The organism is Ruegeria atlantica, from assembly GCF_013032005.1.
In the GTDB taxonomy this organism is placed as follows: Bacteria; Pseudomonadota; Alphaproteobacteria; order Rhodobacterales; family Rhodobacteraceae; genus Ruegeria; species Ruegeria atlantica_A.
In genome coordinates, this window is sequence record NZ_WQBE01000001.1 from 169291 (window position 1) to 225653 (window position 56363).

The 56363-nt window shown below is 57.0% G+C and carries 56 protein-coding genes (2 of these 56 only partly in view); 34 read left to right on the top strand and 22 right to left on the bottom strand.

Features of this window, described 5'->3' with window-relative positions; all coding sequences use genetic code 11:
- The 8 genes from GOX21_RS00855 to GOX21_RS00890 form a co-directional block, all read left to right on the top strand.
- A protein-coding gene (locus GOX21_RS00855; RefSeq protein ID WP_170348362.1) for a response regulator crosses the window boundary here: on the top strand, nt 1–521 show its 3' portion. The gene continues 421 nt to the left of window position 1, outside the view; 521 of the gene's 942 nt are visible here — the last part of the coding sequence; its start codon lies beyond the left edge, outside the window; it ends in the stop codon at nt 519–521.
- Between the two features lie 271 nt (nt 522–792).
- Nucleotides 793–1071, top strand: coding sequence for a hypothetical protein (locus GOX21_RS00860; RefSeq protein ID WP_170374844.1), 279 nt, complete (start codon nt 793–795; stop codon nt 1069–1071).
- 137 nt (nt 1072–1208) lie between these two features.
- Nucleotides 1209–1583, top strand: a complete 375-nt coding sequence (locus GOX21_RS00865) for a hypothetical protein (protein WP_170374846.1) — start codon at nt 1209–1211, stop codon at nt 1581–1583.
- A 362-nt stretch (nt 1584–1945) separates the two neighbouring features.
- A complete protein-coding gene (locus GOX21_RS00870) occupies nt 1946–2929 on the top strand; it encodes a glycosyltransferase family 2 protein (protein ID WP_170357924.1) in 984 nt (327 codons plus the stop codon).
- A 5-nt stretch (nt 2930–2934) separates the two neighbouring features.
- Nucleotides 2935–3876: a hypothetical protein gene (locus GOX21_RS00875; RefSeq protein ID WP_170374848.1), complete on the top strand. Its 942-nt coding sequence runs from the start codon at nt 2935–2937 to the stop codon at nt 3874–3876.
- Nucleotides 3873–5870, top strand: a complete 1998-nt coding sequence (locus GOX21_RS00880) for a hypothetical protein (protein WP_170374850.1) — start codon at nt 3873–3875, stop codon at nt 5868–5870. Before GOX21_RS00875 ends, GOX21_RS00880 begins: the two co-directional genes overlap by 4 nt.
- 110 nt (nt 5871–5980) lie before the next feature.
- Nucleotides 5981–6979 carry a glycosyltransferase family 2 protein gene (locus tag GOX21_RS00885; protein WP_170374853.1) on the top strand — a complete coding sequence of 333 codons (999 nt, stop codon included), beginning with the start codon at nt 5981–5983 and terminating at the stop codon, nt 6977–6979.
- A gap of 31 nt (nt 6980–7010) precedes the next feature.
- The gene (locus GOX21_RS00890; protein ID WP_170374854.1) at nt 7011–7994 is read left to right on the top strand and encodes a hypothetical protein; all 984 of its coding nucleotides are present in this window, start codon (nt 7011–7013) and stop codon (nt 7992–7994) included.
- A 3-nt stretch (nt 7995–7997) separates the two neighbouring features.
- Here GOX21_RS00890 and GOX21_RS00895 read toward each other — a convergent pair whose 3' ends face one another.
- Complete coding sequence (locus GOX21_RS00895; RefSeq protein WP_170374856.1) at nt 7998–8303, bottom strand: DUF6476 family protein; 306 nt, start codon at nt 8301–8303, stop codon at nt 7998–8000.
- On the opposite strand from GOX21_RS00895, the gene GOX21_RS00900 reads away from it, so the two are divergent.
- Entirely contained in the window at nt 8302–9336 is a 1035-nt protein-coding gene (locus tag GOX21_RS00900) for an RluA family pseudouridine synthase (protein ID WP_170374858.1), read from the top strand. The two genes, GOX21_RS00895 and GOX21_RS00900, sit on opposite strands and share 2 nt — an antisense overlap.
- 146 nt (nt 9337–9482) lie before the next feature.
- On the top strand, nt 9483–10379 hold the full coding sequence (gene rpoH, locus GOX21_RS00905; RefSeq protein ID WP_170348370.1) for an RNA polymerase sigma factor RpoH: 897 nt from the start codon (nt 9483–9485) through the stop codon (nt 10377–10379).
- Between the two features lie 49 nt (nt 10380–10428).
- Here the strand turns inward: rpoH and GOX21_RS00910 are convergent, their stop codons facing one another.
- Both GOX21_RS00910 and GOX21_RS00915 read right to left on the bottom strand, forming a co-directional pair.
- Nucleotides 10429–11508 (bottom strand): fasciclin domain-containing protein, encoded by a 1080-nt coding sequence (locus GOX21_RS00910; protein WP_170374860.1) that lies wholly within the window; start codon nt 11506–11508, stop codon nt 10429–10431.
- Between the two features lie 207 nt (nt 11509–11715).
- Nucleotides 11716–12894 (bottom strand): dipeptidase, encoded by a 1179-nt coding sequence (locus GOX21_RS00915; protein ID WP_170374862.1) that lies wholly within the window; start codon nt 12892–12894, stop codon nt 11716–11718.
- A gap of 152 nt (nt 12895–13046) precedes the next feature.
- Here GOX21_RS00915 and GOX21_RS00920 point away from each other — a divergent pair, with 152 nt between their 5' ends.
- Genes GOX21_RS00920 through GOX21_RS00930 form a run of 3 tightly spaced genes read left to right on the top strand, consistent with a single transcriptional unit; the run spans nt 13047 to nt 15237 of the window.
- Complete coding sequence (locus GOX21_RS00920) at nt 13047–14021, top strand: Gfo/Idh/MocA family protein (RefSeq protein WP_170374864.1); 975 nt, start codon at nt 13047–13049, stop codon at nt 14019–14021.
- Between the two features lie 57 nt (nt 14022–14078).
- Nucleotides 14079–14348, top strand: coding sequence for a DksA/TraR family C4-type zinc finger protein (locus GOX21_RS00925; RefSeq protein WP_170348374.1), 270 nt, complete (start codon nt 14079–14081; stop codon nt 14346–14348).
- 13 nt (nt 14349–14361) lie between these two features.
- Complete coding sequence (locus GOX21_RS00930) at nt 14362–15237, top strand: DMT family transporter (RefSeq protein ID WP_170374866.1); 876 nt, start codon at nt 14362–14364, stop codon at nt 15235–15237.
- On the opposite strand, the gene GOX21_RS00935 is transcribed toward GOX21_RS00930, so the two are convergent.
- From GOX21_RS00935 to GOX21_RS00945, 3 genes are all read right to left on the bottom strand, one after another.
- Nucleotides 15238–17058 (bottom strand): M3 family oligoendopeptidase, encoded by a 1821-nt coding sequence (locus tag GOX21_RS00935; protein ID WP_170374867.1) that lies wholly within the window; start codon nt 17056–17058, stop codon nt 15238–15240.
- Nucleotides 17059–17140: 82 nt separating this feature from the next.
- On the bottom strand, nt 17141–18118 hold the full coding sequence (locus GOX21_RS00940) for an alpha/beta fold hydrolase (RefSeq protein ID WP_170374869.1): 978 nt from the start codon (nt 18116–18118) through the stop codon (nt 17141–17143).
- Complete coding sequence (locus GOX21_RS00945) at nt 18118–18408, bottom strand: SCP2 sterol-binding domain-containing protein (RefSeq protein ID WP_058280950.1); 291 nt, start codon at nt 18406–18408, stop codon at nt 18118–18120. The genes GOX21_RS00940 and GOX21_RS00945 overlap by 1 nt, the downstream gene beginning before the upstream one ends.
- Before the next feature lie 30 nt (nt 18409–18438).
- Here GOX21_RS00945 and GOX21_RS00950 point away from each other — a divergent pair, with 30 nt between their 5' ends.
- The 6 genes from GOX21_RS00950 (at nt 18439) to GOX21_RS00975 (ending at nt 24337) form a co-directional block, all read left to right on the top strand.
- Nucleotides 18439–19047 (top strand): tetratricopeptide repeat protein, encoded by a 609-nt coding sequence (locus GOX21_RS00950; protein WP_170374871.1) that lies wholly within the window; start codon nt 18439–18441, stop codon nt 19045–19047.
- A 22-nt stretch (nt 19048–19069) separates the two neighbouring features.
- On the top strand, nt 19070–21877 hold the full coding sequence (locus GOX21_RS00955; protein WP_170374873.1) for a helicase-related protein: 2808 nt from the start codon (nt 19070–19072) through the stop codon (nt 21875–21877).
- A gap of 6 nt (nt 21878–21883) precedes the next feature.
- On the top strand, nt 21884–22249 hold the full coding sequence (locus tag GOX21_RS00960) for an RNA-binding S4 domain-containing protein (RefSeq protein WP_170374875.1): 366 nt from the start codon (nt 21884–21886) through the stop codon (nt 22247–22249).
- A 66-nt stretch (nt 22250–22315) separates the two neighbouring features.
- Nucleotides 22316–22654 carry a ferredoxin FdxA gene (fdxA, locus tag GOX21_RS00965; protein ID WP_170348381.1) on the top strand — a complete coding sequence of 113 codons (339 nt, stop codon included), beginning with the start codon at nt 22316–22318 and terminating at the stop codon, nt 22652–22654.
- 282 nt (nt 22655–22936) lie between these two features.
- Nucleotides 22937–23452 (top strand): CarD family transcriptional regulator, encoded by a 516-nt coding sequence (locus tag GOX21_RS00970; RefSeq protein WP_170348382.1) that lies wholly within the window; start codon nt 22937–22939, stop codon nt 23450–23452.
- Between the two features lie 114 nt (nt 23453–23566).
- Nucleotides 23567–24337: a potassium channel family protein gene (locus GOX21_RS00975; protein ID WP_170348383.1), complete on the top strand. Its 771-nt coding sequence runs from the start codon at nt 23567–23569 to the stop codon at nt 24335–24337.
- On the opposite strand, the gene cobS is transcribed toward GOX21_RS00975, so the two are convergent.
- A complete protein-coding gene (cobS, locus tag GOX21_RS00980) occupies nt 24334–25098 on the bottom strand; it encodes an adenosylcobinamide-GDP ribazoletransferase (RefSeq protein ID WP_170374877.1) in 765 nt (254 codons plus the stop codon). The two genes, GOX21_RS00975 and cobS, sit on opposite strands and share 4 nt — an antisense overlap.
- A gap of 79 nt (nt 25099–25177) precedes the next feature.
- Here cobS and cobT point away from each other — a divergent pair, with 79 nt between their 5' ends.
- Nucleotides 25178–26191 carry a nicotinate-nucleotide--dimethylbenzimidazole phosphoribosyltransferase gene (gene cobT, locus GOX21_RS00985; protein WP_170374879.1) on the top strand — a complete coding sequence of 338 codons (1014 nt, stop codon included), beginning with the start codon at nt 25178–25180 and terminating at the stop codon, nt 26189–26191.
- A gap of 28 nt (nt 26192–26219) precedes the next feature.
- On the opposite strand, the gene GOX21_RS00990 is transcribed toward cobT, so the two are convergent.
- Together GOX21_RS00990 and GOX21_RS00995 are read right to left on the bottom strand one after the other, a co-directional pair.
- On the bottom strand, nt 26220–28100 hold the full coding sequence (locus tag GOX21_RS00990; protein ID WP_170348386.1) for a monovalent cation:proton antiporter-2 (CPA2) family protein: 1881 nt from the start codon (nt 28098–28100) through the stop codon (nt 26220–26222).
- 19 nt (nt 28101–28119) lie between these two features.
- On the bottom strand, nt 28120–28575 hold the full coding sequence (locus GOX21_RS00995; RefSeq protein WP_058281113.1) for an Lrp/AsnC family transcriptional regulator: 456 nt from the start codon (nt 28573–28575) through the stop codon (nt 28120–28122).
- A gap of 145 nt (nt 28576–28720) precedes the next feature.
- Here GOX21_RS00995 and hppD point away from each other — a divergent pair, with 145 nt between their 5' ends.
- Nucleotides 28721–29818, top strand: a complete 1098-nt coding sequence (gene hppD / locus GOX21_RS01000) for a 4-hydroxyphenylpyruvate dioxygenase (RefSeq protein ID WP_170374882.1) — start codon at nt 28721–28723, stop codon at nt 29816–29818.
- Nucleotides 29819–29858: 40 nt separating this feature from the next.
- On the opposite strand, the gene GOX21_RS01005 is transcribed toward hppD, so the two are convergent.
- Complete coding sequence (locus GOX21_RS01005) at nt 29859–31709, bottom strand: hypothetical protein (RefSeq protein WP_368039973.1); 1851 nt, start codon at nt 31707–31709, stop codon at nt 29859–29861.
- Nucleotides 31710–31918: 209 nt separating this feature from the next.
- Between GOX21_RS01005 and GOX21_RS01010 the strand changes: the two genes are divergently transcribed.
- Nucleotides 31919–32614 (top strand): SIMPL domain-containing protein, encoded by a 696-nt coding sequence (locus GOX21_RS01010; RefSeq protein WP_170374886.1) that lies wholly within the window; start codon nt 31919–31921, stop codon nt 32612–32614.
- On the opposite strand, the gene GOX21_RS01015 is transcribed toward GOX21_RS01010, so the two are convergent.
- The 3 genes from GOX21_RS01015 to GOX21_RS01025 all read right to left on the bottom strand — a co-directional run bounded on the left by GOX21_RS01015 (nt 32570) and on the right by GOX21_RS01025 (nt 35692).
- Nucleotides 32570–33328, bottom strand: coding sequence for a GNAT family N-acetyltransferase (locus tag GOX21_RS01015; RefSeq protein ID WP_170374888.1), 759 nt, complete (start codon nt 33326–33328; stop codon nt 32570–32572). The genes GOX21_RS01010 and GOX21_RS01015 overlap by 45 nt on opposite strands.
- 3 nt (nt 33329–33331) lie before the next feature.
- Nucleotides 33332–34624 (bottom strand): O-acetylhomoserine aminocarboxypropyltransferase/cysteine synthase family protein, encoded by a 1293-nt coding sequence (locus GOX21_RS01020; RefSeq protein ID WP_170357970.1) that lies wholly within the window; start codon nt 34622–34624, stop codon nt 33332–33334.
- 72 nt (nt 34625–34696) lie between these two features.
- Nucleotides 34697–35692 carry a hypothetical protein gene (locus GOX21_RS01025; RefSeq protein WP_170374890.1) on the bottom strand — a complete coding sequence of 332 codons (996 nt, stop codon included), beginning with the start codon at nt 35690–35692 and terminating at the stop codon, nt 34697–34699.
- 312 nt (nt 35693–36004) lie between these two features.
- Here GOX21_RS01025 and GOX21_RS01030 point away from each other — a divergent pair, with 312 nt between their 5' ends.
- Genes GOX21_RS01030 through preA form a run of 3 tightly spaced genes read left to right on the top strand, consistent with a single transcriptional unit; the run spans nt 36005 to nt 39545 of the window.
- Nucleotides 36005–37339: an NAD(P)-dependent oxidoreductase gene (locus GOX21_RS01030; RefSeq protein ID WP_170374892.1), complete on the top strand. Its 1335-nt coding sequence runs from the start codon at nt 36005–36007 to the stop codon at nt 37337–37339.
- 46 nt (nt 37340–37385) lie between these two features.
- Entirely contained in the window at nt 37386–38222 is an 837-nt protein-coding gene (locus GOX21_RS01035; protein ID WP_170357977.1) for a methyltransferase domain-containing protein, read from the top strand.
- 18 nt (nt 38223–38240) lie between these two features.
- Nucleotides 38241–39545, top strand: a complete 1305-nt coding sequence (gene preA, locus GOX21_RS01040) for an NAD-dependent dihydropyrimidine dehydrogenase subunit PreA (protein WP_170357979.1) — start codon at nt 38241–38243, stop codon at nt 39543–39545.
- Between the two features lie 212 nt (nt 39546–39757).
- On the opposite strand, the gene GOX21_RS01045 is transcribed toward preA, so the two are convergent.
- Together GOX21_RS01045 and GOX21_RS01050 are read right to left on the bottom strand one after the other, a co-directional pair.
- A complete protein-coding gene (locus GOX21_RS01045) occupies nt 39758–40054 on the bottom strand; it encodes an antibiotic biosynthesis monooxygenase family protein (RefSeq protein ID WP_170374894.1) in 297 nt (98 codons plus the stop codon).
- A gap of 108 nt (nt 40055–40162) precedes the next feature.
- Entirely contained in the window at nt 40163–40771 is a 609-nt protein-coding gene (locus tag GOX21_RS01050) for a TetR family transcriptional regulator C-terminal domain-containing protein (protein WP_170374896.1), read from the bottom strand.
- A 171-nt stretch (nt 40772–40942) separates the two neighbouring features.
- Here GOX21_RS01050 and GOX21_RS01055 point away from each other — a divergent pair, with 171 nt between their 5' ends.
- From GOX21_RS01055 to GOX21_RS01095, 9 genes are all read left to right on the top strand, one after another.
- The gene (locus tag GOX21_RS01055) at nt 40943–42193 is read left to right on the top strand and encodes a Zn-dependent hydrolase (protein ID WP_170374898.1); all 1251 of its coding nucleotides are present in this window, start codon (nt 40943–40945) and stop codon (nt 42191–42193) included.
- A 91-nt stretch (nt 42194–42284) separates the two neighbouring features.
- Nucleotides 42285–43739 carry a dihydropyrimidinase gene (hydA, locus tag GOX21_RS01060; protein ID WP_170357995.1) on the top strand — a complete coding sequence of 485 codons (1455 nt, stop codon included), beginning with the start codon at nt 42285–42287 and terminating at the stop codon, nt 43737–43739.
- A gap of 56 nt (nt 43740–43795) precedes the next feature.
- Entirely contained in the window at nt 43796–44590 is a 795-nt protein-coding gene (locus GOX21_RS01065) for an ABC transporter ATP-binding protein (RefSeq protein WP_170374900.1), read from the top strand.
- A gap of 7 nt (nt 44591–44597) precedes the next feature.
- Nucleotides 44598–45515, top strand: coding sequence for an ABC transporter permease (locus tag GOX21_RS01070; protein ID WP_170376093.1), 918 nt, complete (start codon nt 44598–44600; stop codon nt 45513–45515).
- Nucleotides 45512–46357 carry an ABC transporter permease gene (locus GOX21_RS01075; protein ID WP_170374902.1) on the top strand — a complete coding sequence of 282 codons (846 nt, stop codon included), beginning with the start codon at nt 45512–45514 and terminating at the stop codon, nt 46355–46357. The genes GOX21_RS01070 and GOX21_RS01075 overlap by 4 nt, the downstream gene beginning before the upstream one ends.
- 56 nt (nt 46358–46413) lie before the next feature.
- The gene (locus tag GOX21_RS01080; protein WP_170374904.1) at nt 46414–47403 is read left to right on the top strand and encodes an ABC transporter substrate-binding protein; all 990 of its coding nucleotides are present in this window, start codon (nt 46414–46416) and stop codon (nt 47401–47403) included.
- A 154-nt stretch (nt 47404–47557) separates the two neighbouring features.
- The gene (locus GOX21_RS01085; protein ID WP_170374906.1) at nt 47558–48271 is read left to right on the top strand and encodes an ABC transporter permease; all 714 of its coding nucleotides are present in this window, start codon (nt 47558–47560) and stop codon (nt 48269–48271) included.
- Complete coding sequence (locus GOX21_RS01090) at nt 48264–48998, top strand: ATP-binding cassette domain-containing protein (RefSeq protein ID WP_170374908.1); 735 nt, start codon at nt 48264–48266, stop codon at nt 48996–48998. Before GOX21_RS01085 ends, GOX21_RS01090 begins: the two co-directional genes overlap by 8 nt.
- 18 nt (nt 48999–49016) lie before the next feature.
- Nucleotides 49017–49832, top strand: coding sequence for an extracellular solute-binding protein (locus GOX21_RS01095; protein ID WP_170374910.1), 816 nt, complete (start codon nt 49017–49019; stop codon nt 49830–49832).
- 6 nt (nt 49833–49838) lie between these two features.
- On the opposite strand, the gene GOX21_RS01100 is transcribed toward GOX21_RS01095, so the two are convergent.
- The 7 genes from GOX21_RS01100 to GOX21_RS01125 all read right to left on the bottom strand — a co-directional run.
- Nucleotides 49839–50711: a helix-turn-helix transcriptional regulator gene (locus GOX21_RS01100; RefSeq protein WP_170374912.1), complete on the bottom strand. Its 873-nt coding sequence runs from the start codon at nt 50709–50711 to the stop codon at nt 49839–49841.
- A complete protein-coding gene (locus GOX21_RS21615) occupies nt 50712–50837 on the bottom strand; it encodes a hypothetical protein (protein WP_302476796.1) in 126 nt (41 codons plus the stop codon). It lies immediately after the preceding gene.
- Nucleotides 50834–52111: a c-type cytochrome gene (locus GOX21_RS01105; protein ID WP_170374914.1), complete on the bottom strand. Its 1278-nt coding sequence runs from the start codon at nt 52109–52111 to the stop codon at nt 50834–50836. The genes GOX21_RS21615 and GOX21_RS01105 overlap by 4 nt, the downstream gene beginning before the upstream one ends.
- Nucleotides 52112–53311 carry a formate dehydrogenase subunit gamma gene (locus GOX21_RS01110; RefSeq protein WP_170374916.1) on the bottom strand — a complete coding sequence of 400 codons (1200 nt, stop codon included), beginning with the start codon at nt 53309–53311 and terminating at the stop codon, nt 52112–52114.
- A 27-nt stretch (nt 53312–53338) separates the two neighbouring features.
- Entirely contained in the window at nt 53339–53689 is a 351-nt protein-coding gene (locus tag GOX21_RS01115) for a putative quinol monooxygenase (RefSeq protein ID WP_170348409.1), read from the bottom strand.
- Between the two features lie 110 nt (nt 53690–53799).
- Nucleotides 53800–54393, bottom strand: a complete 594-nt coding sequence (gene fdh3B, locus GOX21_RS01120) for a formate dehydrogenase FDH3 subunit beta (protein WP_037307340.1) — start codon at nt 54391–54393, stop codon at nt 53800–53802.
- Nucleotides 54394–54405: 12 nt separating this feature from the next.
- Nucleotides 54406–56363: the 3' portion of a formate dehydrogenase subunit alpha gene (locus tag GOX21_RS01125; protein ID WP_170348410.1), read on the bottom strand. The gene runs 937 nt beyond the window's last position; 1958 of the gene's 2895 nt are visible here — the last part of the coding sequence; its start codon lies off the right edge, out of view; the stop codon is at nt 54406–54408.

A 56363-nucleotide genomic window follows, 5' to 3' on the forward strand; every position in this document is an offset into this window, starting at 1 on the left:
AGTTGTGTTTTGGCAATAGTCCGGACGTTCGCTTAAGTGATCCGCAATGTTTCGGAGATTTGCCCGGTTTCATTGGGTTAGCTGAATTTGAGAACTACGTAATTCAGCTTTCAACGATGCACTCCATGGCTGCAAAGCTTGTGGCGGTGAAATGTATAGGCGCCGAACAAATCTATGAAACGAGCACGGTCAGTGAATTCCGTAGTGCCATGACTTTAGCTGGTACAGCGGTTCTGTCAGCTAGTCAGGAAGGGCGTAAAGTGGCGACCTATTGGGGAAATGGCGTGTTCTTGGTGATCTACGACAATCAAGTTAATTTGAGCGTGGACCAGTTAGGAGCTCCGCTTCCGGAGGCATTGAAAGAAGTTTCCGGTGACACCACTTCAGGTCGGCCAATTGGCTTCCAAGTTAGCGAAGAAGTTATGCTTAAAGCCAAAACCAAGATGGAGGCGTTGTTCTTGATAGACAAGGCCGTCGAAATGGCTGAAATGTCGGAAGGCCGAGCGGCGAATATTGGTTGAAAAACTGCATTTATGGATGGTGATTGAGACTAGGCTGTTGGTGTAAAAAATACATTAGAACGCCCTGAGTTTTTCATTTTGCTGGTTTAAATCGATCCGCGCGCTCGTTCATCAGACGTTCGACCTTTGTGCTTTTGGCCTACTTTGTCCGTTCTCAGTGCCTAAACTGATCCTTAACACGCCCCTGACGAGGCCCTGAGCAGCTACTTCGGTTTACCCGTGGTGGTCGCTTGGGGCCTCTCTGCGTTCTGGGTCTTAGAGAGAAATAAGATTGACTTACACCGATATAATCACCGCCTTAGGGGCAGCCCATAAGGAACTCCGAGAGGCTGGCCTGAGGGCCTCTGAAGCTCGCGTTGAGATTGCCGCCGTGACTGACCGGATGGCTGATTTTGACGGTTCCGAGAATGACGCAAAAGTGTTGGCTCTGGATTATGTAGAAGCCAAGGCCAACGTCAACGTCGCTGAGCGCGTAAAGACAGCAGCCAGCGAAGAGTTTACCCGTTCTTACCTTGTCCTGTTGCGGGCAGGGGTTCCGACTTTCGGCTGACATTCACCAGTCGAATAGGTTAGTCCGTGCCCTAAATGCATCACTCACCGATCGGTCTGGGGTGCCGATTTTCACCTCTTTCACCCGTAGGCATCTCGGGTTCTATTGCCTACGCCGATTATCGAAAGTGAATGAATATGAAACTCGCAAAATTTGCTGCTGCCATCTTTTCTGTAGCCATCGTTGCTGCCTGTGCTGAGGGCACCACTGTTGTAACGGGCCAGCAACGACCCGCCATCAATCCTGAGCAAGTTAAATTGTACTCACAGCCCCCACAATCTTCCTATGAAGTTATAGGGCTTGTCCGAGCGAGCAGCGGTAATGGATGGACTGATCAACAATCTATTGATTACGCGGTGATTGAGCTTAAGAAACAGGCGGCCAAGGTTGGTGCCAACGGTGTAGTGATTGGTTCGACTGGCGCTCAGACTGGCGGTTTTGTCATGATCGACAACGTTGCTTACCCTTACGATGAGCAGACAGTTTCAGGAACGGCAATTTTTGTGAACTGAGTTTCCTTTGCTTTTGCCGAAATTGGAAATTGCGCATAACCTCGCATCAATCTCAAAGGGAAACTATGGCCGCTTGACAGGTGCGACAGCACACAATAGCCCTTAGGACAGCACACATTTAGGGAAACCTGAAGGCTGCCCTGGGGCGTTTCGCTCAAAAAATAAGGGGTCACGGGCTCTAGTTCGATTGTTCTAGACGCTTCTCGACCGCACCATTCTCTTCTTAATTCATGGCGATTAGCCCCTTGGATCGGGGTAGAGTTGCACCAGTTTGTGCCGGATTGCTGATTACTCCAATTCCTGTCTCGCCCGCGCCTTCTGGGTTGTGTATGACGAAGGTCAACGCAAGTCGGGAAGTATTAATGTCTCAGGCCATTACCGTATTCACCACGATGAAGAACGAAGGCCCCTATATGCTGGAATGGGTCGCGTTTCATAAAACATTGGGGGTCGATCACTTTGTGATCTTCACCAACGATTGCGACGATGGCACCGACGATATTGCCCGCCGACTGCAGGAGTTGGGGTTGGCCACCCATGTCTCGAACGAGGTGAAAGAGGGGGGCAATCCACAGCATCAGATGCTGCGTCGGGCGCGGCGTCAACCCAAGGTCAAGGAAGCGGACTGGCTGTTATGTCTGGATGTAGATGAGTTCTGGAACATCCGCCACGGCGACAACAGCTTTGACGCGTTGATCACCGAGGTCGAAAACCGTGCAGGGCAGCAGGTGGATGCGATTTCATTTGCTTGGAAACTGTTTGGCAGTTCCGGCAATATCAGTTTTGAAGACAGGCCCGTAACCGAAACCTTCGCGATGGGAGATCAGGAGTTTCCATACCATTCGGGCCGGGCGTTTGGACTTAAAACCCTGTTTCGCAACAATGGCAAATTCACCCGGTTTGGCCCGCATCGCCCAAAGGGTATGGAAGAAGGCAAGGAAAGTGAGATTGCCTGGTCTGACGCCGGGGGCAAGCTGTTTCCGGCCGAAAAGGTGGGCTGGCGCGCTTGGCGTGGGTTCGATCATTCACTTGGGCGCCTGCATCATTACTCGGTTCGATCGCTGGACGGATTTCTGATCAAGCGAGACCGGGGGAGGACCAACCATATCAAAGTGGATCAGGGGCAATCCTACTGGCAGGACATGAATGCCAACAAAGAAGCTGACCAATCCATTCAGCCCATCGCACGGCGCGCGGCGCCATTGTTGGCAGAGCTGAAGGCGGACGAAACGTTGGGCGCGCTGCACGCAAAGGCCTGTGACTGGCACCGTGCCAAGGTCGCCGAGATAAAAATGCGGCCTGACTGGGTGGATTTTCGGGTTTGGCTGGCGGATAATCTTATCTGAAGATCATGGCAGACGACCTTTCGAAAGAGCAGTTGAAACCCGATCACCCCGACCGCAAGACGGGGTATGAACGTATTCTGACCGACCCTGCACCGCCGTGGTTTGTCGAACTCTATCCTGGTGGAGATGGGGCCGGTTTCCTGCAAAAGCTGGAACGCCATTCGGTGCTGTTTCATCGACGCTCTGCCTCGCAACTGGTTGTCAGTTTTGACAATATCGCCAATGCGAACGACCTGTCCTTTGCGCGTGAACCTTGGGGTTGGAAGTTCTTTCGTGATGAGGGCTGGTCGCATATGGGGATATTCGCGCGCACCAAGGCCTGGTATCGAGATCCAGAGATCATCACGTATTTCCAGAAACGCGCAGCCGAAGGGTTTTTCGATCAGTTCAACCAAGTCGTCTTTGCCGGGGCCTCGATGGGTGGCTTTGGGGCGCTGACCTTTTCTGAATTGGTCCCGGGCGCAAATGTGATCGCATTTAACCCTCAGACGTCACTGGATGAACGATTGGTCCCGTGGGAAACGCGGTATCGTTTCGGGCGGGTGCAGGATTGGGATCTGCCATATGGTGACGCCGCGCAGACTGTGAAGCGGGCGGGTAAGGCCTATGTCTTCTATGACCCGTTTTTCGACCTTGACCGGCAGCAGGTCACTCGGCTGAAGGGTGAAAATGTCATGCTGCTTAAGACATGGTTTTCGAACCATTTTGCAGCCCCTATGTTGCGTAAGCTGGGTATCCTCAAGCCCGTCATGCAGAAGGCTATGGACGGATCGCTTGAGGCAGGTGATTTCTATAAAATGATGCGCGCACGGCGCCGGTTGCCGATGGTGATGCGCGCGATTGAGGCGCAGGCAGGCGAACGTCACCCAAAGTTGGTGGGTCAGGCGCGCCATAAGTTCCGCATAATGCGTCGCGCCGCATTGGTTGAGGCAGAGAAGTCCCAATGACGCCTGCGAAAGGAGTGTTCATCGGCCAGCGCAAAGACCGCATGGGCGCGCGCCTGCTAATGATGCTGACCTGCATTCGTCTGGCCGAGGATTTTAACACCACTTACAAGGTTAATTGGTTTCCGAAAGGATCGGATGCACCCGAGCTGGATCATCCGCAGGAACTGTTTGCCCAGGATTGGATGGATGCGCAATTCCTCAGTGCAAAGGCGTTTGAAAAACTCAGCGACAAGGCTTTGCCAATTTGGACCTTTCAGGGGGACAAAACCCCAGACCGCCTGATCGCGCACCTCAATTCGGGCCGGTCGGTTGTGGTTGAGGAAGGGTTCGAAGTGCTGGCCTTTCCCTGGGAGGATATCGAAGCGATCCGCCCTCGGTATCGGGATTTCATCCATCAGATCGGCTTTACGGACGAAATCCGCGCCATCATGGACCGGGCGGATGAAAAGCTTTCGGGGCAGGGGGTGACGGCCTATCACATCCGACGGGGCGACATTCTAAACGGTTCGCCGTGGAAACACACAACCTGGCCCGCCAAGATCGAACTCGAAGAGCTTTACGAGGCACATCTGGAGAAAGCCGACGGGCAAACGGCCATCATGTTTTCGGATCAGGCTGAATTGATCACCCGGTTTCAAAAGCGATTTCCGCAACTGCTGCAAATGTCGGACATCGCGGATGTCTCGGGCATGACCCGCGCGCAGCGCGACTTTCTCGAGCTTTATGCGATGTCGCGGGCCGATCAGGTGATTGCGCCTGTTATTTCGGCCTTTTCGATGGCCGCTGCAAGAATCTCTGGGCAACAACGCGTAGTGTTTCGCGATGTGCTTAGCGAGGCAGAGATCGAGGCTGCCAACGAAGCAGCATTGATCAGGCTCCATCAGCAGTCTGATGAGTTTCTGAGCGCATCCGAGGCTGCGCATATCTATGCCAAAGCTCTCTTCCACTTGAATCGACTGAACGCAGAAGACCGAACGCAAGAGTCCCTCGAGCTTGCCGCGAAGATATTGGATGCAGGTGCGGACAATGCATTTCTGCCACTGCTGCAGGCGCTCAACCTGTTTTATCTGGGCAGATGGGCAGAGGCCAAGGAAATGGCCGATTTTGCTTTGGAGAATCCAAATGTCTGGCCCGAAGACTACGCCGTACTATGCGCGCTAAAGTCCGCTGCACTGGGAGAAATGCGAAAGCGCTGGCAGGCCGGTCAGGCCTTCAGCCAAGCCTTTTGGGCCAAACCGATTAGGCCGGACGTTCTGGTTTTCGGGTCGCGGGTTGTGTACCGGGATCAGATTGCCCTTCGGCTGTTTCCACCGACGGACTGGTCTTTGCAAAAGGTGATCCGCAGACCCTGGTTCAACTTCAATTCCCACGTCGCGCAACGCAACGTACTGGTGCGTTTGCCGTGCAATTTCGATTTCCTTCTATTGGACTGGTCGGATTTGGCGCTGGATCAAAAAGCGCGCAGGTTGTTTGACAGCCAGCACCGCTTAAAGCAGTTGCATGACGGGCTGGTGCGTATGACTGATATCCCGGACTGTGATCCCCGAGTGCAGAGTTTCGCAACGGTGTTGAATATGCATTTGGGAGAACTCCATGCGGCGCAGGCGGTTGATATAATGCGAAATATTACCGCGAACGTTCCTGATAATCCTCTCTACCACAAGCGTTTGGCTGAACTTTACGAAGCCGAAGGTGATCGCGCCTCAGCTCGTTTGACGATGGCAGAGGCTTTGGCCTGTGATCCAGGAAACCCGTTTCTGATTTTTGCGATGGGCCGGTTTCTAGAGCGAAACGGCGCGGAAGAGCAGGGGCGAAACCAGATTATTCAGGCGGCTGAAATTGATCACGACACCGCTTCCGTTCAGGGTGAGGCCGGCCGAATTCTGTTGCAACGCGGTGAAAAGGAAAGAGCCCGGGCGTATCTGCAAAAAGCCAGGGATCTGTGCCCGACCTACAAACGCTTTACCAATCAATTGAAACGGGCAGGCGGGTAGATGGCTGGATTTCACTTGGTTGCGAGCGCAATAGAACGTAATTTACCCAAAATTTCCAAATGCTACCTCCGAGAGTGTCGGGGCAACAATAAATGAACAGGCAGTCAGTCATGACCGATCAGGACCCCCGATTTATCAGCGTAACCCCAATGAAAAACGAAGGCCCCTTTGTGCTGGAATGGGTGGCCCATAATCGGGCTATTGGCGTCGACCAGATGGTTGTGATGACCAACGACTGCACGGATGGTACGGATGCTTTGCTGAACCGGTTGGATGAAAGGGGCATCCTCACTCATGTCGACAACAACTCGCGCCGTCAGACCAGCCCCCAAAAGCGCGCCTACAAAAAATTCTTGGCGATGGAGGTGGCGCGGCCGCAAGACTGGGTGGTTGTGATTGACGCTGATGAACACATCAACGTCAAAACCGGTGACAACACGTTGCGCGCTCTGACCGATGCCATCCCGGACGCCAAGATGATTTCGATGACATGGCGCCTGTTCGGAAATGCTGGTGTCGTTCGATATGAGGATCGATTCCTGTCGGACCAGTTTCGACGAGCGGCGCAAGAGCAGAAATACCGTCCACCGCAAGCCTGGGGTTTCAAAACGATGTTTCAGCGCGAACTTTGGAGTGCGCTGGGGGTTCATCGACCCAAACGCCCGACAGTTGAGACCATGGAAGATTGTCACTGGTACAATGGATCGGGACAATTGATGCCGGACCGGTATTTTAGCGCCAGTTGGCGCTCGGCACGGGATTCCATTGGGTATGATCTGGTTCAGATCAATCACTATGCGCTGAAGTCCTGTGAAAGCTACCTGGTCAAGAAAATGCGCGGGCGGGCCCACCATCTGGGGGAAAGCCTTGGCATGGACTATTGGAACATGATGAACCAAAACGCCGAGGAAGATGGCTCGATCGATGTCATCCTGGATCGCAAGCGCGAACATTATTACGAGTTGCTGTCAGATCCTGAAACGGCCCGGCTGCATCATTTGTCCTGCGATCTGCATAGGCAGAAGATCATGGACCTGCGGGCGCAACCAGAGATGCAGGACCTCATGCAGCAGATGACGACGGATTTTGCGGTCAGTCACAGGGAATGAGCAGGCATATTTCCAAAACAGGAGGTCTCTGATGCTCTGGCTGCATATAGGTATGCCCAAGACCGGCACGACTGCGTTGCAGGCATATGTGCGTCAGAACAAGGCCCCACTGGCTGATGTCGGCTTGCATTATCTTGAGGCGGGCCGTCGTCGGTTGGAAGGGAGCGAACGTCTGGCGATCAGCCACAACATCATCGCCTTTCGCATCAATCAGACCAATGAGTCGATGGACCCGTTCCGCGCGTTGATGGCATCCGAGTATGAGGCGCACAGCGATCAGACCTGCCTAGTGTCTTCAGAGATGTTTTATTCCTGCGACTTGAACAAGTTGGCGCAGGTTTTCGCGGAAATCCCCTCGCGCGATTTGCGGATCACCTACTATTGCCGCCGCTACTCGGATTTCTTCGAGGCCGACTACAAGCAGCGCGCTAAGAATGGCCGTATGGGCACCAGCGCGTCGGAATATGTCCGGGGCAGGCTGGCGAAAATCAAGAATGACCCTGGCACTTTCACCTTTTCGGCGAAACTGGACCAAATCCGGCAGGCTTTTCCGGGCGTTACGATTGTCCCGATGATGTATGATCGCGCTCAGATGGTCCAAGGCCATATCGTGGATGATTTCATGTCGCGCATAGGCGTGCCTTTGCCGGACGGCACGGCGGCTAAACAGCCCGCTAACCAATCTCAGTCGCGTGTGGCCAGCGAAGCTTTTGGCATTGTCTCACGTTCCATGGGCCGCAAGGAAAGTCGCCAGCTGCGTCGGCGCGTGGTCAGTGATCCGGTCATGATCCGGCGCTATGATGTGCTGGAGCCGGACGAACGGGCCTGGCTGGATGAGTATTTGACCAAGCAAGACGTCACATTCCAGCAAGAGTTCTTTCCCGACCGGCCAAGGCTGTTTGAGCCGGTTGAGCTAAACGAAGAAGACCAGAAATTCCGACGCGACACGCCCGAGGAATACGACGCCCTGCGCCGCGCGTCCGAGATCGTCTTTCGAATGGCGCTAGAGGATTGAACCCTACCGTTCGATGGTGATTTCCTGACGCTGGCGACCGGTTGTTTTGTCAAAGATCAAAATACGGTTGTCATCGGTCACTACCGCATACCAGTTGCTGCCGATTGTCACTGCCTGTGCTTTGGCGCCGTCTGGAAGCTCGATCTGATCGGGCAGGGTGGGGGTTCTGTCCGTTAGTCGGATGACAATCAGCGCGAATGTCACTAGAACCCCGCCAATCATCACCGCGGTCAACAACATGACCATTCTCCGCAGCAGGCGAAGCTGCGGTGTTTCCTGCGGTTCTTGGGGTTCGGAAGGGACAGTCATGGGCACCCGCCAGATTGAATTTCAGATTGCGGCCGATCCGCCGCCTCGTCTTGATAAGGCGCTTTCGCGGGATGTGCCAGCCGATGAAAACCTCTCGCGCACGCGGTTGGCCCGGCTGATTGATCAGGGCGCTGTTCTGATCGACGGCATCGAGGCGCGCGACCCAAAAGCCAAAGTGGCCGAGGGCGCATCCGTGGCGATTACCGTGAATGAGGCAGAGGACAGCCATATTGGTCCTGAAGATATCCCGTTGGAGATTGTCTTTGAGGACGCAGACCTGGTCGTTATCAACAAACCGGCGGGCATGGTTGTGCATCCTGCGCCGGGGTCTCCGAGCGGTACATTGGTCAATGCGTTGCTGCATCACTGCGGTGACGACCTGTCCGGGGTAGGCGGGGTCAAGCGTCCCGGAATCGTACATCGCATCGACAAGGAAACCAGCGGCCTGCTGGTGGTGGCGAAATCCGATGCGGCCCATCACGGTCTGGCTGCACAGTTCGAGGCGCACACGGTCGAGCGCTACTATCGCGCGATTTGCTACGGCGTGCCGGATGCGAATGACCCTCGTTTGCGCGGTGTCAAAGGCGTCAGCTTCGAGCCCGGAAACATCATGCGCCTGACCACGCAACTGGCACGGCACAAGACCGACCGGCAAAGGCAGGCGGTGCTGTTTCATGGCGGGCGTCATGCGGTGACGCGGGCACGTCTGGTCGAGGTTTTTGGATCACCAGCAGGGTTGGCTTTGATCGAATGCTGGTTGGAGACCGGGCGCACGCACCAGATCCGCGTACACATGGCCCATGCCGGGCACGGTTTGGTGGGCGATCCGGTTTACGGCGGCAAGCGAAAACTGGCCGCCAAGGCGTTCAGCGCGACCACAGCCGAGGCCGTGAGAGCCTTTCCGCGGCAGGCGCTCCACGCCGCTGTGTTGGGTTTTGAACACCCGGTAACTGGTGAAAACCTGCGGTTTGAGGCCGAATTGCCCGAAGATATGCAGAAACTGATTGAACAGCTTCGCGCACCGCTGACATAATGCGTAAAGTTACGTGATTAAGACTTTCTTTGGTTTCCTTTATCTATCGTTAATTCCAAACTGTTAACGGTACCTCTTGAACGGATTGGGACGACCTCCCATATCCCATGTTAACGAATTAAACATTTGTCGGAGGGACATGAATCATGGCAAATTACGCAAATCTCCCCGCGCCGACGCCAGAAGGCGGCCTGAACCGCTATATGCAGGAAATTCGCAAATTTCCGCTGCTGGAGCCGGAAGAAGAGTACATGCTGGCGAAGCGTTGGGTCGAAGAGCAAGATACTGAAGCGGCTCATAAAATGGTCACATCGCATCTGCGATTGGCGGCCAAGATTGCCATGGGCTATCGCGGTTATGGTTTGCCGCAGGCCGAGGTGATTTCCGAGGCCAACGTGGGCCTGATGCAGGCTGTCAAAAAGTTCGACCCGGAAAAAGGTTTCCGGTTGGCGACTTATGCCATGTGGTGGATTCGCGCCTCGATCCAAGAGTACGTCCTGCGGTCGTGGTCCATGGTGAAACTGGGCACGACCAGCGCGCAGAAAAAGCTGTTCTTCAACCTGCGCAAAGCCAAGGCACGCATTGGTGCGCTGGAAGAAGGCGACCTGCGTCCCGAGAACGTCAAGCAGATCGCCAATGATCTGGGCGTGACCGAAGAAGAAGTCATCAGCATGAACCGCCGTATGTCCGGTGGCGACGCTTCGTTGAACGCGACTGTTGGGTCCGAAGGCGAAGGCACCATGCAGTGGCAGGATTGGCTTGAGGATGAGGATGCCGATCAGGCTGGCGATTACGAAGCCCGCGACGAGCTGGACGCCCGGCGCGAGCTTCTGGCGGCTGCTCTGGAAGTCCTGAATGATCGGGAAAAGGACATCCTGACACAGCGCCGCTTGATGGATCAGCCCGTCACGCTGGAGGACCTGAGTACGCAGTACAATGTCAGCCGCGAGCGTATTCGTCAGATCGAGGTTCGTGCGTTTGAGAAGCTCCAAAAGAAAATGCGCGAATTGGCGCGTGAAAAAGGGATGCTGGGCAACGTCTGAGACGGACCCAAGCAAAGAAAGCCCGCCGTAGATGGCGGGCTTTTTTTGTTTAAGCGAAGATAAAATCGCTTTCCGACAGTTGACCGTTTCCAACACCAAGTAGATCGATGCTGTCGCCATCTCCCAACTCGATTGTGGTGCGGAAGAACCCGCTTTCGATGTGGTCTTCGATATCCTCGAAGCTGTCGATACCGTCGTAGCCGCTGAGGTCGATCTTGTCCTTGCCGATCTCGAAGTCGAGGATGGTATCTTCTCCGTCGCCTTCTTCGAAGAAAAAGGTGTCACGCCCACGGCCGCCGACCAAAAAGTCATCGTCAGCGCCGCCATCGATCAGGTCTTTGCCGCGACCGCCAAAGATTTTGTCGTTCCCATCATCGCCGCGCAGAATGTCCATGCCACGACCGCCGAAAATGGTGTCATTGCCATCACCACCTAGAACAATATCCTTACCGCGACCGGCGCCGATGACGTCATTTCCGCCACCACCATGCACAAAATCCTTGCCACGACCGGTGAAGTGGAATTCGTCCGAGTCATCTCCCAGAATGAAATCTGTATTCTTCTGGCCCAGGATACCGGTCACGGATACCGGCAGCAGAACCCCATCCAAAACGTGGATGATCCCGTTCGAGGCGGGAACGTCGAATCCGACAAGACCTGGATCGTCGATTCCCGGGTCCGCATCGCCCAGGCTGGGTGGCATGCTGGAAAGGTTCAGTTCCACTTCACCACCCTGCAGCGTTTCGATGGCCGCACCGTCACCCAAACTGACGACCTCTTGTTTCGTGAATGACCCATCGACGACGTGATAGGTTAGAATCTCGGTCAGCAGAGGTATCGGATCGCCACCGCCTAAAAGGGTCAGGGCTTTCACGATGTGATTGATCGCTCCGGCTTCGTCCGAGCCTTCAAAGCCCAAAGCCTGAGCCAATCCGATGAATGCCGCATCTTTCGGCGCAAAAACGGTCAGATCGGCGTTGGGGTCGGCCAACGCTCCGTCCAGACCTGCTGCAAGAACAGCCTCGCGAAGGATGTCGAAATCATGAGCGTTATGGTCGAAGGTTCCCGGGTCCCCGCTTAGTTCCAGGACTTTTCCGGTAATCGAAGGTAGTTCTGTATTAGCTGGCATATCGGTTTATCTCCCACCCGGTTGCGCGCCTTTGGTCGGGAGTAATGCTGACAGGTCAGGTATCTCTCCCCGGCGATAAAGTTGTTACGGAGTGAGTTGGAAAACGGATCACGAAATTCGGATTTATCAATTGAGAGCCTGGATAAGATCCGGTTTGGCGGCGCCGAATCTCATTTAAATTTCAACAATTTGAATCACAAGGTGCAACTAGTTCAATTGTTGCTGGAAAACTCTCACCATATTCTCACCCATCACTTTCCGAACCTGAGCTTCGGTCAATCCCTGATCCAACAATGCCGAGGTCAGGGCCGCCAATTCCGATGTGTCAAATGCGGTTTCTACTGAGCCATCATAGTCTGACCCCAACGAGACATGGTCTTCGCCAACGGTCTGGATGGCTGCCTTTATCATCTTGGCGATGCCGGTCGGGGTGATGTCCCCGCAGGTTACGTCCGCCCAATAGCCCATGCCGATTACACCGCCGGTGGCGGCAATCTGTTGCATCAGATCGTCGGGATAATTGCGTTTGACCGGGCAGAATCCGTGCAAGCCGCTGTGGCTGACGATCAGGGGAACATCAGTCATATCGATCACGTCACGCGCGACCTGAGGGCTGGAATGGGCCAAATCGATCACTACGGGCCGTAGCGTCAGGTCTGCCACAAGCTGACGGCCGAACTCTGTCAGGCCAGCGTTGCCCACCCCATGCAATGATCCGCCCAGTTCGTTGTCAAAAAAGTGGTGCAGTCCAAACACTCGGTGGCCGGCGTCGAACAGAGCGTCCAGATTGTTCAGATCGCCCTCTAGCGCATGCGCGCCTTCAATGCCCAGGATGCCTCCGACAACGGGTTGGCCTGCCGCACGGGCAGCCAGCACGGCGTCCAGGTCAGCCCTTGTCTTGACGACTTTCAGCTGCCCGTCCGAGGCCGCTTCGAACTGATGTAGCTTTTCCGCCTGATAGACGGCGCGTTCCTTCAGGCTGTCCCACGTGCGCAATGGCCACAACTGTCCGATGGCCAAAAGGGTAATGTTATCAAAAGACTCAGCCGAGTTCGCGTCATAGTTCTGACCGGCAGGGGATTTGGTGACGGCAGTAAAGACCTGTAGCGCGACGTTCCCCTCGATCAGTCGTGGGATATCTACCTGCCCACGTGTACCGCGTTCGGTCAGATCACGGCTCCACAACAGGGGGTCCGCGTGTAAGTCGCCGACGATCAGGGTTTCGTGCAATGCGGCGGCATCGTCGGACACCGCATAGGGGGCATGGGCGATCACGTTGTTCCGATCAGCTTCAATGTAAGACGGAAGAAATCCGAAAAACACGACGGCACCGACCACAACTGCAAGCAACAGCAGACCGCCAATCCACTTGAGGACCCGTTTCATTCTCACTCCCTTTCAACCATTGGGGGCAGACTACGAAGGTTCCATGCAGATAAAAGCCTGACTTAACGTCGGATGGTTGCTAGAAGGTCAGGAAATGGGGCTGTTAGCGATAACGATTGGATCGCCCCTGATTACACATGTCGGAGGAAATTATGCATATACCAGTTCAATGGGGCGTTCTGGGTGCTGCCAAATTCGCGCGGCAATTCATGGCACCGGCGATTCATGCGGCCCACGGCGCGCGTCTGGCCGGGCTGGCCACGTCAGACGCAGCCAAGGCTGAACCGTTTCGGGCCTTTTGTTCTGACTTGGTGGTTTATGACAGTTATGACGCGTTGCTTGCGGACCCTCAGATTGAGGCTGTTTATATTCCTTTGCCCAACCACCTGCATGTGGAATGGAGTCTGAAGGCACTAGAAGCGGGCAAGCATGTACTGTGTGAAAAGCCGATGGCCATGACCGGGGCCGAGTTCGACACCCTGATCAAAAAACGGGATAAGACCGGGCTGCTGGCGGCCGAGGCTTACATGATCGTCCATCATCCGCAGTGGCAATTGGTGCGAAAGTTGATTTCCGATGGGGCCATCGGCAAATTGGTGCATGTGACCGGTGCCTTCAGTTTCGACAATCGCGCGGATACCGGAAACATCCGCAATCGTGCCGAGACCGGCGGTGGCGGGCTGCGCGACATCGGTGTTTATGTGATCGGCGGCGCGCGATTTGCGACGGGGCAGGAGCCGGTACGGGTGGAGTCGGCCATTCGTTGGCAGGACGGGATCGACACCTTCACGGAAATTCGCGCACAATTTCCGGATTTTACCTATTCCGCCTATGTCTCGATCCGCATGCATCCGCATCAAGAGATGGTGTTTCACGGCGAAGGTGGCGTTATTCGCCTGACCGCTCCGTTCAACGCGCGCGTCTTTGGTGAGGCGCGCGTGGAATTGCACCGTCCGGGGCTTGAGGTTCAGGTCACGCGCTTTCCCGGGGATGACCATTACAAGTTGCAGGTCGAGGCGTTTTGCCGATCCGTGCGCGAAGGTGTCAAATACCCATGTCCGCTTGAATTCTCACGCGGGACGCAGGAGATGATCGATCGCGTGCTGGAAGGGGCGGTTTCCCTCTGACTTGCCACGTCGCGTCCGGCTCGGCTAATCTGGCGTGCACCTGATCAGGAGGACGCCATGGCAGGCGGTTGGGCGCGTGACGGCGCAGTGAGTGAACAGATCGAAGCATCCATTTCGGATGAGCTTGCCCGGATGCAGGCGCAAAAACAGCCAGTGGGCGAAAGCCTGACCCATTGCGCCGAATGCGAGGAACCGATCCCCGAGAAACGGCGTTTGGCCTTGCCGGGCGTCAAGCTGTGTCTGGATTGCCAGCAGGAACGGGATGGGGCTTTCAAAGCGCGTTCTGGGATCAATCGGCGTGGCTCTAAAGACAGTCAGTTGAAGTAAGCGGATCCGAAGGATGCCCGACACCAAGCTTTTTCAAAATGGTCTGGTGCTTGGGTTTCTGGCCGCCTTCCTTTGGGGCACACACAGCGTCATCGTGCGCTATCTGACCAGCGATCTGGGAGGGCTGCAAATTGCGGTGACGCGCCTGTTCATTGCTGCGATGGCCATCTATTGCATGCTGCGCTTGATGCGGGTTGCCGTGTCGATCCGTCTGAGCGACTGGAACTTTCGGCTGGCGGTTCTGTCGACGATCGTCAACTACATCCTGTTCCATATCGGCTTGGAATATACCGGTGCGGCCAATGCGATAGTGCTTGAAAATACGGCGCCATTCTTCGTGCTGGTGTTTTTGTACTTCTTTGCCGACACCCCCGTCACACGCACCGATGTTCTGGCCACAGCGTTGGCAATTCTGGGCGTTTTTCTAACAGTTTATCAGGATTTCCAAGGGGGCGGAGACCCCTTGTTCGGCGATCTGCTTGAAATCGGTGCGGGCCTCAGCTGGGCGGTATTTCTGATCTCAAGCAGCCGCGCGATGCGCAATTCGGAATCAACCGCAGAGCGTCTGAATTTCCTCTTCGGGATATTCCTATGTTCTGGCGTTTTGTTGCTGCCGCTGGCCGTGTTTTCGTTGCAAGTTCCGACGGCCAATGACGTGGTCTTCCTGCTCCTGCTGGGGGTGCTTCCGACCGCGCTGGCCTATTACTTGTGGTACGAGGCCGCCGCGCGGGTGTCGACGCTGACAGCGACCTTGATGTTCGCCGCCTCGGTCGTGTTCACTTTCATCAACTCGGCGCTGTTTCTCGGGGCCGCAATCACGCCGATTGCAGCCCTTGGGGCGGTGTTGATCGTAGCCGCCGTGTTCCTGACGACCAAAAGTCAGAAGTGATCAGTTTTCCATCGCTTCCAATTCGTCGATGAAGCCCGAAATCATCGACAAGCCCTTGTCCCAGAATTTCGGATCGCTGGCGTCCAGCCCGAACGGGGCAAGCAGTTCTTTGTGGTGTTTGGACCCACCGGCGCGCAGCATTTCGAAATACTTGTCTTCGAACTCTTCGGACCCGCTTTCGTAAACGGAATAGAGCGCGTTCACCAACCCATCCCCAAACGCATATGCGTAGACATAGAAGGGTGAGTGGACGAAATGCGGGATATAAGCCCAGAAGGTTTCGTACCCGTCCATGAATTCGAATGCGGGGCCAAGGCTTTCAGCCTGAACACTCATCCACAGGGCGTTGATGTCATCCGGGGTCAGTTCGCCTTCACGCCGTGCCGCGTGCAGTTTGCATTCAAAATCATAAAAGGCGATCTGACGGACAACCGTGTTGATCATATCCTCTACCTTACCGGCCAACAGCACCTTGCGCTGCTCGGGCGTTTCTGCCTGGTCCAGCATTTTGCGGAAAGTCAGCATCTCGCCGAATACGCTGGCGGTTTCGGCCAGGGTCAGCGGGGTGGATGACAGCATCTCACCCTGATCTGCGGCCAGAACCTGATGCACGCCATGGCCCAGTTCATGCGCAAGGGTCATCACGTCGCGCGGCTTGCCCAGATAGTTGAGCATGACATAGGGGTGCACCTCGGTGACGGTTGGATGCGCAAATGCGCCCGGTGCCTTGCCCGGTTTTACAGCCGCGTCGATCCAGCCCTTCGAAAAGAACGGTGCCGCGATTTCGCCCATACGCGGGTCGAACGCGTTATAGGCGTCCATCACGGTTTTCTCGGCTTCGTCCCAGCCCACGATGCGGGTGTCTTCCATCGGAAGCGGCGCATTGCGATCCCAGACCTGCATGATGTCCAGACCAAGCCACTTACGCTTCAGTTCGTAGTAGCGGTGGCTGAGCTTGGGGTACGCAGCCACAACAGCCTCGCGCAGGGCCTCGACCACCTCGGGTTCGACATCGTTTGAAAGGTGGCGACCGGTTTGTGCCGTGGGCATATTGCGCCAACGGTCGACGATTTCCTTTTCCTTGGCCTGCGTGTTGTGTACGCGGGCGAAGGTTTTGACGTTGTCCTGAAACACAGCCGCCAATTCGCGTGCCGCCGCCTCACGCTTGGAGCGGTCCTGTTCAGTCAGCAGGTTCAGGGTGCCTTCGATGTTCAGTTCTTCACCATCAACGGTGAAGGTCAGTCCGGCGATGGTTTCATCGAACAGACGTTCCCAAGCGTCACCTACAACGCCCAGATCGTGCAGGAATTTTTCTAGCTCATCAGACAGCTGATAGGGCTTCATCGCGCGAATGCGGCGGAACACGGGCTCGTAACGGGCCAAATCGTCGTTTGCATCAAAACTTGTTTTCAGCGCGTCATCGTCGATGCGGTTGATCTCAAGCGTGAAGAACACCAGCGGCGTGGTGTAAATGGTGATTTTCTCCTGCATATCCGACAGGAATTTGGCGCGCTCAGCATCTGTGGTCAGTTGGTAATAGCGCAGACCGGCAAAGGACATGATGCGGCCCGCGATGGCGTTGATCTTTTCGTTGCGCTGCACGCAGTTCAGCAGGCTTTCGGCATCCAAATCGGCCAGCTTGCCTTCGTAGTCGGCGGCGAAGGACGCGCACTCACCCTCAAGCCATTCCAGATCGCGGTCCAGTTCCGGCGCTTCTTCCGAGCTGTAGAGGTCAGTCAGATCCCATTCCGGCAGGTTGCCAAGATCGCCGGCACCTCCGGCTGCGTTTGCGTCACGGACGGGAAAGGGAAGGTCGCGCATGGATCACCTCGGAATATCTGCTTTGGCAAACATCTAGGCGCGGGCGGCCCGGATCACAAGCCGCCTTTGCGTGAGGTTTTGTTTAGCTGGAAAGAGCAGCCGAGGTCGGTGTGTCCGAATGGGCGGCCAAAAAATGTGCCGTCAGTTGATCGAAGACGGGGCCGCGCACATCCGGTGCCTCCATCAGCACCTCATGTTCGCCATCGGGAATTTCAACCAGTGTGCCGCTGGGCCAGTTGGCCATCCGCGCCCGGATCGCTTTGCGGTCAACGATTTGCTCGTGACTGCCAAGGAAGGTCAGGGCGGGCGTCGCGGGAGCGGTTTGTTCCATCAGCCAGGCGCATTCGTCCAGTGCTTCGCGCAGCCAAATGGTCGAAGGCGCGCCAAGGGCCAGTTCCGGGTGCGCCTCAAGCTGGTCTTTCATCATTTGATACATCGCCGCATCGCGCGTCAGCATGTTGCCTTCGAAGGGTTGTGAGGCGACGTAACTTTCCAGCGACGTGGTCGGAGGCGTTTTCTCACCCAGCCCAATTCGTGGCCCCCAATAGGCCGTCAACCTGCTGAGCGGTTTCATGATCGGTGTGAAAAAGATCCCCCACATCGGGCCGGTAAAGGCGCAGGCTGCAAAAACGTCTCGCTCCAGCACCGCGCGCAGACCAATTGCGCCGCCCATCGAATGGCCGATCACGTACCAGGGTTTGGGCAAATCAAGTTGGGCGGCAAGTTCCAAGGCGGCATGCACGTCTTGTTGATAGTCGGTGAACTGATCGACATGGCCGACCCGGGGATCGTCCAGCAAACGGTCTGCCAACCCCTGACCGCGCCAGTCAACGGCCAGAAAGGCAAACCCACGGTCGATAAATTCAACCGCCGTGTTGCCGTATTTTTCGATGTATTCCGTCCGACCGGGGAACATCATCACCGTGCCGTTTGTTGCACCTTCGTGGTACCAGTGACCCACACGGATACGCGTATCGTCCGCAGTCGTCACCCAATGGGCCGCACCACCGGCAGGTCCGCCGGCCACGTCTTCAAAGAAAGGGGCCGGCGAGAACTTCATCAGGCCAGCACCGAGGCGAGTTTCATGGCAATACCCATGTCTCCATCCACGCTCAGCTTGCCCGACATGAACGCACCGGTGGGGTTCAGGTCGCCGCTGAGGATTTGTTCGAACGTATCCGCATCTGCGCTCAGGGTGACATCTGCGTCGTCATCGCTGACACGTGCGCCGTCCGCGTCCAGTACGATAGCACCCAGATCGGCGATGGCAAATTTGGCCGATGCGTCGAAATCGCCGCCGGACAGCTTTTCGTTCAGCGCGGCTGCGGCTTTTTCAAGAATGTCGCTCATGGTGTTCCTCATTTTGTTTCTGCGCCGTGAATGGACATCCCCGGTCGCAACGCTACACTGAACATTGTTATGGGCATTGCAATCAACAATCTCAAACGTACCGTCACGGCACTTTTTGTCACGGTCATGTTTTCCACCAGTTCGGTGGCACAACAGGCGGATTCGCGTGACGAGGACGCCTTGCTACAGCAATTGGCGCTTTCCACGCCGGAACAGGCGATTGGTATCGACCGTCAACTCAAAGCTCTGTGGTCGCAATCGGGCTCGGCCTCGGCGGATTTGTTGCTGGAACGCGGGCGCGAGGCGCTGGATGACGGGGATGTGTTGACCGCGGTTGAACACCTTACGGCCCTGACCGACCATGCGCCCGGCTTTGCTGAAGGGTGGCACCTGCGTGCCTCGGCGTTTTTTGGAATGGACCGCTTTGGCATGGCCGCCGCTGATCTGGAACACGCGCTGACTCTGAACCCGAACAATTACGAGGCCATTTTCGGGCTTGGCTTGATTTTTGAGGTCATCGAACAGCCCGACAAGGCACTGGATGCGTATGAGCGTGCACTGGCTATACATCCTCATCATGAAGAAGTAACCAATGCGGTGAATCGACTGAAGCCTCAGGTCGAGGGTTCGGCCCTCTAAAGAACCGAGGCAGGGGGCAAAGGTGAGCGGGTCATCCCGAATTGTGGCCGTACTTGGCCCGACCAACACAGGTAAAACCCATTACGCGATCGAGCGGATGCTGGGCTATCGGACCGGAGTGATCGGTCTGCCACTGCGTCTTTTGGCGCGAGAGGTTTATGACAAGATCGTCGCCATTCGCGGCCCGTCTGTCGTGGCACTGGTCACGGGCGAGGAACGGATCGTGCCGCCCCGCGCCCAATATTGGGTCTGCACGGTCGAGGCGATGCCCGAAGGTATGGGCGCAGATTTCGTTGCCATCGACGAAATCCAACTGTGCGCCGATCCAGAACGCGGTCACGTCTTCACCGACCGCCTGCTGCGCGCACGCGGTACGAGCGAAACGCTGTTTCTGGGTTCGGACACCATGCGCGGTTCCATCGCGGCTTTGGTTCCAGAGGCACAGTTTGTTCGGCGCGAGCGGATGTCGCAGCTGGTCTATGCAGGATCCAAAAAAATCAGCCGCATGCCATCGCGCAGCGCAATTGTCGGGTTCTCGGTTGATAATGTCTATGCGATTGCCGAGCTTTTGCGCCGCCAAAAGGGTGGTGCGGCCGTGGTCATGGGCGCCCTCAGCCCGCGCACACGGAACGCGCAGGTCGATTTGTATCAGAATGGCGAGGTCGACTATCTGGTCGCCACCGATGCCATCGGGATGGGGTTGAATCTGGATGTGAACCATGTGGCGTTCTCGTCCCTGAGCAAATTTGACGGACGCAGAATGCGCCCTCTAGCCCCGAACGAACTGGCGCAGATCGCAGGTCGGGCCGGGCGCGGCATGTCGGACGGCACTTTTGGCGTGACCGGTGAGGCCCCACCGCTGGAAGACGGCGTGGCGCAGGCGATCATGGACAGCCGCTTTACGCCGATGAAAAAGCTGAACTGGCGGAATGCTGCTTTGCGATTTGGCTCGATTGACGCACTGATCGACTCGCTTGAGGTCAGCCCGAATGACGAACACCTGGTCAAGGCGCGGCCTGCAGACGATCTGAATGTGCTGAAATCGCTCTCGCAAGTGACCGAGGTTGCCGCCCGTGCCAGTGATGGTCAATCGATCCGTTTGTTGTGGGATGTGTGCCGAATCCCCGATTTTCGCGGCATCAGCCACGCGGAACACGCCAGCCTGCTCGAAGTGATCTATGGCCACTTGCATGAACGCGGTTCGATCCCAGATGATTTCATGGCGCGGCAAATCCGCCGGATCGACAGAACCGACGGAGATATCGATGCTTTGTCTAAAAGGTTGGCATATATTCGCACCTGGACATATGTTGCGCAGCGAAACGGTTGGGTGCATGACGAATCACATTGGCGTGACGAAACACGCACTGTAGAAGACAGGCTGTCAGACGCATTGCATGATCGTTTGACTCAAAGATTTGTGGACCGGCGCACGTCAGTGTTGCTGCGCCGGCTCAAACAGAAGGAGGCCCTTTTGGCCGAAGTAAATGACAAGGGTGAAGTGACCGTCGAAGGCGAATTCGTCGGTCGTCTGGAAGGGTTCCGGTTTATCCCGGACAAAAGCGCGCAAGGAACCGAGGCGAAAGCTTTGAAATCGGCCTCTTTGCAAGCACTCGCGCCGCAATTCCATCTGCGCGCCGATCGCTTCTACAATGCGCCCGATACCGAAATTGATTTTACCGATCAGGGCGGCCTGATGTGGGGCGAATATGCCGTTGGCAAACTGGTTGCCGGGGCTGAACCGCTCAAGCCGATGGTCGAGGTGTTTGTGGATGAGGCCGCAGGCCCAGAGGTTGAGCAGAAAGTGCAGCGCCGTCTGCAGCATTTCATCGACCGTAAAGTGGCCGCGTTGTTCGAACCGTTGCTGAACCTGTCGCGGGACGAGGAACTGTCCGGAGTGGCCAAAGGCTTCGCCTTCCGCATGGTCGAGGCACTGGGCGTGCTGCCGCGTGCAGGCGTCGCGCAAGAGGTCAAGGATCTGGATCAGGACGCCCGCGGCGCGCTACGCAAGCACGGCATCCGGTTCGGTCAGTTCACCATCTTCATGCCGCTGCTGCTGAAACCTGCGCCGACGCGTCTGCGTCTGGTTTTGTGGGCTCTGGCCAATGGGCTGCAGGAATTCCCCGAAGCACCGCCTCCGGGTCTTGTCACCGTACCGGTCGCGAAGGATGCACCCGAAGGGTACGACACCATGTGTGGCTACCGCGATGCGGGCGAGCGCTCGATCCGGATCGACATGCTGGAACGTCTGGCCGACATGTTGCGCGCCGAAGACAGCCGTGGCGGGTTTGAAGCCAAGCCCGACATGCTGTCGATCACCGGTATGACGCTGGAACAGTTCGCTGACCTTATGCAGGGGCTGGGCTATAAAGCCGAGCGTGGCGAGCGTGAAAAGGTGAAAGCGGCACCTGCCGAAACTCCTGAGACCAATGCGGTCGAGCAACCCGCTGTCGAAGAATCCCCGGCACCAGAATCGGCAACCGAAGAGGTCGCCACCCCCGCCGAGGCGCCAGCCGAGGCCACCGACAGCACCGAGGCGGCAGCCGAGGCTCCGGCAACGGATGAACCCGAGGTCGAGGTGTTCTATACGTTCACTTGGGGTCGTCAGCGTCAGGCCAACCGTGGCCCGCGTCGTGAACAGAGGCAGGGGCAGGGCAAAGGCAAGCCGCGCGGTAAACCGCAGGATGGTCGCGGCAAACCGCAGGGCAAGAAGGGTGGCAAGCCGCAAGGGGCCAAGACCTTCTCCTCCCGACCGCCCAAGAAAGAAAAGGCGATCGACCCCGATAACCCGTTTGCAGCTGCGCTCATGGGTTTGAAAGACGGTAACTAAACGCCGATGGCTGAGGCCAAGCTGCGGATCGACAAATGGCTTTGGCAGGCGCGGTTCTTCAAGACCCGCAGCCTGGCCACTAAACAGGTCAGCGGCGGCCATGTTCGGTTGAACGGAAACCGGGTTCTGAAACCAGCGCAAGCTGTAGAACCCGGTGATGTTCTGACCTTCCCGCAAGGGCGAGTTGTACGCGTCGTTCGCGTGGAAAAGCTGGGCGAACGACGCGGCCCTGCACCCGAAGCGCAAACACTGTACTTCGATATGACCGAAAAGAAGGACGCGCCGCCCGGAAACCCCGGATTCGAAGGAAAAGGTCGTCCAACCAAGAAAGATCGGCGCGCGCTTGATCTTTCTCGTACCACTAGGGGCTGATCCGCCCTTGAAGACAGTATAATACTGGATTAGCTAAACGCCCAAACCGCAAACGGGATTCCCACTATGACCTATGTTGTCACCGAAAACTGCATTGGCTGCAAATACACCGACTGCGTCGAAGTATGCCCGGTGGATTGTTTCTACGAAGGTGAGAACACTTTGGTCATTCATCCCGATGAATGCATCGACTGCGGCGTGTGTGAGCCCGAGTGCCCCGCTGACGCCATTCGCCCTGACACTGAGCCGGGGATGGACCAGTGGGTGGAATTCAACCGGAAATACTCGGAACAATGGCCGGTGATCGTGACCAAGAAAGACCCGCTGCCCGAGGCCGAAGAGCGCGACGGCGAAGAGGGTAAAATGGAGAAGTATTTCTCGGAAGCGCCCGGCGAAGGCGGCTAAGCGATTCGCTCTCTGAACTTGTCGGTTCAGGTGTAGAAACAAGTTGCAACGCTTTGAAACTTATAAGGTTTCACGGCCATTTTTGGGCGTGCCCTTTCAGATGTCGTAATTTTGTGATATAATCGAAAGCTGAATGATGAATGAGATGGGGATGTACTCCGTAAGTATGTGTGCTTTGGAGTTCTGATTTTTTGACAAACAAGCCACCTGACGGGGCCGAAATGGCACCGGCTAGGCTGTTTTGTTGTCCGCATCTTACTCTATAACCAAGGATGAACCTGTATGTCTAAGTCGAAAAAGCTTGAGTTCCGCCCGAATGACTATGTTGTCTACCCTGCGCATGGCGTGGGTCAGATTATCTCGATCGAAGAGCAGGAAGTCGCGGGATATTCGCTTGAGCTGTTCGTTATCTCCTTTGAAAAAGACAAAATGACCCTGCGGGTGCCGACCAACAAAGTCACCGAGTCCGGCTTGCGGTCACTCAGTTCGCCCGATGTCATCAGCCAGGCGATGAAGACGCTCAAGGGCAAGGCCAAGGTGAAACGCGCCATGTGGTCGCGCCGGGCGCAGGAATATGAACAAAAAATCAACTCGGGCGATCTGATTTCGATTGCCGAAGTGGTGCGCGACTTGCACCGCACAGACGATCAGCGCGAGCAGAGCTATTCCGAGCGTCAGCTGTACGAAGCCGCGCTAGAGCGTCTGACCCGCGAAGTGGCCGCTGTGTCCGGCGCCGGTGAGGTTTCGGCCGCCAAGCAAGTTGATGAGGTGCTGACCTCGCGCGCTGCTGCCGCCTGATATCTGGCAATTCTGAAATTGGGGCCGCTCCTGAAAAGGGGGCGGCCTTTTTTGTGTCTTGTCTTGGTGAAATCCGCTTTTGCCGCTAATTTTCCAGTAGTCAGAGGCGGATACATGACCAGGATAAAGCAAACCGTTAAGTTTCTGTACATCGCGCATGACCCGATTTCGGTCTGGTTCCGCTATGGCTTGATCCTGTTTGACGCCGCGTCGATCGTGTTCTTCGTGTCCACGGCGAATGTGCCGCATGGGCCGGGGATCACGCTTGCCAGTCTGTGCGTCGGGTTTCTCATCTTGCTGGATTTTTTGGCCCGGTTATGGATTTCGAAAGACCGCTGGAAACTTCTGTGCAAGATTTACACACTGGCCGATATCGTCGTGATCGCCTCGCTGCTGCTTGAGCCGTTCTTGCCCGGAAACTTGGCCTTCGTGCGAATATTGCGCGCGTTGCGCCTGATCCATTCCTATCACTTGCTGCGGGATTTGCGGCGTGACAGTCAGTTTTTCCGAACGCATGAGGATGCCGTCATCGCGGCGATCAATCTGCTTGTATTCGTATTCGCGACCTCAACGGCGGTTCTGGTGTTCTTCATTCCTGATAGCAGCCCGCATGCCTATATTGATGCGCTTTATTTCACCATGGCGACGCTGACGACGACAGGGTTCGGCGACATCACCTTGGCGACACCGGCAGGCAAGTTGTTCTCAGTTTTCATAATGGTTGTGGGTGTGGCGCTGTTCGTGCGTCTGGCGCAGGCCGTTTTCATGCCGCAGAAAGTGCGCCACAAGTGCCCCAGCTGTGGCCTTTATCGGCATGATCCTGACGCGGTACATTGCAAGCACTGCGGCGAAACGCTGCGTATCGAAACCGGTGGTACGGCCTAAAGCGCGGCTACGACCGCGGTCATGAATGTCAGTTCTGCCAATTGCTGCGAAGCCCCTAGGATATCACCGGTCTGACCACCGATTTTGGCCTTTGCGACCCCGGCGAGCACCGCAACAACCAGCGCAGCGACGAAAGTTGGTGGAATGGCCGCAGCGCCCATCAAAAGTACCGCGCCTAGCAAAGCCAATCCAAAACCCGATGCAACCGTCACACCTCGCGGCCCTCCGACCGAGTGGCTCAGACCACTATTGCGCGCATTTGGCAGGGCATTCATCAGAACCGGCATAACCGCGCGGGACAAGATGCAGGCCGCAAGGATTGCGGCATAGTTGCTTGCCGTTAACAGGGTTGCAATCAAAGCGACGCGTATCAACTGCGTGAAGATCAGAGCCAGAACACCATAGGCGCCAATATGGCTGTCCTTCATGATTTCTAATCGGCGCTCCTGGGTGAACCCACCCCAAAGTCCGTCTACGGTATCGGCCAAACCATCTTCGTGCATCGCACCGGTGGTCATGATCAGAACCGCAACCAGGAAAACCGCGCTGACCATAGCGGGTAAATTCAAAGCCATCGTGGCCCAACCAACCGCGCAAGCCAGCAGCCCTATAGTCAAACCGACCACGGGAAACGCCCAGGCGGCGCTGGCCTGCCGTGCAAAGGTGTTTTCCGGTAGCCGCGGCAGCGGTAGGCGGGTCAGCAAGACCAGCGCTAGTGGTATATCCCACACGGAAAACAGCTTGGTGTCGTTTTTATGCACTCCCGCGCCTTTCGGGGTCTTGTTGGATCGGACGCTTCGGTTAAACACACAGGACCACTCTGATGCAACGAGGCTTTGGATGCTGCCCGAACTTAATGACCTGAAAACACTCCGCGACGCCCTGAGTCAGGCGCCGGGTTCGAATGATGCCGCATTGCAGGGCGCGGCTGACCGGAACGGACAGCTCACCAAACCGCCCGGCGCGCTGGGGCGGCTTGAGGAATTGGCGATCTGGTATGCCGGTTGGCGTGGCGATGCCCGCCCGCAAATCTTGGCACCGCAGGTTATCGTGTTTGCAGGAAATCACGGGGTGACGGCGCAGGGTGTGTCGGCTTTTCCACCAGATGTGACCGTGCAGATGGTCATGAACTTTGAACATGGCGGTGCGGCAATCAACCAATTGGCCAAGGCCGCAGGGGCCACCATGGATGTGCATGCATTGGAATTGGACCGGCCAACGGCGGATTTCACCGCAGGCCCGGCGATGTCCGAGGAAGACCTGTTGTCCGCCTTGCGCGCCGGTTGGACAGCTGTTGACCCCAAGTCCGACCTGCTAGTCGTCGGAGAGATGGGGATCGGCAACACAACCCCGGCTGCTGCAATCGCGTGCGCTCTGTTCGGGGGAGAAGCCTCGGACTGGACAGGGCGTGGCACCGGTGTGGATGACGCCGGGTTGGCGAACAAAACCCGCGTGGTGGCCGAGGGCGTGGCCTTGCACGCTGCATCGGGTGACGGGCTTGAGATCCTACGCCGTCTGGGCGGGCGTGAGATTGCGGCCATGGCTGGAGCGATCGCAGCAGCCCGTGTTCTGTGTATTCCGGTCATTTTGGATGGCTTCATCTGCTCGGCTGCGGCGGCCTGTCTGGCCGATGTGTCTGCCGGGGCTTTGGATCACGCCGTAGCTGGCCATCAAAGTGCCGAGGGCGCACACGGTGCGGTATTAGAGAAGCTGGGCAAACAGCCACTGTTGAACCTTGGGCTGCGCCTGGGCGAAGGGTCGGGCGGTGCGCTGGCGATCAATATCCTCAAAAGCGCGGTTGCCTGTCATTCAGGTATGGCAACCTTTGCTGAAGCCGGCGTGTCCGGCGGCTGAACCGGACGGTTTGATCCGCCAAAAAGGATCAGGCCGATTTCTGAGCGTGTTTCTCAGCCAGTTCCAGCAGTTCGGTTTCCAGGTCTTTCTCGAATTGCTGGGCGCGCTCGATGTATTTCTTGTTTTCCGCCGTCGGCATGCCGGGAATCCAAAGCTCGGCCAGATCCCGGATCGAGGCTCGGTCGTGATGATAAAAGGTCTGCTCGGCTTGTGCGGCCTCATATTCGCTGAGGCCGATATTCTCGAGCACATAGCGACCGGCGCGCAGTGAGCTGTCAAACATCTCGCGCACGATATCATTCGCGCCCGCCTGGTACAGTTCATACACATGGGTGCGGTCATGCGCGCGCGCGATGATGTGCAGATCCGGGCGTTGGCGACGTGCAAAGCTGACCAGACGGGTCACAGTCTTGCGGTCGTCCATTGCAGCAACCAGAACGGCGGCTTTATCAAGCCCCGCTGCACGCAACAACTCGGGCCGTGTCGGATCGCCCAAGAAGCCTTTGACGCCAAAGCGGCGCATAAGTTGAATGGTCTCGATATCATGATCCAGAACGATGGTCTTGAACCCACTGGCCCGCACCAACCGGTTCACGATCTGACCAAAACGTCCAATGCCCGCGATGATCACCGGGCCTTTTTCGTCGATCTCGTCAGGTTCGACCTGCGGGGTATTCTCCCTGATCCGACGGGACAGAAGGTCGTAGATGATGAACAACAGCGGAGTGATCAGCATGGTCAGGGCGATAATCATCAGCAGTTTCTGCGACAAATCAGGTGGGATTACGTTCTGCTGCGTGGAAAAGGCCAGCAGGACAAATCCGAACTCACCCGCCTGCGCCAGACCCAGCGTGAATAGCCAATGATCGCGCCCGCGCAGCTTGAAGGCGCGCCCGACCAAATACAGGATGGCCCCCTTTGTCAGAATGACCAGCAGCGCCAGTCCGATCAGCTCAAGCGGGTCGTTGAAGAAATAGGCGACGTCAATTCCGGCACCAACAGTGATGAAGAACAGGCCTAGGAACAAACCCTTAAAGGGCTCAAGGTCGCTTTCCATTTCGTGCCGAAATTCCGAGCTGGCCAGAACAACGCCTGCCAGGAAAGCGCCCAGGGCGGGGGACAGACCAACAAGGGTCATCAAGAAGGATATCCCAACGACGATCATCAGGGCCAGCGCAGTATACATCTCGCGCAGGCGGGTGGCGTGGATGAAACGGAACAGGGGGCGCGTCAGGTAGACGCCGGCAAGGATCACAAACGCGATGGCACCAAGGGTGACCAGCGTGACGGCCCAACCGGGCAGGCCCTCGACCAGAGATAAGCTGTGATGCGCCGTGTCGTGCAAGTCCTTCGCGCCGCGGTCAATCGATCCGTCGCTTTCGATATGTGGCATGGCTGGCAGCGCCAACAGCGGCAGCAAGGCCAGAATGGGGATCACTGCGATATCCTGCGTCAGCAGCACGGAAAACGTGGCGCGGCCTCCGTTCGTCTGCATCAACCCTTTTTCGGACAGGGTCTGTAGCACAATCGCCGTCGAGGATAGCGATAGGGTCAGACCAACGGCCAACGCCACTGACCATGGGTGGTTCGCATAAATAGCAACAGCAGCAATGGCGGCAGTTGACAGACCGACCTGCAAGCCGCCTAGCCCCAAAAGTCTGTCGCGCATGTCCCAAAGCGCGCGCGGCTCAAGCTCCAGTCCGATCAGGAACAGCATCATAACTACGCCGAACTCGGCCACATGCTGCAGGCTTTCTGTTTCCGCACCAACCAGCCCGAATATGGGTCCGATGACGATCCCGGCGGCCAGATATCCCAACACCGACCCCAATCCCAGACGCGCCGATAACGGCACTGCGATCACGGCAGCTGCCAGATAGATCGAAGCCTGATAGAGGAAGTCGTCCATGTCGGTCCTTTCGGTCGGGTCAGGTGGGCAACGGGGCGTCGCGTTTGAGTTGGTCCATCACGATTTGGCTTTGAACCCGCGCCACGGCAGGATGCGGCAGGATCACCTGGTGAAGCAAGCGGTTGAGCGCGGCTAGATCGTCGCAATAGACATGCAGCAGGTAATCTGCCTCACCTGTCATCGTCCAGGCGCTGGTGATCTCAGGCCGCGTGTCCACCATGCGTGCAAAGCTTTGCGATTGTTCGGGGCCGTGGGTGCCCAGATGTACTTGAACGAATCCCTGAACATGCAGCCCAAGTTTCAGCGGGTCCAGTCGCGCCGCGTATCCGGTGATGTATCCTTCGGCCTCCAGCCGTTGCCGCCGCCGCCCGGCCTGACTGGGCGACAGGTTCAGCATCTCACCCAGTTGATGTGCAGTCAGATGGGCATCCACCTGCAAAGCGGATAACAGGCGCATATCGGTGGAATCCAACATATGCGGAAAATCTCCAAAATTTCGCGCAAACATGCGGAATTTGCGCACTCTTGCCTATTTTACACGAAAACTATGCGCAGAAACAGCGCCAGTTAAGGCATATTTTGGAATCAGCAAAGAAATTCCTGTTTTAAGGAGACGCGCCATGGGTCCTTTCCCCCACAACGCCCCGAAATCTGTGATCAGCAAAGAAAATCCGGTCGGTACGGACGGGTTTGAATTTGTAGAGTTCGCCCACCCCGATCCGCAGGAGTTGCGCGACCTGTTTGCCAGAATGGGTTATGAAAAAGTTGGCCACCACAAGGACAAGCCTACGGTCGAGCTGTGGCAGCAAGGTGACGTGACCTATATCCTCAACGCTGACTCTGAAAGTTTTGCGGCCCGCTTTGCTGCAGAACATGGCCCCTGTGCTTCTGCGATGGGCTGGCGCGTTGTGGACGCGCAAAAAGCTTATGAACACGCTGTGGCCAAAGGTGCAGAACCCTATGATGCGGCGGACAAGGTCATGAATGTTCCGGCGATCAAGGGGATCGGTGGCTCGCTGATCTATTTCATCGATCAGTACCACGACACTTCGCCTTATAACCAAGAGTTCACCTGGACCACACAGTCCAAGCCGCGTGGCGATGGTTTCTATTACCTCGATCATCTGACGCACAACGTCTATCGCGGGAATATGGATAAGTGGTTCGAATTCTACGAAACTCTGTTCAACTTCCGCGAAATCCGATTTTTTGACATTCAGGGCAAATTTACCGGCCTATTCAGCCGCGCCCTGACGTCGCCTTGTGGACGCATTCGCATTCCGATCAACGAAGATCGGGGCGAAACCGGGCAGATCGTGTCCTATCTCAACAAGTATAAAGGTGAGGGGATCCAGCATATCGCAGTGGGCAGCGAAGATATCTATGCCTCGACCGACGCGATTGCCGAGAAGGGTTTGAAATTCATGCCTGGCCCGAACAAATCCTATTACGAGATGTCCAAGGAACGGGTTGCCGACCACGACGAGCCGTTGGACCGTATGATGAAGCACGGCATTCTGATTGACGGCGAAGGTGTTCTGGATGGCGGCGAGACCAGAATCTTGCTGCAAATCTTCTCGAAAACCGTGATCGGCCCGATCTTTTTCGAGTTCATTCAGCGAAAGGGCGACGATGGGTTTGGCGAGGGAAACTTTCAGGCCCTATTCGAATCTATCGAACGCGAACAGATCGAAAGCGGCGAAATTTCAGCGGCTTGAGTTCGTGTGTTAAAGCATAATGCGGGCGTTCGCGTCCGCGTTAGCTGCGCGGCATCTTCAGCGTCAGGTTCCTGCCTTTTTTCTGATAGCGCAATTCGCTGTCACCAATTGCGATGACCTTGCCGCCGTCCACCCTGTCACCGACCTTCAGCTTCTTATAACGACCGCTAGGCAGCCGCACCAGCGCGCGGCGGTTGGCGGGTGTTCCATAAACCCCGATCAGGTTCAGTTTGCGCAAGTTTAGCGCGTTGTCGATTGTCGCCTGACGCGCGACCGAAGCGGCAGACGGAATCTTTGGAGCAACGGCTTTGGGTTGGAATGACCCGGCCTCGACCTGACCGATGGCCGCCGTTGACCCCAGATTGGCGGTTTGCGTCCCGGTAGGTGGTGCAAGACCTGCCGGGCGGGATTTTGGTCGCGGCACGCGCACCACCGCCAGCGCTGTGGGGGTATAGTCAATCTGGGGCTGTTGTTGCAGTGAGGCAGGGCGCAGTTTGGGGCGCCGTCCCGCCAGTTCTTCACGTGTTCGTCCGCCCAGCTGCTGACGTTCGAACTGTTCGATCAGATCGCTGGGGCGGGGCTTTGGGCGCAGCCCGGCCAACCTGTCAGGAGTTTCCTCAAGTGTGGGTTCCTCTTCGAACCGGACAGGTGGCTCGGGTGGTGTCTTCGAAGGACGCCCGAGATAGACGACAATACCGTCCGGGTTCAGCGTCCCCTCAGCGCTGGGTGTGACCAGGCCGCGATCATCAAGCTCGAACTGGGCGCCGGCGGTGCTAGCCAGTGCAACCTGTTCAAAGGGTTCATCTGTGTCAAAGCTTTGTGCCGCGGGCAGGGCAACGGCGTCAGTCGACAGGTTGGAGTTGTCGACCGAAACCAGATACGGCTCATCCTGGGGGGGGAAAGCCGGGGGTAACAGGGGATCGGGCGCGATGATCTCAAGGCCGGGTTGGGCTGATGTTGCTTGGATCACAGGGTCGCGGGCAACCTCTTCCACGATTGTCGGGGCGATGTTCAACGCCTCGAGAATGGCTGTGTCCGTGGGCGAAAGATCGGGTTGAATATTCTCGTTTTGGGCAGGTGCGTCCTGTTCAGAAAGGGTGGCGTCGGTATCAAGCTCAGCCGTTTCGGCAGGTGGCACTCCGGGCGTGGTCGGGTTCTCGGTTTCGACACTGGCCTGAGGGGTGGGTGCGGGCAGGGCGTCTTCTACCTGTGCCGTTTCCGGTTCGGCTGTTTGTGACTCGTCGTTTGATCCGATCAGCGCCCATGCGCCCAACACTGCCGCTATCCCCAGTGCGGCCGCGACTGGAACAACGTATTTTTTTGTAAATACCTCAGTGGGTATTTTGGTGGGGGCGGAGGCCGCCGGCGCAGATCGGAACACATCCGGGGCTGCTTCTGCGGCGATGGGATGTACATTTGGTTCTGCTGCGTCCGATTGAACCTCATCTTTGACCTCGGTCGCAAAGGGTACAGTTTCTGAAGCCCCAAACAATGGCTCAGAAGGGAAAGAACTGGCGTCGGTATCTGTAGTGAAATGAACCGGTATGAAACCGTGTTCGGTTGCAAAGTCGCGTGCCTCATCCAGTGTTTGTTGCGTCACGGCGGCGACATAGGTGGTGGGGCCGACGGTCGTGGTGTCAAAAACTAAGTCTTCGACTGTATATGGCGTAGCCTCGGCCAGCTTTTCCTTTGCGTCTTCTCCAAAGGGTTGATTGTCAGTGTCCACCGACAAAAAACGCACCTGCTCGGTCGGGATTATGACCTTGCACCGTAGGTTGTTTTCCAAAGCAAATGCTTTTTCCCGCAGGGCGTGAAGTTGCGCATTCAGGTCCGGCGCGTCCAATGCAACCTTACCAATGCAAAACCAATCATCATCGGATTGGTGGTGCACAGATATTCCGGTTGCAGAAAAAGACAGCGCAAAGGCGGGTTTCATATTCCCGAGGAACCATAATTGTCAGCATCGATGCAAACGACTTTTCGTCCGCAGGCTGACATTAAAGCAGGATCTCGCCGAGGGAAAGAAAAAGCCAGCGCTTCCCCTTGTCTGATAAACCCTGGCGGCCCCATCTTGGTACAGAAGATATTGGAGGGAAGACCTTGAAGAAAATCGCTTTTCTGGCCGCAATGCTGGCCGTGACAGCCGCAGGTATGGCCCATGCGGAAGAACGTCGCATCTTGGTAGATGCAACCGGCACCGTTCAGGCTGCACCGGATATGGCAACCATCACATTGGGTGTCACCAACGAGGATCCGCAGGCGTCAAATGCGATGCAGGCGACATCTGATGCGGTGGCGCAGATTCTGAAACGGCTTGAGGATATGGGCGTCGAATCCCGCGACGTTCAAACCCGCGATCTGTCGTTGTCGCCGGTTTGGTCCGGGCGCAACAATCAAAGTGGCGAGCGGCCCGAGATTTCCGGCTTTGTGGCATCGAACAATGTGCAGGTCCGTGTCCGTGACCTGACACAGTTGGGCACGATCATGGATGGGGTCATTCAGGACGGTGCGAATGATTTCGGTGGGCTCAGCTTTGGTGTGCAGGACCCCGCACCGCTGCAGGCGCAGGCGCGAGCTAAAGCTGTTGCCGAAGCAACTGCAAAGGCGGAACAACTGGCACAGGCGGCCAATGTAACTCTGGGTCAGGTTCAGCAGATCAGCGAGCGGGTCGGAGGAATCAACCCCGCACCGCAGATGCGTGCGATGGCTATGGCCGAAGGGGGCGGTGTGCCTGTCGCGGGGGGTGAGATTTCAGTTTCGGTCAACGTGTCGATGGAATTCGGGATGGCCGAGTGATCCTTTGCTTTGACTGCGGGCCTGCAGCGATTGCCGCTGTTGGCCCGTCTGGTCGAAATTGTCTGGCGAAAGCCAATCCTCAAACGCGGTCTTAATCCGCGGCCATTCACTGTCGAGGATCGAATACCAGGCCGTATCCCGGTTCCGACCTTTGTAGTGGGTGGCCTGCCGAAAGATGCCTTCGAATGTAAAACCCAATCGTTCAGCCGAACGGCAGGAAGCAGCATTCAGGGCATCGCATTTCCACTCATAGCGGCGATAGCCCAACTCGTCGAAGACGCGGCGCATCATCAGATACATGGTCTCGGTCGATTTCGGGCTGCGCTGCAGCAGGGGTGAAAAGTGAATGTGGCCGACCTCGATCACACCTGCCGCGGGTTCGATCCGCAAAAATGAAGCCATGCCAATCGGCGTTTCGTCTTCGTCTAAGACCGTGTGGAACATCGGATCGGCATCCATGCATGTGGCGCGGGTCCAATCCTCGAAATCCTGCTCCCTGTCGAAGGGACCGTAGGGCAGATAGGTCCAGTTGTGCCCATCCGCGTCGTTGGCAAACGCCCGGTAAAGTCCGGGCGCATGCCGGTTCACGTCCAGCGGCACGACGGAACAATACTGACCTGCCATCGGTGTATAGGGCGGCGTGGGACGCGGGAATTCGCCCGAAACCGGCAGACCGATTGGTTGACCCAGTTCGTTGGTATCGTGGCCGCTCATGACTCAGGCCGTTGCCTTGGCCAGCGCCTGATCCAGATCGGCGATCAGGTCGTCTGCGTCTTCGATGCCGATAGAGACGCGGACTACGCCGGGGCCTGCACCTGCGGCCTCTTGCTGTTCAGGCGTCAACTGACGGTGGGTGGTCGAGGCTGAGTGAATGATCAGCGACCGCGCATCGCCAAGGTTGGCGACATGGCTGAAAATCTCAAGCGCGTTCACCAGTTTGACACAGGCGTCATAACCACCCTTGACCGCAAAGGTGAACAATGCGCCGGCACCCTTTTTATAGTGTGCTTTCACCCGGTCATGATAGGGCGAGGAGGGCAGACCCGCATAGGTCACATAGTCCACGCGGTCGTCTGCTTCGAGCCAGGCAGCGATCTTTTGGGCGTTTTCCACGTGGCGTTCCATCCGAAGGGATAGGGTTTCAACCCCCATCAGCGTGTAATGCGCGGCTTGCGGGTTCATGGTCATGCCCAGATCGCGCAGGCCAATGGCGATACCGTGAAAGGTAAAAGCCAGCGGGCCAAAGGTCTCGTGGAACTTCAGTCCGTGATAGGCTTGTTCCGGTTCGCTGAGCGAAGGGAACTTGTCATTCGCCGACCAGTCGAACTTGCCCGAATCCACGATACAGCCGCCGGTGACCGTGCCATTGCCGGTCAGGTACTTGGTCGTCGAATGCACAACCAGCGTCGCGCCCTGTTCGATGGGGCGGCATAGGTAAGGTGTGGCCGAGGTGTTGTCGACGATCAGGGGGATACCTGCTGCGTCAGCGATATCCGCCATGGCCTGAATGTCGGTCACATACCCACCCGGATTGGCAATTGATTCACAGAATATCGCCCGGGTGTTTTCGTCGATGGCATTCTTTACGGCATCCAGATCATCGGTGTCGACAAACTTGGCCGACCAGCCAAAGCGTTTGATCGTCTGGCTGAATTGCGTGACCGTGCCGCCGTAAAGGCGCGTCGAGGACACCACGTTGCAGCCCGGTCCCATCAGCGGGAACAGCGCCATGATCTGTGCCGCATGACCAGAAGAACAGCAGACTGCGCCCACTCCGCCTTCCAGTGTGGCGATACGTTCTTGCAATACGGCCACAGTAGGGTTGGTCAGGCGGGAATAGATGAAGCCAACCTCTTGCAAGTTGAACAGCGCCGCCGCGTGATCGGCATCGCGAAACACATAAGCTGTTGTTTGATAAATCGGAGTCTGACGCGCGCCCGTTGCCGGATCGGGCCGTGCGCCCGCGTGAATCTGAAGTGTGTCAAAACCGTAGGTAGGGCCGTCAGACATCGCTAAAATCTCCTGTTGGAATGTTTGTTGCTGAATCTCTAGGCGATTGAGCGCGCGTGCACAACAATCCTGTCAGCGCATCCACAGGCCCTTGTTCTTGATTGTATTGCGAATGACCTGTTCGCGCTGGGGCAGGTTATCACGGTCGAACAGGTCCCGGATCTTGTGGCCCTTACGCTGCAAAACCAGCTTTTTGATCGGGTCATATCCCTTGAGAACCTTCTTGACCCGGTTGGGGGCCACGACGGTTTCAAGCACCTCAATCACATGGTCGCTTTCGCGGGCATAGAGCAGGGGGAACAGACGATAGTGGCAGCTGACCGATCCATCCAGCAGGCCCGGGGGCAGGGTATCCCGCCCGCCACCGAAGGAATGGACAACCAACGGCAGCGCGGCCTGATCCAGCCATGGGTCAAGGTTCTGCCCGGCCAGTTCGGGGATATTCCCATCCCGGATCGTGCGGGCAAAGTCCAGAAAACGCGTGCCGAACTTGCGCGGGCAGGAATAATAGAAATAGCCCGCGTTGAAGTACAAATACCGCCGCCAGTAATTCTCGGGCTGGCTGGTATCCAATGAGCTTTCGAAGTCCAGTTCGAACCGGTGATAGAGGGCGCTCCAGATACCATCGAAACCAGGGCCATACAGGGTGGGTTTGGGCCACGTCCCTTCGACCTTTTGTGAGGCACCAGGTCGGTCAAAATCAAACGGTACCGAAGCCAGATCTCCGGTGATCAGCGTATCGCTGTCAAAGAACACGAAAGGCTCGCCTTCTGGCAGCGCCAGCAATGCCTCGATCTTGTTGCCGTGGGGATAGCTGTTGCCGAAGACATGGTTGTCGAATGGCAGGATTTCCGCATCCAGTTGCCGCAACGCTTTCAGAACGTCCTCGTTCCGGATGCTTGGGTCTTGCGGCCAGCGCTGGCCGGGCTGTGGGACCGCCACAAACAGCCGACCCTCGAAATTCGGTGAGCTATGGCGCAGAGAGGCGGCAAACAGCAGTGCCTCATACTGTAGCCGGTTGTTTTGCCCGATGATGACGATGTTGAACTTCGGGTGGGTGGCCTGCATCGAATGACTTTCAGGTATCTGGCCGTTGACCGGCGCTGCTCGGGTTGAGTTTGACCTACATTACGCAGCTGGCTCCGTCAAAACCAGATGCCGGAAAAACCGGAATACGTGGCTGCAGTCTGCCCTGCGCAATCGGTCTTTGGGCACAACAGGAGTATCGAATGCCAATAAAACAGGCGATTTCCTCAGTAAAACGGGCGGAATTTTCCGGTTTTTTGATTTTTTGATGATTTTCTAAATTTTACCAATTGATAAAAAATCAGATTGTGGCAAGCTGAGAACATAACGAACATATCTACAGGGAGTAGAGCGATGGCACAGGGCCAGATTGCCCCCGGCATTGTCTCCGGGCGGCTTTCCAGCGATGAGCTGACATCGAATTTCACGGACTTGCACCCGCCATTGGCCAAGCACGAGGCCGCAGTGGCCGCAGATCGGTGCTATTTCTGTTATGACGCGCCATGTGTGACGGCCTGTCCGACGGATATCGATATTCCGTTGTTCATGCGTCAGATTCAGGCAGGGCAACCTGAGGCGGCGGGTGAAACCATTCTGGCACAAAACATTCTGGGCGGCATGTGCGCCCGTGTCTGTCCGACCGAGACATTGTGCGAAGAGGCCTGCGTACGTGAAACGGCCGAAGGGGCCCCGGTCGAGATTGGCCGCCTTCAGCGGTATGCGACGGACAGCGTGATGGTTTCCGGGGATCACCCGTTTGAACGCGCCGCGTCAACTGGCAAGACTGTTGCTGTGATCGGGGCAGGGCCTGCTGGTCTGGCCTGCGCGCACCGCCTGGCGATGTTTGGGCATGACGTGGTGATCCACGAGGGCAAACCCAAGCCGGGCGGTCTGAACGAATATGGCATCGCTGCTTATAAGTCGACCAATGACTTTGCGCAGGCCGAGGTGGACTGGCTGCTAAAGATCGGCGGTATCACGATCGAGACCGGCTCGGTTCTGGGTGAGGGTATCTCGCTGGACGGTCTGGTCGAAAATTACGACGCTGTCTTTTTGTCCATCGGTTTGGCCGGCGTGAACGCCCTGCGCGCACAAGGGGCTGATCTGGATGGCGTGCGCTTTGCCGTCGATTTCATCTCGGATGTGCGCCAGGCTTCTGATCTGGCGCATTTGCCGGTTGGTCGCAACGTCGTGGTGATCGGTGGCGGAATGACGGCCGTTGACGCCGCAGTGAAATCAAAACTGCTGGGGGCCGAGCATGTCACTATCGCTTATCGGCGTGGCCGCGATGCGATGGGGGCCAGCCGATATGAACAGGACCTCGCCTCATCCCACGGCGTCAAGATCATGACCAACGTGCAACCCGTTGCCGTTCATGGAAACGGTGCAGCGGCAGAGATTGAGCTGGAGTACACATCCAGCCATGACGGCCAGCTGTCGGGGACCGGAGAAATCATCCGCGTGCCCGCCGATCAGGTCCTCAAGGCGATTGGCCAGACGCTGGATGGCGCACCGGATGGATTGACGCTGGACGGCAACAAGATCGCTGTTACCGGCGCTGGGCGTACCTCGATGGATGGCGTCTGGGCCGGGGGCGATTGCTCAGCTGGTGGCGAAGACCTGACCGTAACCGCCGTGGCCGAAGGCCGCGATGCGGCGATGGACATCCACGCAACGCTTGTTTCGTGATAGGATGGGGCATTCACCCCATCCCATTCGCTGCTGAGGTATTCTCATGTCCCAGATCGAAAAAGCTGTTGCACAACACTATACCACTGGCGCCCTCACAGAGCGTATGCGTGAGGCGCTTAAGGCAAGTGGCATTGACCCAAACGCGGCCACGGTTGCAGACCTCAAGGCTGGTGATGAGTTCCACACAGGCGGGGTTCTGGCAACGGACAACCTGTTTGCCCAGCTTTCGCCGACCCATGCGACCCGTGTGCTGGATGTCGGGAGCGGCATCGGCGGGACGTCGCGCTACATCGTGGATCGCTATGACTCGACAGTGACCGGGGTCGACCTGACGCCTGAATTTGTCGAAACGGCCACTGCATTGAGTGAACTTGTCGGGCATTCCGACAAAACAAGTTTTCTGGTGGGTAGCGCACTGGATATGCCCGTGCCCGATGCGGGTTTTGATCTTGCCGTTATGATGCACGTTGGGATGAACATCGAAGACAAGGCGGGTCTTTTTGCAGAAGTGTCGCGCGCTCTGGCCTGGGATGGTTCCTTTGCCCTGTTTGATGTGATGGGAGGGGACGTGGACGAACCGCTGGCCTTTCCTCTGCCCTGGTCAACTGTTGCCGAGACCTCATTTGTAGATATGCCGGAGGTTTACAAGAACGCGGCGGCCTCGGCGGGTCTTGAGCTGGTAGCCGAGACAGACCGGACCGAGTTCGCGCTTGCTTTTTTCGAAGAAGTTTTCGCGCGCATCGCCGAGAGCGGCCCGCCCCCATTGGGCATCCACCTTATGATGGGCGAGACGGCGCCCGAAAAGTTTCAAAACTACGTCATGAACCTCAAGGCTGGGCGCATTCGCCCGACCGAAATGATATTCAAGAAATCCGGCTGAGCCGGGAAGGGAGTAGCTATGGCCGATCTGACAACAAACTTTCTGGGGATTTCCAGCCCCAACCCATACTGGTTGGCCTCGGCGCCACCGACGGATAAGGAATATAACGTCCGCCGTGCTTTTGAGGCCGGATGGGGCGGAGTTGTGTGGAAAACGCTCGGGGCCGAGGGGCCTCCGGTCGTAAACGTCAACGGGCCGCGCTACGGCGCGATTTATGGCGCTGATCGTCGGCTTTTGGGCCTGAACAACATCGAACTGATCACCGATCGCCCGCTTGAGGTGAACCTTGAAGAAATGGCGCGGGTCAAGGCAGATTACCCGGACCGTGCGCTGATCGCTTCGATCATGGTGCCGTGCGAAGAAGAGGCATGGAAAGCCATCTTGCCGCGTGTGGCAGAAACCGGCGCAGACGGGATCGAGTTGAACTTCGGTTGCCCGCATGGGATGAGCGAGCGCGGTATGGGCTCGGCCGTGGGGCAGGTGCCGGAATATATCGAAATGGTGACCCGCTGGTGTAAGCAGTACTACGACCGACCAGTTATCGTAAAGTTGACGCCGAACATCACCGATATCCGCAAGCCAGCTGAGGCGGCTAGAAATGGCGGCGCGGACGCGGTGTCGTTGATCAACACGATCAACTCGATCACCAGCGTCAATCTGGACACATTCAGCCCCGAGCCGTCGATTGATGGCAAGGGCAGCCACGGCGGGTATTGTGGCCCGGCGGTAAAGCCGATTGCCTTGTCGATGGTGTCCGAAATTGCCCGTGCCCAAGCCACGCAAGGCCTGCCGATATCCGGTATCGGTGGCGTGACCACGTGGCGCGATGCGGCTGAATTCATGGCGTTGGGATGTGGTACCGTGCAGGTGTGTACCGCCGCAATGACCTATGGGTTCAAGATTATCGACGAACTGACTGCCGGACTGTCCAAGTGGATGGATGAAAAGGGCTATACAGACGTATCGCAAGTCGTAGGTCTTGCTGTGCCGAATGTGACCGACTGGCAGTATCTGAACCTGAACTACGTTGCCAAGGCCAAGATCGACCAGGATCAGTGCATCAAATGCGGTCGCTGCTATGCTGCGTGTGAAGACACCAGCCATCAGGCGATTTCAATGTCCGAAGATCGGGTTTTTGAGGTCATGGATGACGAATGCGTCGCCTGTAATCTGTGCGTGGATGTCTGCCCGGTGGACGGGTGTATCTCAATGGAGCCGATGGCAGCCGGTGAGGTCGATCCGCGTACCGGAGATGAAGTGCAGCCTGGCTATGCCAACTGGACGACGCATCCTAATAATCCAATGGCGAAAGCGGCCGAGTAGATTGGTTAACTGAAACAAAGAAAAGGGGCTAGTATAGGCCAGCCCTTTTCAAATGGCTCAGAAAATTTGAGCGATCCTGCAGGTCTGGTCAATGTTCGCTCTCGATAGGCTATCGGGGTTCAAATACGACCGAAGCCCCTCTGAAACGCGCACGCTCTTAAAGCCAAAGCTGTCCATTGGGAATCGCGAACTAGATGGAAAATCGCCGTAAGCTAACTGTCGACAAGCTCATAATGCTTGATTGAGCGCGACTCGACCAGTTCAGCTTCCATAGGATCAATATGAGGGCTGGAAATATCGTCACCTACAAAAGCCTTCAGAGACTCAAGGTCTTCCCAAACCATAACAAAACTAAACTCTCTGGGTGTATCGGCACGCGGCGCCCCAGGTATGACCTGAACTATCCCTTTCGTTCCCTTCATGAGCGGGATCGCCGTCTCGTGAAAGAACTTCCCGAACTCTTCTTCTTTGCCGGGGCGTGTAACGACCTGAAATATGCGAATGATCATGCAGTCACCTTCCTTTCGGTGTTGCTGCCGCATGAAAGTCACCTCAATTGACCCAGTATATCATGGCAAGATGGAATGGTCTGCCAAGGGTTCTGTGAGACTGTTTTTCTAGGGTGTCAGAAGTTTGCGATAAAGCGTATCAATAAACGGTTCAGCACCTGCGAACGGATCCTCGTTGCCCAGAATGGCACGGACCTGCACATCGAAATCGGCGTAGTGCTGCGTCAGAGCCCAGATTGAAAAGATCAGGTGATAGGGATGCAGGCGCGCAATTTTGCCCTCATCCATCCATTGCGTCAGGATCGTGGTTTTATCGTCCACCAGCGCCTTAAGATCATTCGACAAAGCCTCGTGAATGCGCGGCGCGCCCTGAACAAGCTCGTTCGCGAACAGGCGGCTTTCACGCGGCAACTCACGGCTCATCTGCAATTTGCGGCGGATGTAGGACAGGATTTCCTCCATCGGGTCTCCGTCGGCATCCAACTCGTGTAAGGGGGCCAACCATGTGTCCAACAGCCCCGAAAGCAGGGCAGTATGGATCGCCTCTTTCGACGGGAAATAATACAGTAAATTCGGTTTGCTTAGCCCAGCTTCGGCAGCAATCTGATCAACAGTTGCGCCGCGAAATCCGTGGGCGGAAAACACGTTCAGTGCGGCCTCGAGAATCGCAGCGCGGTTCTTTTTCTGAATTCGGGTCGGGGCGCGATCCTTGGGCATGTTTCCAGCGTGTCTCTTTTTTTGCCATGCGGGGGCCAATTATGCCGAAAATTCCGGCGGCACCATGCAATTTCTTGACTGATCTCGAACCCGTGATAGCGTGAGTTTGACCAGATGGTCAAATCAAGACACCAAAAGCGAGCCAACTCGCAAGCAACAGGGAAGACACCAATGGCAGCTCCGGCGCAAAACCTCAGGATCAATGGCGACAGACTTTGGGACAGCCTGATGGAGATGGCAAAGATTGGCCCCGGTGTTGCAGGGGGCAACAACCGCCAGACCCTGACGGATGAGGATGCTGAAGGGCGCGCCTTGTTCCAGAAATGGTGCAAGGACGCGGGCTGTACAATGGGCCTGGATCAAATGGGCAATATGTTTGCTCGCCGAGAGGGGACTGACCCCGAGGCTCTGCCGGTTTATGTAGGTTCACATCTGGATACGCAGCCGACCGGCGGGAAATATGACGGCGTGCTGGGCGTGCTGGGCGGGTTAGAGATCATACGGACGCTGAATGATCTGGACATCAAAACCAAACATCCCATCGTGGCGACCAACTGGACCAACGAAGAGGGCACACGTTACGCGCCGGCTATGTTGTCTTCGGGCGTTTTTGCTGGAATGCACACGCAGGATTGGGCCTATGATCGCGAGGATGCCGAGGGCAAAAAGTTTGGCGATGAATTGAATCGCATCGGCTGGCGGGGCGACGAAGAGGTCGGCGCACGCAAGATGCACGCTTTCTTTGAGCTGCATATCGAACAAGGACCGATCCTTGAGGCCGAGGGTAAGGATATTGGCGTTGTCACACATGGGCAGGGCCTAAGCTGGACGCAAATCACCGTGACGGGCAAGGATTCCCATACTGGGTCGACCCCGATGCCAATGCGCAAGAATGCTGGCCTTGCGATGGCACGCATCCTTGAGAAAGTGGATGAAATCGCCTGGTCGCATGCGCCCCATGCGGTCGGTGCAGCAGGGCATATCGATGTCTATCCGAACTCGCGCAACGTGATCCCCGGCAAGGCTGTTTTCACGGTCGATTTCCGCTCACCCGAATTGGACGTGATCACCGACATGGTTAACCGCCTGCGTGTTGCTGCCGAAGATATCGTCGAAGAGATGGGCCTGCAGATCGAATTCGAGAAAGTTGGCGGCTTTGACCCTGTGACGTTCGACGAGGGGTGCGTAAAGGCGGTTCGCGATGCGGCCGAGAGGTTGGGGTATTCGCACACCGACATCATCTCGGGTGCAGGACATGATGCGTGCTGGATCAACCGAGTGGCACCAACCGCGATGGTGATGTGCCCGTGCGTTGATGGGCTGAGCCACAACGAGGCCGAAGAGATCAGTAAAGACTGGGCGGCCGCCGGGGCGGATGTTCTGTTTCATGCGGTCGTCGAAACCGCAGAGATTGTGGAGTAAGGGACGCTGCCCCTGTCGCCCGAAAAGCGACTCACCCGAGGTATTTTGGCCAGATGAAGCAAGCGGCGCAGACCGCGTCAGGGAGATTAAAATGAGCACTGTTATCAAAAACGGAACCGTCGTGACCGCCGATCTTTCCTATAAGGCGGATGTGCTGGTCGAAGGCGGTGTGATCACCGAGATCGGAATGGATCTTAAGGGCGACAAAGTGCTTGATGCGACGGGGTGTTACGTGATGCCGGGTGGGATTGACCCGCACACGCATCTTGAGATGCCGTTCATGGGAACCTATTCCAGCGATGATTTCGAAAGCGGGACGCGAGCGGCGCTGGCCGGGGGCACCACGATGGTGGTCGATTTCGCGCTGCCAAACCCCGGTGAGGGTCTGCTTGATGCCTTGAAGCGCTGGGATAACAAGTCGACCCGTGCAAACTGCGATTACTCCTTCCATATGGCGGTGACCTGGTGGGGTGAACAGGTGTTTGACGACATCAAAACGGTGATCGAGACGCGCGGCATCAATACGTTCAAGCACTTCATGGCCTACAAGGGCGCACTGATGGTGAATGACGATGAGTTGTTTGCCTCGTTCAAGCGATTGGCTGAGTTGGGTGGCATCGCGATGGTGCATGCTGAAAACGGCGATGTCGTGGCTGAGTTAAGCGCCAAGCTGCTGGCCGAAGGAAATACAGGCCCCGAAGCGCATGCGTATTCGCGACCGCCACAGGTTGAAGGCGAGGCAACCAACCGGGCCATTATGATTGCCGATATGGCGGGCGTGCCGCTTTATGTGGTGCATACATCCTGTGAAGAGGCGCATGAAGCCATTCGCCGGGCCAAGATGAATGGAAAGCGAGTGTGGGGAGAACCCCTGATCCAGCATCTGACGTTGGATGAAAGCGAATATTTCCACCAAGATTGGGATCACGCGGCGCGGCGCGTCATGAGCCCCCCGTTCCGGAACAAACAGCATCAGGACAGTCTGTGGAACGGGTTGCATTCTGGGACATTGAGCGTTGTGGCCACAGATCATTGCGCCTTTACCACCGACCAAAAGCGTTTTGGCGTCGGTGACTTTACCAAGATACCGAATGGGACCGGTGGGCTGGAGGATCGGATGCCGATGCTGTGGACCCATGGTGTGAATACGGGGCGTTTGACGATGAATGAGTTTGTGGCCGTGACTTCAACAAACATCGCCAAAATATTGAATTGCTATCCTAAAAAGGGTGCGATTCTTGTGGGGGCGGATGCCGATATCGTTGTATGGGACCCTGAGAAAGCCAAAACGATCAGCGCTGATACCCAGCAATCCTCGATCGATTACAACGTGTTCGAGGGTAAAGAGGTCAAAGGTCTGCCGCGCTTTACCCTGACCCGTGGACAGGTGGCCGTGCATGACGGTGAAATCCGCACGCAGGAAGGGCATGGAGAGTTTGTAGCGCGCGAGCCCAATGGTCACGTGAACAAGGCGCTGAGTACGTGGAAAGAGCTGACTGCGCCGCGCCCGGTTGAGCGGACGGGCATTCCGGCGACGGGTGTCTGATTGCGCAGGGATTGTCACCAAGGCACCCTAAAGCCAAACCTTTTCAAGGCAATGGAATGAATACTGACAGCACTACCCAGCCCGTAATCGAGGCAAGGCAGTTGGACCTTACCTTCCAAACAAACGACGGGCCAATCCATGCGCTCAAGGATGTGAATCTGACAGTCGACAAAGGCGATTTCGTCAGCTTCATCGGCCCCTCGGGCTGTGGAAAAACCACCTTTCTGCGCTGTATCGCGGCGCTGGAAACACCGACAGGGGGAATGTTAACCGTCAACGGAATGACCCCGGATGAGGCGCGGCGGAACCGGGCCTATGGCTATGTGTTTCAGGCGGCGGGGCTATATCCTTGGCGGACCATTGCCAAGAACATTAAACTACCCTTGGAAATCATGGGTTATTCCGCCAGCGAGCAGGAAGAGAGGGTTAAAAAAGTTCTGGAACTTGTTGATCTAGAGGGATTTGGCGGGAAATTCCCCTGGCAGCTTTCTGGCGGCATGCAGCAACGTGCCAGCATTGCGCGGGCGCTGGCTTTTGACGCCGATATCCTTTTGATGGATGAGCCCTTTGGCGCGCTGGATGAGATCGTGCGCGATCACCTGAACGAACAGCTTCTGGCACTTTGGGCGCGCACTGAAAAGACCATCGGTTTCGTGACGCACTCGATCCCCGAGGCGGTGTATCTCAGCACAAAGATCGTGGTGATGAGCCCGCGACCGGGTCGGATCACTGATGTGATCGACAGCCCTCTGCCAAAGGAACGGCCGCTGGATATCCGCGACACGCCTGAATTCATCGAAGTAGCCCATCGTGTGCGCGAGGGGCTGCGGGCGGGGCATACGGATGACTAGTGCAGGGATCAAAGCTGTCTGGGCCGTCTTGACTGTTGTAGGCGTCATTATCCTGTTCTGGTATGCCGCCAGCGTGCCGATGAACATCAAAGGTGTTCTGACTGAATTCGAACGAGCCGGGGAACAGGTCGATCCGCCCAAAGCTGTTGACCGCCGCGACATGAGCGAGTTCGAGTTGGTCATCGACAACCCCTATGCCATTGATGAGACCTGGGAACAGGACCGACCGCGTTTGCCCGCACCGCATCAGGTGGCCGAAGAGCTGTGGGACACCACGGTCGAGAAGAAAATCACCTCGAAAAGATCATTGATCTATCATTCCTGGGTGACACTCAGCGCCACTATTCTGGGTTTTGCGATTGGCACCGGGTTGGGCATTCTGCTGGCAGTGGGAATTGTACACAGCCGAGTGATGGACCTGTCGGTCATGCCCTGGGCCATTGTTAGCCAAACCATTCCAATCATCGCGCTGGCCCCGATGATCATTGTGGTGCTGTATTCGATAGGTATTCAGGGGATCATCCCCAAGGCGATCATCTCGGCCTACCTTAGCTTTTTCCCCGTCGTGGTCGGTATGGTGAAGGGGCTGCGCAGCCCCGATGCGATGCAATTGGACCTGTTGCGCACGTATAACGCCAGTCGGTCTCAGGGATTCTGGAAGCTGCGCTTACCAGCGTCGATGCCGTATCTGTTTACTTCGCTGAAGATTGGTATCGCAGCCTCACTGGTCGGGGCTATCGTCGGAGAGCTGCCGACAGGGGCCGTGGCTGGTTTGGGTGCGCGGCTACTGGCCGGCAGCTATTACGGTCAGACCGTGCAAATCTGGTCGGCGTTGTTTGCGGCTGCCATCCTGGCGGCCTGTCTGGTCGGGCTATTGGGTCTGATCGAACGGACGGTCCTGAAACGGATGGGGATGGCGCAATGATATCTGTTCTTGGTGCAATTGGCGTCTGGCTGTTTGGCTGGTGGTTGAACAGCCGCCTGGCCAGTGGCCCCTATGCCGATACAAAGACAGTGCGGTTTTTGGCGCCGCTGATCTTTGGCCTGACCGTGATTGCAATTTGGGAACTGCTGGTGCGCGGACTTGATGTGCCGTTGGTCATTTTGCCCGCACCGTCAGTGATTGCTGTGCGCTTTGCGGACAGCCTGCCAATCCTGTGGGCGGATTTCGTGCAAACCATCATCAAAGGCGCGCTGAGCGGTTACATTATCGGTTGCGGAACGGCCTTCCTGATGGCGATTGCCGTGGATCGCTGGGATTTCCTGCGCCTCGGATTGTTGCCAGTCGGGAACTTTGTGGCGGCCCTGCCTATTGTCGGGACGGCCCCCATTCTGGTGATGTGGTTCGGGTTCGACTGGCACTCCAAGGCAGCAGTGGTCGTGGTGATGGTGTTCTTTCCCATGCTGGTGAACACCGTTGCCGGTCTGCGCGAAGCGACCACCATGCAGCGCGACCTGATGGAGACCTATGCCGCGACCTATTGGCAGAGCTTTCTGAAACTGCGCTTGCCCGCTGCGATGCCGTTTGTTTTCAATGGGCTAAAGATTTCTACCACTCTGGCGCTGATCGGCGCTATCGTGGCCGAGTTCTTTGGCTCTCCAACTCTGGGCATGGGCTTTCGGATATCGACCAGTGTCGGGCAACTGTCACTGGATATGGTCTGGGCCGAGATTGTCGTGGCTGCTTTGGCCGGGACGGCGTTTTATGGGCTGGTCGCCATGATCGAAAAGGGGGTGACATTCTGGCACCCGTCGCAACGCGGATAAATGGAAATTAACAGACCCCCAAAATGGGGCGCCAACAACAACTAGGAGATATGAAGATGAACAAGCTACTCAGCGGGGTGATCGCTGCCTTTAGCCTGACTGCCGGCGCAGCGCTGGCCGCAGATGAGGTGACTTTGCAACTCAAGTGGGTCACTCAGGCGCAGTTCGCGGGTTATTATGTGGCCAAAGACAAAGGGTTCTACGAGGAAGAGGGACTGGACGTCACCATTTTGCCTGGCGGCCCGGATATCGCACCGACTCAGGTCATTGCCGGCGGTGGTGCGGATGTGACCGTCGAATGGATGCCCGCCGCACTGGCCGCACGCGAAAAGGGTCTGCCCCTCGTGAATATCGCGCAGCCGTTCAAAAGCTCAGGCATGATGTTGACCTGCTGGAAAGATGCCGGGATTTCCTCGCCCGAGGATCTAAAGAACCGCACGCTGGGTGTTTGGTTTTTTGGTAATGAATTCCCGTTCATGAGCTGGATGAGCCAGTTGGGTATCGACACCGGTGGCAAAAGTGAAAACGGCGTCGAGGTTCTGAAACAGGGCTTCAACGTTGATCCTTTGCTGCAGCGTCAGGCCGATTGCATTAGCACCATGACCTATAATGAATATTGGCAGGTCATCGATGCTGGCGTCAGCCCGGATGAGCTGGTCACTTTTAAGTACGAAGACCAGGGCGTGGCGACGCTGGAGGACGGTTTGTATGTGCTTGAGGAAAACTTGGGTGACGCGGCCTTTGTTGAAAAAATGGAGCGTTTTGTTCGTGCTTCGATGAAAGGCTGGAAATACGCTGAAGAACACCCTGATGAGGCAGCCGACATCGTGCTTGAGAATGACGCGACCGGTGCCCAGACCGAAGAGCATCAGAAGCGCATGATGGGCGAGATCGCCAAACTGACCGCGGGTTCGAATGGCGCGTTGGATCCGGCCGATTTTGAACGTACCGTGGGTACCTTGCTGGCAGGTGGGTCTGACCCAGTGATCACCAAGCAGCCCGACGGGGCCTGGACACATCAGATCACAGATGCGGCGCTGAACTGATCCCAGTTCAATTGCCTGAACACGCGCGGCTCCAATTGGGGCCGCGTTTTCGTTTGGGGATGTCGGAATCGTGTCTGTACTTGGTGAGTAAATGGTCTAGTATCTTTATGAAATTAGGCGCATTTTGTACGAAATGTTCGATATGTGGTAGAAAATGCAGGGATTTGCATCAGAATTCAACTCGGCAATGACTCTGATCCTCAATGGGGATGCAGAGTTGTGGGCGATTGTGTTGCTGTCCCTGGAAGTTTCCATCTTTGCCGTGCTGATTTCTGCGTTGATTGGCATGCCCGTTGGTGCGGCTTTGGCGGTCGCTCGGTTTCCGGGACGTCGAATTCTGATCGTGCTGATGAATGCTTTGATGGGGTTCCCACCGGTCGTTGTCGGGCTGCTGGTCTATCTGATGCTGTCGCGTTCAGGGCCGTTGGGTGTGCTTGAGTTACTGTATACACCGACCGCGATGATCATTGCGCAGGTGGTTCTAGTTACCCCCATCATCGCAGCGTTGACCCGGCAAGTGGTCGAATTGCTGGCCGAGGAGTATTCGGAACAGCTCCGCTCACTGGGGGTGTCCCGGCTGGCATCGGTTCCGGTGCTGTTGTGGGATGCGCGATTGGCGCTGGTGACCGCACTGCTAGCTGGGTTTGGTCGGGCCATTGCCGAGGTCGGTGCGGTGATCATAGTTGGCGGCAACATCAATCACGTGACGCGTGTTATGACGACGACCATTGCTTTGGAGACCTCTAAGGGCAATCTGGCGCTGGCGTTGGCACTGGGGGCGATCCTGATCGGTATCGCGGTGGCGGTGAACGCCATGGTCAGCACGCTCAGCCTGCGAGCCGAGCAGGAGGGGTTGCGCCATGCGTGATTTGACTTTGCAGTTGGCCAGTTGTTTGTCGGTTGATGGGATGCGGATCACCCGTAAAGGCAAGGCCTTGTTGGATGTGCCGCAGCTTATCCTTGATGGTCCGGGGCCAACCTTGATCCTTGGGCCGAATGGATCGGGCAAAAGCCTGCTGCTGCGCTGTCTGCATGGGCTAATTGTGCCGGATCGCGGGCAGGTCCGGCAGGATGGTGTCGAGCTGAATGCTGACCACAAGGCGCGGCAGGCGATGGTGTTTCAGCAGCCCGTGCTGTTGCGCCGGACCGTTGCTTCCAACCTGGATTTTGTGCTGAAGCGCCAGGGGATGCCGCGCAGCACGCGCAAGTCCCGGATCGAGGAATTGCTGACCGAAGGCGGCCTGGATGGCAAAGCCCGCCAATCCGCCCGGTCCCTGTCAGGGGGAGAAGCACAGCGGCTGGCCATTCTACGCGCCCTCGCGCTGGACCCAGAGACGTTGTTTCTGGATGAACCCACCAGCGCGCTTGATCCCAATGCCACGCAGATGATCGAAAGGATGATCCTGCGCGCCTCAACCCGGGGTGTCCGCATCGTTATGGTGACGCATGACATCGGGCAGGCCCGGCGGTTAGCCGCCGATATCGTGATGATGCAGGGCGGTCACGTGGTTGAACATGGGGCGGCCAAACAGGTACTGGATGCCCCCAAAAGCGACGCCGCACGCCGATATCTGGCTGGCGGGCTAGTCACTTAAACAATAACGGAGATCTAAATGATCCGAACTTTTTTTCGAGCAGCTCTTTTCGCCGTTGGTTTGACCGCTGCGTCCGCCAACGCCGAGGAACCCTTTATCGTGGTGCAATCGACGACGTCCACTCAGAATTCGGGTTTGCTGGATTACATCCTGCCGGGGTTCGAGGCCGAGACGGGTATTGACGTACGTGTTGTTGCCGTGGGCACCGGTCAGGCGATCCGCAATGCCATCAACGGGGATGGGGACGTGTTGCTGGTGCATTCCAGACCAGCCGAGGAACAATTCGTTGACGACGGTTGGGGGGTCGAGCGGTTTGACGTGATGTACAACGATTTTGTTCTGGTCGGGCCAAAATCCGATCCGGCCAAGGTGCGGGGTGGCATGGATATCGTTGAGGCGCTGGTTGCGGTGTCCGAAGCCGAAGCGCCCTTTGCCTCGCGCGGAGATGACAGCGGAACGCACAAGGCCGAGATGCGCCTCTGGGATTGGGCGGGTGCCGATCCGACCGCCGCATCGGGGACGTGGTACCGCGAGACCGGCTCGGGCATGGGGGCGACTTTGAACGTGGCCAGCGGGATGGGGGCCTATGTGCTGACGGATCGCGCCACGTGGCAATCCTTTGGCAACAGGGGGGATCTAGAGGTTCTGGTCGAGGGTGACCCGCGTCTATTCAATCAGTACGGTATCATCCTTGTGAACCCGGATAAGCATCCGCAGGTCCGGGCCGCAGCGGGTCAACGATTCATTGACTGGCTGATCGGCCCCGACGGGCAGGCGGCCATTGCGTCTTACAAGCTGGATGGCGAGCAATTGTTCTTTCCCAACGCCGAGTGATCGGGGTCAGCCGCTTGCGCCGTTGTGGTGGATCGTGCCCAACTCGGACAAGTTATATCCACCGAATTCGGCAGCACGGTTGGCAAAACGTTCAGACTGAAAAAAGCTGAGAAGTTTCAGCATAGGGTCATCAAAATAAGCGCGGCGCCAGATGGCCAGGTCCAACCGTTCAGTATGGGTGGGCGCGAAGCCCAGATTGTATAGGCTGGCCAGGGCACCCAACCCAAACCCGGCTTCGGCCTTGCTGTCATGCAGGGCAATGGCCAGTTCTTCTTCGGTCCGGGCGCAGGCGGGTAGGGCGTCCAGATCGTCGCGTGTCAGATCGTGGGCTTCTAGCTGTGCGTCGAACAGCCGTTGGCTGGCGGCGCTGTCCTGCCGCAGGATCACCCGCCGTCCTTTCAGATCGGCAAAGCCGGTGATGCCGGAGACACCTGGTGCCAACAGCAATCCGCGTTGTCGCTGCGCGATTTCATACAAAACCACCGGGGCTTCACCCAGGTTGGCGCGCAGGGATTGCGTATTGAACCCCTGATCCTCATGAATATGCAGTGCCGCAGCTTGCGCGCTGCGGTCCTTCAGACGGGTCAGCCCGTCGAAGGAACCGTCATAATACGTGGCCAGACCCGAACCGCTTTCGCGCAAAGCCCAATCAAGCAGCGGATCATGGCTGCCAGCAATGATCGGGGGCAGGGCCGGTTCCGCCACTTGCGGACCCGACCGGGATGCGTTCAGCCAGGCGATGACCTCTGCCCGTGGAAACAGCAGCTTGCCCATGGCGCGCACGCACGGGACTTCGCCGGATGAGGCCAGATCATAGGCCTTGCGCTCGCCAATGCGAAGCAGGTCGGCCAGCTCTTTGGTGGTTAGATATTCGGACATTCAGTCGAGACGCACAGCCGAACCGGTTCCCGCTTCAGCAGCGCTGAAGCCGACCTGTTGCAGTGCATAGGGCGCAGCGACGGTGATTACGACCATTACGGCCACAGCGGCAAGAAAGGCTTTCATTGGTCTCCTCCGGTCTTATTCTCCGGTGCCGTTGCGCGGCGCAAAAAGGCAATCAGGTCATCGCGATCCTGGGCCTGAGTGATCCGCTGCATCGGCATCTTCGATCCCGGTATGTAGTGGTCTGGCCCCTCGTCGAAAAGGGCATTTATCGTTTCGTCATTCCAAACGATATCAGAGTCTTGCAGCGTATCCGAGTAGAAATATCCCGCCAGCGTACCGGCCTTGCGTCCGAAGACTCCATACAAAGTCGGCCCGGCACGCCTTTGCCCGTCGGGCGTCAGGCTGTGGCAGATCGAACATTTGCGGGAAAATTGCCGTTCCCCGTTGCTCATTTCTTCGGGGTTCTTCAGGAAACTGGGCTCGGCCGCTGCCATCTGTTCGCGATCGCCGAAGGATGAAACCGGCCAGCTATACATCGCCTCATCAATGCCTCCCGCGTGGATGTTCTGACCGTCCGCAGAAAAGGCCAGCGCCCAAACCGGCCCGCGCAGAGTGGCGCGGAAATCCTGCGCGATGTGCCATTCGACTGTGTCGATCACCATGATGTAGCCCTCACCGTCACCCACGGCCAAAAGGCTACGATCCGGGCTGAGTGCCAGCGCCAGAATAGGACGGCGATCCAGGGTAAAGTCGCGTTCTTCGCCGGTGGTCAGGTCCAAAATGCGGGTCACACCGTCGACTGCACCATAGGCAATCCAGTTGTCGGCGACGTTCAGAACCAATTCATTGATCCCGAACCCGTGTTCGACCAGTCGCTGGATTTCCTTTCCACTGGCTACATCCCACACCCGCAGAGTTCCATCTATGCCAGCCGAGTACAGTGTTGCACCATCTGGTGAAAAAGTGACGGCGTTCACACCGCTGCCCGCGGTAAGCGTTTGTGCGGCTGACCCATCTTCGGGCCAAAGTCCAATAGTGCCGTCCCAACTGGCAGTGGCGACATGCGTTTTCGAGGCCGCGATCCCCACGATCTTGCCTTTGTGCTGGCCAACAACCTCTCCGCCCGGCCAGCGGCGCAGGGTGAAATCATCGCCTGCTGAATAGATCGCGCGCCCGTTGAACGCGACCGAGTTTACGGCTGCCTCGTGCCCTTCCAGCCATTCGGGCCTGCGGTTCGACCACAAACCGACCGAGTTGTCGAAACTGGCGGTGGCGATCCGTCCGTCTGGCGCGGTGGCGATCCCCATGATCGGCCCACCGTGACCCTTGAGCGTGTAAAACTCGGACATGGCGGGCAGTGGGGCCAGCGCCAGGGCCAGGACCAGCCCGCGCATCTATTCCGCGGGTGAGGCCGCTGCCTTACTGGCCCCTTTTTCTTGTACCTCTTCCAACCACAGCGAGTGATGCTCGCGTGCCCATTGCTCTTCGACTTCGCCGGTACCCATTGCGTCAAAGGCACCTTCCATGCCCACTGAACCCAAATAGATATGGGCGATAATGATGGCGATGAACACATAGGCGATCATCACGTGCCAAACCTGCGCGTATTGCATCTCCTCTTGCGGTGACATCTGAGTTGGCAAATTCAGGCCAAACATCTGTGGAATGCCGGTGGAATTAGCGACCGAGAAGGTCTTGGCGAACATCGGCAGTTCGAACGGGAACAGCAGCGACAGCCCGGACAGGCTGATCGAAACGCCCAGCAGGATACAGGCCCAGAAGATGACCTTTTGTCCTGCGTTAAACTTCCTGGCAGGCGGATGGCTGCCCTTGGTGAAAAGGCCCCCACCGGCGGCCAGCCATTTCAGGTCCACCCGGTTGGGGATGTTGTGGGCGATCCAGTTCACGGTGACGATGATCAGACCCAGCATAAATGCCCATGCGAGATTGTTGTGTAACCATTTGCAGCCTTGCGCGATGGTGGCAAACCCTTCTTTCCCGAAAAGCGGGATCAGGAAATCACGGCCATAAAGGGTCAGCAGGCCGGTCAGGCCAAGTACAAGGAAAGACCCGGCGAACAGCCAGTGCCCGAACCGCTCAAAACCGTTGAAGCGGGTTACGGTGCGGCCGGTTTTTTCCCCGTCGATGCGGATTTTTCCGCGGATCAGAAAAAACAACACGATGATGGCCGCCATTCCGCCCAGGATATACGTTCCGTATTCGCGCAAGGGGCCTGTGCGGAAGTTCAGCCACCACATGCCACCGTCCTGGATTAGAACGCCAGCCGCAGGCCCCTTGGATGAAACTGTTGTATCGGCCGAGCCGTATCGGATCGCGCGATAGACATCACTGTCTGAGGCAACGCCGCGTGTTCCCAACTGGCCCAGCAGACCTTCGGCATTGCCTTGACCGGTGTTGTCCGAGCGATAACGATTGTCGACCTTTTCACCGCGCTGACGGGCCAGAATGTCTTCCAGTGTCGTGGCGCCGCCAGTGGTGCTGCGTTCGGATTCAGTCGGGACATCCGCACTTTCTTGAGCCAAGGCGACACTGGTGAGGAATAGGGGGATCAGCAGCATTAAGATCAGGCGCATCTGTCGAATCTCCTGTGTCGTTCGTGTCTATCGGTCAAAGCCGCTGACTTGTTTGTGAAAGACCGCTCCAACCGGCGTAAGCGCCGCGTGCAGGTCTTCTTTAGCGGGGCCGTAAACGTCCAGCTGAGTTGGTGTCAGAATTGCCAGAAAACGATCTGCGAAATTTGCCCCGAAGTTTTGCATGTGGATCATCGCATCATCAGAACTGGCGTATCGTTCAAATATGTGAACTGCCGATCCGCTGCGGTGCCATTCATAGGACTTCGCACCGCTTTCATTCAGTGTTGCATCCACCATTTCAGCCATTAGCGCATCGAATATGTCATCCTGATCTGCTTGCAGGTCAAGTTTCAGCAGCCAATAAACGTCTTCGGTCATGAAATACTCCGTTCAGGTTGGTCACGCCAACTTATGCCCGGCCAAGTGGTTTGGCCGGGCTGGGACGGTCCCGTAGCTGACACTACGAGACCGCCAATTTCAAAACGGGACTAACCGTCTTTCTGGTCGTAGGCCGTGCCCCAACCCCAGGCGCCCGAGCCAAACCCGCGCGCCACGACGCGTTCGCGGTAGATGGCCGAAACCACGTCGCCATCACCGGCGAGCAGGGCCTTGGTGGAACACATCTCGGCGCAGATGGGCAGTTTGCCCTCGGCGATCCGATTGCGACCGTATTTGGCGAACTCTGCGGTCGAGTGCGTTTCCTCGGGACCACCGGCGCAGAAGGTACATTTGTCCATCTTGCCGCGTGATCCGAAGTTTCCGGCCTGCGGATACTGCGGCGCGCCGAATGGGCACGCATAGAAGCAATAGCCGCAACCGATGCACAGGTCCTTGGAGTGCAGGACGACGCCTTCTTCGTTCTGATAGAAGCAGTCGACCGGGCACACCGCCATGCAAGGCGCATCCGAGCAATGCATGCAGGCCACCGAGATTGAGCGTTCGCCCGGGTTGCCGTCATTGATCGTCACCACCCTGCGGCGGTTGATGCCCCATGGGACCTCGTGCTCGTTCTTGCACGCAGTGACGCAGGCGTTGCACTCGATGCAGCGTTCAGCGTCGCAGAGAAACTTTGCTCTAGCCATAAATCGTCCTCCTTACGCTGCCGAGATTTTGCAGAGAGTACATTTCGTCTCCTGCATCTGGGTCACTGAATCGTAGCCATAGGTCTGGGCGGTGTTGGAGCTTTCACCCAGAACGTAGGGATCAGCGCCAGCGGGGTATTTGTCCCGCAAGTCCTGTCCCTGGAAATGGCCGCCGAAATGGAATGGCATGAAGGCCACGCCGGCACCGACCCTGTTGGTCAGCATCGCCATCACCTTGACTTTGCCGCCCTCGGGACCTTCGACCCAGACCTGAGACCCATCACGAATACCAAGGTTGTTGGCATCTCGCGGGTTGATCTCGACGAACATGTCCTGTTGCAGTTCGGCCAGCCACGGGTTCGATCGGCTTTCCTCGCCGCCACCCTCATATTCGACCAGACGACCAGACGTCAGGATTAGCGGGTAATCCTTGGAAAAGTCGTTCTTCTGGATCGAAGCGTAAAGGGTAGGCAGGCGATAGGCCTGACGGTCTTCGTAAGTCGGATAGTCCTCCACCAGATCGCGCCGGTTGGTATATAGCGGTTCGCGATGCAGTGGGATCGGGTCCGGGAAGGTCCAGACGACCGCACGGGCTTTGGCGTTCCCAAAGGGCGCACAACCATGCTCGATCGCGACCCGTTGGATGCCGCCGCTAAGGTCGGTTTTCCAGTTGGTCTTCGGACCCGCAACAGCGTCGATTGCTGCGCGTTCCTCATCCGTCAGATCGCCATCCCAACCAAGATCCATCAGCATCTGCATCGTGAATTCGGGATATCCATCCTGAATTTCCGACCCAACGCTATAGACCCCTTCGGCCAGCAGGTTGTCGCCATCGCGTTCCACCCCGAAACGGGCGCGGAAGGTCAGGCCACCCTCGGCCACCGGTTTGGACATGTCATAGAGGTTTGGAGTCCCCGTATGACCCATCTCGGCCGTGCCCCAGCAGGGCCATGGCAGACCATAGTATTCGCCGTCGTTTGGTCCACCAACAGCCTGCAACGTCGTTCTGTCGAACGTGTGCTGGTTGGCCATATGGCTTTTCAGACGTTCCGGCGACTGACCGGTATAGCCGATGGTCCAGAGGCCCGAGTTGAACTCACGCGTGATGCTTTCAACATTCGGGGTTTCGGCGTCTTCCATTTCGATATTGCGGAAGAACCGGTCCGCCCAGCCGAACTTGTTGGCAAACTTGGCCATGATGACCTCGTCCGGCAAGCTTTCGAACAGCGGATCAACCACCTTGTCGCGCCACTGCAGCGAGCGGTTCGAGGCCGTGACCGAGCCACGGGTTTCGAACTGCGTACAGGCAGGCAACAGGTAAACGCCATCGGTGCGGTCATGCAGAACGGCCGAGACGGTGGGGTACGGGTCGATCACGACCAGCATATCCAGCTTCTCCATCGCCGTCTTCATTTCCGGCCCACGCGTTTGCGAGTTCGGCGCGTGACCCCACAGAACCATGGCGCGAACGTTGTTGTCCTGATCCATGTTTGCTGGGTCTTCCAGAACACCGTCGATCCAGCGAGAGACAGGGATACCGCGCTCGTTCTGAAGCGGTTTATCCTTGCCTTCCTTGTCCTTGATCGTGGCGAACTGACCAGCCAGCCATTCGGGTTCTTCACCCCAGACACGTGCCCAGTGACCCCATGCACCTGCGGACAGGCCGTAATAGCCGGGCAGGGTATGAGACAGAACACCAAGGTCCGTCGCGCCCTGCACATTGTCGTGACCGCGGAAGATGTTGGTGCCACCACCCGAGGTGCCCATGTTGCCAAGCGCAAGCTGCAGCACGCAGTAGGCGCGGGTGTTGTTGTTGCCGTTGGTGTGCTGGGTCCCACCCATACACCAGACGACTGTGCCGGGCCGGTTGTTGGCCATGGTGCGGGCAACGCGCTTCAGCTGCGAACCGGGCGTACCGGTGACACGCTCGACCTCTTCCGGGTTCCACTTGGCAACCTCTTCCTGGATCT

Excerpts from the sequence above, each read along its gene's own strand:
- GOX21_RS00865 (WP_170374846.1), top strand. The coding sequence starts at position 1,209 with ATGAAACTCGCAAAATTTGCTGCTGCCATCTTTTCTGTAGCCATCGTT.
- GOX21_RS00870 (WP_170357924.1), top strand. The coding sequence starts at position 1,946 with ATGTCTCAGGCCATTACCGTATTCACCACGATGAAGAACGAAGGCCCC.
- GOX21_RS00875 (WP_170374848.1), top strand. The coding sequence starts at position 2,935 with ATGGCAGACGACCTTTCGAAAGAGCAGTTGAAACCCGATCACCCCGAC.
- GOX21_RS00880 (WP_170374850.1), top strand. The coding sequence starts at position 3,873 with ATGACGCCTGCGAAAGGAGTGTTCATCGGCCAGCGCAAAGACCGCATG.
- GOX21_RS00885 (WP_170374853.1), top strand. The coding sequence starts at position 5,981 with ATGACCGATCAGGACCCCCGATTTATCAGCGTAACCCCAATGAAAAAC.
- GOX21_RS00890 (WP_170374854.1), top strand. The coding sequence starts at position 7,011 with ATGCTCTGGCTGCATATAGGTATGCCCAAGACCGGCACGACTGCGTTG.
- GOX21_RS00900 (WP_170374858.1), top strand. The coding sequence starts at position 8,302 with ATGGGCACCCGCCAGATTGAATTTCAGATTGCGGCCGATCCGCCGCCT.
- GOX21_RS00895 (WP_170374856.1), bottom strand. The coding sequence starts at position 8,303 with ATGACTGTCCCTTCCGAACCCCAAGAACCGCAGGAAACACCGCAGCTT.
- rpoH (WP_170348370.1), top strand. The coding sequence starts at position 9,483 with ATGGCAAATTACGCAAATCTCCCCGCGCCGACGCCAGAAGGCGGCCTG.
- GOX21_RS00910 (WP_170374860.1), bottom strand. The coding sequence starts at position 11,508 with ATGCCAGCTAATACAGAACTACCTTCGATTACCGGAAAAGTCCTGGAA.
- GOX21_RS00915 (WP_170374862.1), bottom strand. The coding sequence starts at position 12,894 with ATGAAACGGGTCCTCAAGTGGATTGGCGGTCTGCTGTTGCTTGCAGTT.
- GOX21_RS00920 (WP_170374864.1), top strand. The coding sequence starts at position 13,047 with ATGCATATACCAGTTCAATGGGGCGTTCTGGGTGCTGCCAAATTCGCG.
- GOX21_RS00925 (WP_170348374.1), top strand. The coding sequence starts at position 14,079 with ATGGCAGGCGGTTGGGCGCGTGACGGCGCAGTGAGTGAACAGATCGAA.
- GOX21_RS00930 (WP_170374866.1), top strand. The coding sequence starts at position 14,362 with ATGCCCGACACCAAGCTTTTTCAAAATGGTCTGGTGCTTGGGTTTCTG.
- GOX21_RS00935 (WP_170374867.1), bottom strand. The coding sequence starts at position 17,058 with ATGCGCGACCTTCCCTTTCCCGTCCGTGACGCAAACGCAGCCGGAGGT.
- GOX21_RS00940 (WP_170374869.1), bottom strand. The coding sequence starts at position 18,118 with ATGAAGTTCTCGCCGGCCCCTTTCTTTGAAGACGTGGCCGGCGGACCT.
- GOX21_RS00945 (WP_058280950.1), bottom strand. The coding sequence starts at position 18,408 with ATGAGCGACATTCTTGAAAAAGCCGCAGCCGCGCTGAACGAAAAGCTG.
- GOX21_RS00950 (WP_170374871.1), top strand. The coding sequence starts at position 18,439 with ATGGACATCCCCGGTCGCAACGCTACACTGAACATTGTTATGGGCATT.
- GOX21_RS00960 (WP_170374875.1), top strand. The coding sequence starts at position 21,884 with ATGGCTGAGGCCAAGCTGCGGATCGACAAATGGCTTTGGCAGGCGCGG.
- fdxA (WP_170348381.1), top strand. The coding sequence starts at position 22,316 with ATGACCTATGTTGTCACCGAAAACTGCATTGGCTGCAAATACACCGAC.
- GOX21_RS00970 (WP_170348382.1), top strand. The coding sequence starts at position 22,937 with ATGTCTAAGTCGAAAAAGCTTGAGTTCCGCCCGAATGACTATGTTGTC.
- GOX21_RS00975 (WP_170348383.1), top strand. The coding sequence starts at position 23,567 with ATGACCAGGATAAAGCAAACCGTTAAGTTTCTGTACATCGCGCATGAC.
- cobT (WP_170374879.1), top strand. The coding sequence starts at position 25,178 with ATGCTGCCCGAACTTAATGACCTGAAAACACTCCGCGACGCCCTGAGT.
- GOX21_RS00990 (WP_170348386.1), bottom strand. The coding sequence starts at position 28,100 with ATGGACGACTTCCTCTATCAGGCTTCGATCTATCTGGCAGCTGCCGTG.
- GOX21_RS00995 (WP_058281113.1), bottom strand. The coding sequence starts at position 28,575 with ATGTTGGATTCCACCGATATGCGCCTGTTATCCGCTTTGCAGGTGGAT.
- hppD (WP_170374882.1), top strand. The coding sequence starts at position 28,721 with ATGGGTCCTTTCCCCCACAACGCCCCGAAATCTGTGATCAGCAAAGAA.
- GOX21_RS01015 (WP_170374888.1), bottom strand. The coding sequence starts at position 33,328 with ATGAGCGGCCACGATACCAACGAACTGGGTCAACCAATCGGTCTGCCG.
- GOX21_RS01020 (WP_170357970.1), bottom strand. The coding sequence starts at position 34,624 with ATGTCTGACGGCCCTACCTACGGTTTTGACACACTTCAGATTCACGCG.
- GOX21_RS01025 (WP_170374890.1), bottom strand. The coding sequence starts at position 35,692 with ATGCAGGCCACCCACCCGAAGTTCAACATCGTCATCATCGGGCAAAAC.
- GOX21_RS01030 (WP_170374892.1), top strand. The coding sequence starts at position 36,005 with ATGGCACAGGGCCAGATTGCCCCCGGCATTGTCTCCGGGCGGCTTTCC.
- GOX21_RS01035 (WP_170357977.1), top strand. The coding sequence starts at position 37,386 with ATGTCCCAGATCGAAAAAGCTGTTGCACAACACTATACCACTGGCGCC.
- preA (WP_170357979.1), top strand. The coding sequence starts at position 38,241 with ATGGCCGATCTGACAACAAACTTTCTGGGGATTTCCAGCCCCAACCCA.
- GOX21_RS01045 (WP_170374894.1), bottom strand. The coding sequence starts at position 40,054 with ATGATCATTCGCATATTTCAGGTCGTTACACGCCCCGGCAAAGAAGAA.
- GOX21_RS01050 (WP_170374896.1), bottom strand. The coding sequence starts at position 40,771 with ATGCCCAAGGATCGCGCCCCGACCCGAATTCAGAAAAAGAACCGCGCT.
- GOX21_RS01055 (WP_170374898.1), top strand. The coding sequence starts at position 40,943 with ATGGCAGCTCCGGCGCAAAACCTCAGGATCAATGGCGACAGACTTTGG.
- hydA (WP_170357995.1), top strand. The coding sequence starts at position 42,285 with ATGAGCACTGTTATCAAAAACGGAACCGTCGTGACCGCCGATCTTTCC.
- GOX21_RS01065 (WP_170374900.1), top strand. The coding sequence starts at position 43,796 with ATGAATACTGACAGCACTACCCAGCCCGTAATCGAGGCAAGGCAGTTG.
- GOX21_RS01075 (WP_170374902.1), top strand. The coding sequence starts at position 45,512 with ATGATATCTGTTCTTGGTGCAATTGGCGTCTGGCTGTTTGGCTGGTGG.
- GOX21_RS01080 (WP_170374904.1), top strand. The coding sequence starts at position 46,414 with ATGAACAAGCTACTCAGCGGGGTGATCGCTGCCTTTAGCCTGACTGCC.
- GOX21_RS01085 (WP_170374906.1), top strand. The coding sequence starts at position 47,558 with ATGCAGGGATTTGCATCAGAATTCAACTCGGCAATGACTCTGATCCTC.
- GOX21_RS01090 (WP_170374908.1), top strand. The coding sequence starts at position 48,264 with ATGCGTGATTTGACTTTGCAGTTGGCCAGTTGTTTGTCGGTTGATGGG.
- GOX21_RS01095 (WP_170374910.1), top strand. The coding sequence starts at position 49,017 with ATGATCCGAACTTTTTTTCGAGCAGCTCTTTTCGCCGTTGGTTTGACC.
- GOX21_RS01100 (WP_170374912.1), bottom strand. The coding sequence starts at position 50,711 with ATGTCCGAATATCTAACCACCAAAGAGCTGGCCGACCTGCTTCGCATT.
- GOX21_RS21615 (WP_302476796.1), bottom strand. The coding sequence starts at position 50,837 with ATGAAAGCCTTTCTTGCCGCTGTGGCCGTAATGGTCGTAATCACCGTC.
- GOX21_RS01105 (WP_170374914.1), bottom strand. The coding sequence starts at position 52,111 with ATGCGCGGGCTGGTCCTGGCCCTGGCGCTGGCCCCACTGCCCGCCATG.
- GOX21_RS01110 (WP_170374916.1), bottom strand. The coding sequence starts at position 53,311 with ATGCGCCTGATCTTAATGCTGCTGATCCCCCTATTCCTCACCAGTGTC.
- GOX21_RS01115 (WP_170348409.1), bottom strand. The coding sequence starts at position 53,689 with ATGACCGAAGACGTTTATTGGCTGCTGAAACTTGACCTGCAAGCAGAT.
- fdh3B (WP_037307340.1), bottom strand. The coding sequence starts at position 54,393 with ATGGCTAGAGCAAAGTTTCTCTGCGACGCTGAACGCTGCATCGAGTGC.